We start from the raw sequence: 53,832 nt of genomic DNA, 5'->3' as shown, positions 1-53,832 counted from the left end.
GATTCATCCAAAAAGTCATCAGACACTGTCCGGATGAAAACTTCAAGATGACTCGCTACTATGGATTCTATTCCAACTGGTCGACCAGACATTACAATAGAATGGCTGAGCTTCTGGCTCATAAGCAGAAAAAGGAAACACAGTACAAAAAGGAAAGACAGGCCATCGCAAAAATTCAAATCCAGAAGACACATTTCCGTTATTTTATGATACAATCATTTCAGAGGGATCCCATCAAATGCAGATGTGGAATGATCATGAATTATGCTGAAACATATAATCCCTTCGGAGGAGGACGGAAGAATGACATCCCGTACAAAGAAAGATGCATCTACACATCAAAATATCTCAGAAGTCAAACCATTAACGCCAGAAGAAGTTGATGAAATGCTTCTCCATGATGACACATATGAGTCATATAAGGTGCTTATGAAATGTGACAGATGCGGATGTGAAATGGAACTTGACGGATACATATTAAGTGAAATAGCGGAGGCTGATGGAGATGATGAACTGTCATGCATCTGCATGAAATGTGGAAAAGGAACAATGCACCAGGTCAAGAAATGATATATCTGGTTACGTTTTTGCATGCAGAAAAATAGAGTAATGCTGGTGCATTACTTTTTATTTTGCTCATTGTTAATATTTGCTTTAAGCGTTTATCAACCAAACGAAACCAAATTCCTATAATATAAAAAAGGTAGTTAGAAATAACTACCAATTGATTTTTTGAAACTATTAAACATATCCACCATCAATCCATTCCCAAGTCGCCTCTGCAGTCTTTCCGGCTATATACATATAATCAAAATAATAGTGATTATTGCCTAATTGCTCAGGAGCATTGAAAAACGAAGTCTTAAATTCCACATAGACGATTATCACTTCTCGATAACTGCCTTTTTTGACATACTCAGCTTCCATTTCTTTGCTTTTATTCTCGTCATAATACACGCTATAGACTTTTGAATTATCGTTCTTATAACTTTTGATGGCGTCGTCCATAATCATATGGACATCTTCTTCTTTATGTGTTTCGTTATAACGAATTTCTTTTTTTGTTTTGATGGGTTGATTCAAAAACATAGCAACAAGTGATATAGCGACAATCAGTCCTAATATGATTCCTTTTGTTTTATTTTTCATACTATATTCTTAATCTTACATATAATCCTTTCTTTAAATCCTTCCAACCTTTCTGAGAAGCTTTTGCAACATAATTTGGAGTATGTTGTGCTATCGTCACATCATAATATCCGGCTGATGTTTTAGGTCCGTCAGCAACAACATATGCACAATGGTCATAATGGCCATCTCCACCCCAATCAGCTCCTATAATATCTCCTGCTTTAAGAGTCTTAGATATTGAAGCAAAGTTAGAATATCCGTTTTTAGCTCCTGTTTTCATATACCAGTATAAAACAAAAGCATGTGCATTTATCCAGGTTCTTGTATAAGGTTTCCATGTGTTATTTGTCTTTATTCCTCCAGCAACTAAAATCTGTGAAACAAAGTTTGTACAATCTCCCCTATTTTCTCCTTCATAATACGTATACTTTTTTCTATTTGGTTTATCGCCATATACCCTTGCGTATCTATTTTGCTGCATGATTCTTCTATCTCTTGCACTTATACTTCTTGGAGCCATTCTTAAAGTTGCATTTGAATTTATAACCTTTTCAATGACTGGACTCGTGTATGGTAACAATATCACTAATTCATCAAATTGATAATCTTTTTGATTATATAGACTTAATATTTCTTTGTTCATAATATGATTTCTACAGACTGTAAAAAATTGACTTAAAATCTTAAGCTGTTTATCTTGAGCCACTTCATCTATTGTATATAACTTTTCGAATTCCTCTGCATATTTTTCACAATTATGAATCGTTAATTCTGATAAGTCGATTTTATCCTGATTATAGGATTTCATGATAGCTATAGCATTATCAAAATTCTTAAACTCCCAATATAACGGATTCGTCGTTCCCTTCAATTCAATACTTTTTTCATTGATTACAGGAATAATCTCATTCAATTCTAAATATGGATTATTTATGGTGTTTTCTGTATACTGTATGGCAGGATTTTCATTTGAAGCCATAACGTTTCCGATTGTTATTGAAAACACCATGATACCTGATAAAATCATCGTAAATACTTTCTTCATTGTTTTTCTCCTTTCCACTTTATAAATTCATATTATTATAAAAATGTGGATAATAGATGGAAAAAATATGAAAGTTTTATGAACAATTTTTTTGATAAATTTCATACAACAAGCATTTAATGTGATATACTATTCCTTGCCACAGGAGTCTCATAGACTCCTTTTGTTGTTGGCGGAGGGAAAATATTGTCAGTTAAACTTATTAATTCTATTATGGTAGAAAAGAATAATATCAATCTAGGACTTTCATTATATTTACATACAGATAAAGACAATAAACAGCACTTTGTCTATTATACAGACTATCTAGGATATGGAACCGATGAAGGAAAATATAGTCCTGTCATAGAGAAGACTATACACTTGGATAATCCGGATAATATGAGCGAAGAAGATTATGCTCAACGTATGGAAAGATATGTCAACGATATGAATAATATGTCCTTTGATGATGTTCTGTCATTGATTGCCTGTGCATAAAAAAAGTTCAAGGAAAAACTCCCTGAACTTATATTACTTTGTAAAAGGAACAACATCTTTAACAGCATCTTCTAAAGAGATTTGTTGATCATCATGATCCACATCAATAAGAAGATATTTATCATTTCCCATGTGTAATTCTTTCATATATGATAATTGACGTAAACCATGACGTGTTTCTATTCTTTCAACCAAATCATGATGGTCTTCTTCTTTCATGGCATAGACTAAATCTACTGATGCCTGATCAATCGCAAGGATATCTAATGAAGCTAAGATACCAACATTTGGTGTGACAACTGGTGCTGCAGCTGTTCCTTCACAGTCGCAAGAAACAGACATATTACGCATCACATTGATAAAGACAATCTGATCTCCAAAGTGATCAACAACAGCTTTTGCTGATTCTGTCATACGTTCCATAAATTCTTCTTTCGCAATATCCCACATATCATCAGAACCAGGTGTGGTATGAATCATGGCTTTTCCAATACGTCCATCAGCACAGCCAATACCAATATTTTTATTGGATCCTCCAAAACCACCTTGTGTATGTCCTTTAAAATGCGTTAAAACAAGCATAGAATCATAGTTCACAATGTTCTTTCCCATTGTCATATGATCAAACCATTTTCCATCTTTCACCGGTAAATCGACTGTTCCATCAGCATCCATAATATCAACTGGGCAGAATGTCCATCCATTCACTTTTAATGTTTCAAGATGCTGATCTGTTGTATAACGATCTCCTTCATAATACGTATTTGTTTCCACAATTGTCGCATCTGGTAACTGTGTTTTGATTAACTCTTCTACCCATGGACGAGGAATAATATTAGGTCCATGTTGTTCTCCGGTATGAAGCTTCACTGCAACTTTTCCATTTAAATGTTCCTGAATACGATTATAAACTTTTAATAATCCTTTTGCTGAAAGATCTCTTGTAAAATAAACGATAGATTCTTTTCCACTTCTTTCATCATAAGGTACATAATGGTTTCCATTTGTTCCTGGAATAGGTTTTTGATTTGACATCTTCTTTCCTCCTCTCAATATGGATATTCTTAAAATTCTATTTCCATTAATCAAATTATAGCACTCATAAAAAAGATAAACAAGATACGAAAAAAGTCCGAAATGATCGGACTTATTTTCTCACAACACTGATTCTTTGTTGGATATGATTTCCTTTTGTGATTTCATCTACCATTGCAATAGCATAGTCAGCATATGAAATAATGCTTTCTCCTTTTTCATTCAATGTCAATTCTTCTCCACCTAAAATATATTGACCAGTTCTTTCTCCTTCGGCCTGGAAATCTCCAGCCGGACTGATATATGTCCATTTCACATCATGTCTTTATCTTAATTCACCTAATGCTTTGACCATAGCTGAAGCTAAAGGTTTAAATATTTCTGGAAAATCTGCTCCATCTGCAACACATAATGTATGTTCCTTATTCACATATAGACTTCCTGCACCACCAACAATACATAATCTGATGTCTGTTCCTGATAAAAATATCACATAAATGTTTTAATGACGTACTATGTCCTGGAAGTTTTTCTGGAGCCCATGCACCAAATGCATCTACCACAACATCAAAACCAGCCAAATCTTCCTTTGTAAGATCATATAAATCTTTTTTAATCACATGAGGGGCAACACTTTGATTATCTTCTCTAACAACGGCTGTTACATCCAATCCTCTTTCTACCGCTTCCTTAACAACTAATCTTCCAGCTCTTCCGTTGGCATAAACAACTGCAATTTTCATAAGTTTTCCTCCTTCATTTTGTTGTAACATTTCTTATTACAACTTTATTATATATCTACTTGTTGTAATGTTAATAGTTACAATAAAATAATTTTATTATTTTTCCCGTCAAAAAAACATGAAATGTATTACATCCCATGTTCTTCCTTTTTATCTAAACTTTTTAAAGCATGATAAATGCCATCATGATTATTATCCTGAGTGACTCTTCCGACTTTCTTTTGAATATCTACAGGAGCATTCCCCATTGCCCAGCCATAACCAACTTCCATCAACATATCTAAATCATTATACTGGTCGCCAAATGCAACAACATTTTTTAATGGTATACGCCATAATTGACAAAGCTTTTGAACTGCTTTGGCTTTATTAATTCCTAAATCTACAATTTCAATCAGAATATCAGAAGATCGAACAATCGTACATTGAGGAAAAGCTTGTTGGAGATGTTGTTCGATGGTGAAAATATCTGATGAATGACAAATGCAAAGAATTTTATGAACTGTTGATAATGTCTGTAAGTCTTCTAGAGTGGCTTCTAAAGATTGTGCTTTCACTATACTTTCTTCTCTTAAAATACGCTCATCATGACGACTTTTAACAAACCATTGATCAAAAGAATAAACACACCATGCGACATCAAATGTTTCCAGTTCTTTTAAAACTTGTAATGCTGTTGTCGTGACCATACCTTTTTCTGCTAAAATATATCGCTGCTGATCCATAACCAAAGCTCCATTATAGGCAATAATTGATGCTTTCAATTGATAATCTTTAAGTATAGGGAAAATACCTGATGGACTACGTGCTGAAACCACAACAAAAGGAATATTTCTTTCCATCAATTGATGAAGTGCTTTTTGTGTCAATGGTGTGACTTGATGATTTTGATTTAAAAGTGTTCCATCAACATCACTAAAAATAGCCTGATACATAATATTTCTCCTTTATACAAAAAGGGATTGTTTAATAACAATCCACTATTTGATCTGATTAATGATTTTTTGAACGTTATCATATCCGTTTTTATAGCCAAGTCCTACAAGAACACAAGAGAGGATGCTGATAATCAAAAGTATAACTCCTAGAACTTGTATAAATGGATGAATGGATGAACCAAAGAGAACAAGAACGAAAGAAATTGAAGAAAATATAATAAGATTTCTTAACCATTTTTTTAAATGATTTAACATTTTTGTTTGATATTGTACTTCTGCTATATATGCTTTTTTCAGTTTGGCATCCATGATATCGTCTCCTTTGATTAATATTGTAAACCTGGATTAAAGAATCCAACTAATACACCAACAAATGCAATCACAACAAGTAATAACATAACTTTGATTGGTGACATTTTTCTTTTAGCAAGTAAATACCAGCAAAGCATAACAAATGCTGCCGTTAAAAATCCTGGATAAACACTATCCAAAGTTTTTTGTAAATTCAAGTATGGTTCTGTGGCCCCTTCAGCTGTCAAAGTAAAACTTGTTGAAACTGATACCCAAGTTGCTGCTACAGCCCCAATAACAATACCACCTAACATTGTAATTGACTCTCTTAAAGCCTCTCCTTGAGGTCCAACTAAGAAATCAACGGCTTTCCCACCTAATTCATATCCTTTGAAATATAAGAATTTCATTCCAAAGTAAGCAAATAAGTTCCAAACAATGATATAGAAGATAGCTCCTAAAGGTGATCCCCCATCAGACATTCCTAATGCAACGCCTAATAAAATAGGAATGACTGTACCAACAACTAATGAATCTCCAATTCCAGCTAAAGGTCCCATTAACCCAGCACGTAAACCATTAATTGTTTCATCATCTACATCATCACCATTGGCACGCGCTTCTTCCAAACCAGCTGTCATACCAACAATGACTGAACCAATTTGTGGTTCTGTATTAAAGAAAGCTGTATAAGTTTGCATAGCTTTGGCTTTATCTTCCTGTTTGTCATACAATTCATTAACAACAGGAAGCATTGAACATAAATATCCAAAAGTTTGCATATGTTCCTGAGAGAAACATGTTAAGTTTCCATAATACCAATTATGAAATGACTTTGTCAGAGTCTTTTTTGTTAATTTCTTTTCCATCTTAAATATCCTCCTCGTCATCATCATCAGTTTCTGATGCAGCTGCTGGCTTATTGATTGCTAACATTTTAATACGATAGTTAATTAAAGCAAACATTCCGGCAATCACTGTTGCAGATACAAGGTTAATACCTAATGCTGCTGCTAGAGTAAATCCAAAGAAGAATGGAATAAAGTCAACTGCTTTTGTTGCAATCTGTTTCAATAAAATCGCAATTCCAACACATGGAAGTAATGATCCAACAGTAAATAATGTCATCATTGCAATACCATCCATTGGTAAATAATTTTTAATTAATTCTACCATTGGAGCTCCCATCTTACACATAATCAAAGTTGGGATAAATGAACAAAGAATATGTGAAATCCAAGGTAATCCCATATTGACAACATATAATTTATTGAAATCACCTTTTTCTACAGCACGCCATCCCATATGTTGCCATACAAGATTGATTGTTGCTGTTCCATAAAACAAAACAGTTCCTAAAGTTCCAACCATTGTTCCAAATGAAGTTGCCATAGCTTGTCCATCTGCACTTCCGGCATCTAAACCATAGCTCTTTAATGCAATCATAGCTAGTGGAATTCCAATGTAACTTACAGCACGAACGTCAGCTGAAACAGTTCCTCCAGGTGTAACTAAAGCAATATAAACGACTTGCATCGCTACCCCAACTAAAATACCTGAATAAATATCTCCTAAAATAATACCACATACCAATCCACCAATTAATGGTCTACCTAAGGTGTAGTTACCAATTGATGTTCCACCTAAACCTGGCATACTTGATAAACAGGCAAAGAGTCCAAGTAAGGCAGCTTGAATCCAACTAATTTCCATAATAATGAAACCTCCCCTTTATTTTTTAATATCCAAATTTTCCTTTAAAATCATCCCATGTTCCAATAGAAACATCTGGTAATAAGGCAAATTTGATTTTATAACCAGCTTTAGCAATTTTCTCGAAAGCATCTGCTTCTTCTTGTGTAATAGACTGGTTATTTCCTAATTTGACTGCCCCTTCTCGATCATTACATGGTCCAACAATGACTGTATCAATACCACATTTGAACCCTTGATCCACTAAAATTTTACACATATCAACTGGGTTTTTAGTAATCAAGAAATATCTTGTATCACTATCTAAAACCTTTTGTGCCTTTTTTTGAAAATCATCCAATGTCCAGACAAATGTTTTCTTTCCACTGGCAGCTTTATAAGCAGCTTTTAACACATCATTTTTAGCTGCTTTATCATTCACAGCAATCAATCCATCACATGGATATTCACGAGCCCAACGTGTACATGTTTGCCCATGAATCATACGATCATCAATACGAATAAATGAAACTGACATATTATTCTCCTCCTTTAAATATCATCTTCATCATCATTAACAACTTTAAATTCTTTTAAAGCACTTTGTGCTTCATTTAAAACTTGTACAACAAGGTCATCACGTGCCATTGTATCTTTCATCAATACTGTTGTTAAAGCAAGTGGTAAATTCATTCCACCTATTGTTGCACAATGTTCACTTAATCCTTTTTCAGCGATTACATTCATAGCTGTTGTCAGTGGAGATCCACCAATCAAATCACCTAATAAAATGATTTCATCATCTTGATGAATACCCTCAATAACATGTGAAAATTCTTCAGCGAATTCATCAGCACTTTTTCCATTTTTTAAACCAGCTGATAAAACATCATCACGTTCTCCTGCTAACATGGAAAGTGCATCTTTTAATCCATCAGCAAATTGTCCATGACTTACCAAGACTAAGTATTTCATTTCTTTTTTCCCCTCCTCTTTTTGACACCATTATTGTATCAATTAAGCCCTTTCATTCCATCTGTCTATTGTCACATTTTTATCATGACAGATGATAGAAACAAATATGACATTTGTCATGCTTTTTTAATAAATTGCTTTTCTTAACAATTAACTCTTGTACTCAATAGAAACATATAGCAAAATTATCCATAAGAAGAATGAATTGTTATTATAGAATGGGATATTTTATCAATATAAATCTCATCATGAAATATTCAAAGTAATTAACAAGAAAGATGAGAAAACACTCATATTTATACAACAAGATGGAGCTATGTTATTGCTGTCATAAATGACTTTCCACATAGATAAGTTTTCAGTATAGTTTTATTATTATTAACTCAGTTGAAAAGAAAGGAACAGATCATATGACGAAAATTATTTTATATCATGGAAGTCCTCATAAAATGATTAAACCTACTTATGGCTATGGAGAAGATAAGCATGATTATGGTAGAGGATTTTTTACCTAACTGATAATTTAGAATTAGCAGTCAAGAAAGTGGGTGAATACTAATATGGATTTTGTTTTCTTTCATAACCCAGATGAAGAAAATGGATATTTAAGCAATTGGTACATATCACAGTTTACTATACATGATATGTCCTTTTCTTCTATGGAACAATACATGATGTATATGAAAGCTAAATATTTTCATGATCATGAAATAGCTGAAAAAATACTATCTACTGATAATCCTGCCACTATCAAAGCGTTAGGAAGAGAAGTTTCCAATTATAATGAATCTTATTGGAATGGTATCAGGCAAATTATTATTTATGAAGGTTTATTAGCTAAATTTTCACAAAATGAACAATTAAAAATAGAATTATTAAACACACAAGAAACTATATTGGCTGAATGCGCTGTTGGCGATAAAATCTGGGGTATTGGTTTGTCAATGAATGATAAAAAAAGATATGATATGTCTTATTGGGAGGGTAAAAATTTACTAGGATATAGTCTTATGATGGTGAGAAACAAAATAAGAGAAAGCCTCTAATTACAGATATAAAAGAATATAATAATGAAATATAAAAAGAGATTTCTTAAATGATAGCGTAAAATCATTGTTGAAATCTCTTATTTTTTCATGACTCATTATAAATCATAAACAAGTTAGAAAAATATACAATTTTTGATGCTTTATTCTCTTAAATATTCATTAACTTCATTTTGTAAAGACATTAATGATAAATCTAAATCTTCATTATTTTGTATCATCTGTTGTATCTGTGTATCCATCATTGTTAGAGTGGCATTATATTTTCGAAATTGATTTTGATTCATAGCATTTTCCATAACATCATTCAACAAGCTTAAATCAACTTGCGTATCTCCTAAGGATTCTTCGTTGAGTAGACTTAATGCTTCAGTTGATTGAATAACAGTTTTTAAAGATGATATTCCCTGTGAATAGCGAAAAAGACTTGCTTGCGTTTCTTGATCATATGTTAGTAGTTTTAAAAAATCCCAGGCCTGCTGTCCATAAGATGTACGAGCAGAAATACCCATCAATAATGAAGACACTTCACTACGACTTTCTGTCATCCCAGGCATAGGAACACAATCCCATTCAAACTGAGAATATTTTTGAACACGATAAGGATAAGGCTTATAAGTACGATATTGTGCAAAAGGCATCGGAGAAAATGCCACCTTCCCTGTATCAAAATCCTGAGAAGTCACTGTATAGCCTTTATTCAATTGATTCAATCTCTGAATGAAAGCAATCGCATTTTTTACAGGTTCCTGGTTTAAATAACATGTCTGACCTGTTTCATCAAACAAACTAACTTCATGACTATAAACAGAGTCTAACCAATCATAATTATAACAACCATATTGGTCAATCTGTCCATCATTATTCGTATCTTTTGTTACTTGTTGACAGATATTATAAAAATCATCTAAAGTCCAGTCATTACTTGGAAGATCTATATTTTCTTTTTGCAGTAATGTTTGATTCACAAACATTAATGTTGGATTACTTTCATAAGGCAAAGCATACTGATGATGCTGATATTGCCCTGCAAGCAAGGCGTTTTCATAGTAATCATCGCTATGAAACTGACTATCTTTTTGCATAAAATCATCTAAGTTCTTTAATGCACCTAGCGCACTTAAAGTATTAAAATCTTCACTTAAGACCATAAAGATGTCTGGTTCTTCTCCTTTTAAATATTGAGCAGATAACCATTCTGAATAATCATCTTTTAAAATACCACTTTCATATTCAATATGAATATCAGGATTTTCCTCTTCATATCTTTCAATAGCCTGATCAATAATTTTATAACAATCACCATTAGGTACATCCCAGTTACTTCCAGCAAAAATACCAACTTTTAAAGTTATGCGTTGAGGGCGCCAAACAACACATAAAAGACATCCCAATACAACCAGTATACAGACTATCTTTTTTCTACTCATCGCTAAAATCCTTTGTCGTAATACCTGTTTGTACCGCCCATATTGCCAGTTGTGTACGATCTCTTAAATTTAATTTAGATAAAATCGAACTTAAATAATTTCTTACTGTTCCTTCTGATAGAAAAAGCTTTTGTGCTATTTCTTTATTGGATAATCCAAATGCAACTTGTTGAATCACTCGCCATTCAGGATGACTAATATCTTGAATAGCCTCTTCATCAACCTGAATTGCATAATTATTTTGTGTCATTTTAGAAAACATGCTGAAAACTTTCGTGGCAATATCGGGATTAATCATAGCTCCACCACTATTCACAGTGACAATAGCCTGATAAAGCTCATCCATTCCTACACCTTTCAATAAATAACCACTCGCTCCATATTTAAGCGCACTAAATACGAAATCGTCATCATCAAATGTTGTCAAAATAATAATTTTTGTTTGAGGATATTTTTCCTTCACAATTTTTGTACAGTGAACACCATCCATTCCTGGCATACGAATATCCATCAAAATGACATCAGCTGTTTCTTGTTCAAGAATATGAATCACTTCAAACCCATCCGATGCAACATCTACAACCTGGATATCTTCATGTGTCCCTAATACAATTTTTAAAGATTCTCTAATCAATTCCTGATCATCTGCAATAATCACTTTAATCATTATCTGTCCTCTCCCCTTACTTATACTGGTATTTTAGCGATTGTCAAAAAGCCATGATGACCATCAAACTCTACCTGACCATTAATAACCGCAAGACGTTCTCTCATTTGTGTTAAGCCAAATCCATAATGGACATGATCACAACCAATTCCATTATCTTGTATTTTGAGATATAAGAAATGATTTTCCTGATAAAGATGAATATGAACTTCTGTCGCATGTCCATGACGCAAAGCATTCGTAATAGATTCCTGTATAATTCTAAATAAAATTTCTTCTTTTGTTTTTTCCAGATCTATATTTTCTAGTTCATACTCTAATGCAATCGTCAGATCACTTACACTGGAAAATTCTCCTATCATACGTTCTATAGCTTCTTTTAAACTATGTTCTTCTAAAGCTCCTGGTCTTAACTTATTTAAAGAATTACGAACATCTTTAATGCCCTGCCTGACAACTTTTGAAATAACTTGTAGCTGTGCTTTCGTTGCTTTAGGATTTTGATCAATCATCGCAATACAAGCATCCACTCCTGCTGCTATTCCCGTCAAGGCATGACCTAAAGTATCATGGATTTCTCTAGCCAGACGTTTTCTTTCATTGTTTTCTCCAATTTTTTCGGTAATGGCTGCATAATTTTCTAATTCTTTATTCACCTGATGCACCATATCCAATTCTTGAGAAATATGCTGATTCTTTTGTATTTCATCTACCAGATAAACAATCATAAAAGCAATAAACAATATCATATTGAGCGTTTCTAAACATGACTTACTCATCATAAAGATACCATTAATTTGTGATCCATAGATTTGAAAATATTCATTTATACTTGTCAATGGAAAAATAGCCGAAAAAACATCATAACTAGATATTAAATAAGCCACAACCAAAACCCAAATAAACCACTTAGAATATCTTCCATCTCTTAAATGAAATATACAATCACAAAAAACAAGCAACAAGATACCATTATATCCCATATACAAAAAATAAATCAAAGTAAAACTAACAATCATTTCAATAAAACTATAAATAAAATTGAGTCTTTTATGCGCAATTACTTTTTCACTACGACTATACATAATAAAGATAAATATACCATACAACATCAATGAACCAAAAAATGCAACAATGGGCTGATGTGGAAGATGCGTAATCCGATCTAAAAAATCCCTAGCCAAACGTGTGGAAACAATATATTGCGTTGTCAAAAGAATAACACTGCCATAAAAAACAACAATCAACATATTCAATATCGTCATTGCATTTCTTAAAAATGATAATAAACGCTGATAAGAATATTGCATTATTGCCACCCCGTTTCATCATACGTTTCAATATTATCTTCATTAATCAGTTGAACAGGTATGACAACTACATTTTCAATATCTTTTCCTGCTAAGTATTCATACATTTTTTCTGCTGCCAGATGCCCAATAGAAATAGGTGATTGAGCGACTGTTCCAGCTATCATTGCATGACTACCTATAAGTGTTTTCATATCAGGTGTTCCATCAACTCCATAAACAACTGTATTTTCCTGATGATGTGCTTCCAATGCAGCCAAAGCTCCTAAAGCACTTGGATCATTCAATGCCATGACAACATCAATATTTGATTGACGCTGTAATATATCTTCCATTAAAGGCATCGCCAGTTCTACCTGTCCTTCACACTCACCTTCATCTACAACTTGATATTGTGATAATCCATCTATTGTATCTAAAAAACCATCTATACGATCTTTCGCAGATTTGACATTTGTATGTTTCAACAAAACAATGCGCGCAGAATCAAATCTTTTCATCATATCATTGGCACATTGTACCCCTGCATCATAATTATCTGAAACAATTGTACAATTCACAAGTTCTTCATTTTTAACAGGTGCATCCACAACAATAACCGGTATTCCAGCTTGATGAGCTGCTTCTAATGCTGGTGTAATTTTCTCAGAATCAATGGGATTAATAAAAATACCATCTACATGATAATCAATAAATGAGTATATCTGTTCTATTTGTTTATCCACATCTAAAGCAGGATCTCTGACAAGAAGCTGATCGCCATTGTCTTCTATTGCTTTCAATAACTCATTGTTGATAACTTCATAAAAAGGATTATTCATTGTCATGTATGTCACACCAAATATGCGATTTTGTGTATTGGGATATTGATAATGATAATAAATAATACCTATCATCAATGCTCCAATGATGCCTAAAATCACTATTAATGATTTTAAATTGTTTTTAACCATGATTTCACCACTTTTCCCATAATTCTATCTTATCTATTTTTTTAAATATTCTCAATAATAAATATTTTCAAGTCTATGATTTTTTACAAAAAAAGCTCCAAGAAAATCTTGGAACCTCTTTTTAATATTGTATTCTCTTTTTGATTAATCTAAATCTTCACCATTAGAAGCAATGACTTTCTTATACCAATCATAAGAATCTTTTTTACTTCTTTCTAATGTTCCATGTCCTTCATTATCTCTATCTACATAAATAAATCCATAACGTTTTTTCATTTCTCCTGTTGTAAATGAAACACAGTCAATACATCCCCATGGTGTATATCCCATCAAATCTACGCCATCTTCTTCTACTGCTTTCTTCATTTCTTCAATATGTGCTCTTAAATAAGCAATACGATATGGATCATGGCATGAACCATCTGCTTCTTTAACATCTATTGCGCCAAATCCATTTTCTACAATGAATAATGGTTTTTCATATCTTTCATAGAAAATATTCAAGGCATATCTTAATCCTTCTGGATCAATAGCCCATCCCCAGTCAGAAACTTTGACATATGGATTTTCTACACTGTATTCACTAGAACCATCTGTTGCCTTAGAAACATCTTTATGCGCTGTTGAATCTACAGTGTTTGTCATATAATAACTGAATCCAATATAATCCACTGTTCCCTCTGCTAAGATTTTTTTATCTTCTTCTGTAATATTAATATCAAATCCTTTTCTTTCAAACATCTTTAAAGCATAAGCTGGATAATGTCCACGACATTGTACATCACAGAAGAACCAGCGATCATGCATCATTTGAACTGATAACACCATATCTGCAGGACGACATGAATATGGATAAATTGGTACCATGGCTATCATATTTCCAATTTGAAAATCAGGATTAATTTCTTTTCCAGCTTTAACCGCTAGAGCACTGGCAACTAGGGTATGATGAGCGCATTTATACATGGCTTCCTCTGGATTATCATAATCTCCAAAATGAACTCCACTGTTTGTCCATCCGAAGATATCATTCTTATAATTCATCTGATTGTTGATCTCATTGAAAGTCATCCAATATTTGACTTTATCTTTATATCTTTCAAAGCAGACCTTTGCGAATTTCACAAAGAAATCAATTGTCTTTCTGTTCATGAATCCACCATATTCTTTGGCTAAATGATATGGCATTTCAAAGTGAGATAAAGTAATAACGGGTTCAATACCATATTTTAATAATTCATCAAAAACATCATCATAAAACTGTAATCCTTCTTCATTAGGTTCTTCTTCATCACCTAATGGAAAGATACGTGTCCAAGCAATAGATGTTCTAAAACATTTAAAGCCCATATCAGCAAACATGGCAATATCTTCTTTATAATGATGATAGAAATCAATCCCAACATGATTAGGATAGTATTTTCCTTCAATCACACCATCCGTAATTTCTCTAGGCACACCATGTGCTCCTGCCGTCATGACATCTGCCACACTCAAACCTTTTGATGTTTCTAAAACACCACCTTCAAATTGATGGGCAGCTAAAGCTCCACCCCATAAAAAATCTTTACTTAATACCATCTTCTTTCTCCCTTCCTCATATAAAATATAAGCTTATAATTTTATTATAAGTATATTTTTATTGATATCAATATCTTTTAGCTTTATTAAATCATTGAAACTGTTTATGCAATATCATTTATTATACAAATATACATGACTCTTTTAATTTTACAAAGAAAGAAAACTCTGTTATTGAGAGTTTACAATAACAGAATTTATCTTTCAAAAATATTTTATGCAAAAATAGTCTCTAAAGTATGATTGACATTGCCTGTCGCAAAATCCATAGCTTCAATCTGCATAATCTTCTTTCCAAATTTCTTATTTAAAGAAGGATACATATAGGCAACCTGTGGTGCAAGTAAAATCACATCATAATCTTTTTCTACATGTTCAAGTTCTAAAACAGAATAGGCATCAATTTGAACATGAATATTCTGATTTTCAAAAGTTTCCTGCATCAAAGAAGCAAAATAGGAACTTGTGAAACCGGATGAACAACTGATTAATATTTTGATTGGTGCTAAATGCAAAATGGACTGATGACGGAAATCATTTCCACGCCCTTGTAAAAATTGCAAAAAAGATAAAATATGGTTTCTACTTGTTAACATGTCTTTAACTTCAAAATGAAGATAGAAAACATTTTGATTTGTTTGTTTATCTTCAATAGATAGTTCTACTGTATGAAGCTGTTGGTAAAAAACAACGTGAGCATGATAATTTTCATTACAGAAACAAATCATTTTCTTTTCATCACATATATGTGCATTTTGTAAGTTACCAAGCCATTTATAAAAATAATGAAATAAACGTTCTTTATTCATCAACTTCATCTCCTTTTTATTGATCAAATACTGCTGATACCTCTTTTAATAAAGATATAATTTCTAAATGCTGTGGGCAGACACTTTCACATTGTCCACATTCAATACATGCGTTTGCTGGCTTGTAATCTCCTGTGCTATGATCTTTATAATAAGTCTGATAGCGTCTATTTTCACCATACATTTTGGCACTGTTGTAAGCTGTAAATAAATCCGGTATTTGAATATGCATTGGACAGCCTGATGTACAGTAACGACATTTTGTACATGGAATGGTTGGATATGATAAAACCTGATCTGTAACTTGCTTGATCAATTTGGCTTCTTCGTCATTGATTTTTTCAAAAAGAGTCATCGTATCCAAATTATCATTCATCTGTTGTGCATTGGACATACCTGATAAAATTGTCATAACACCATCTAAGGATGCAACATAACGCAAAGCCCATGATGCTATAGATTTTTCAGGAGCGTAGTCCTTATATATTTTTTCAATATCCTCAGAAAAGCTTGCCAGTGTTCCACCTTTTACAGGTTCCATCACAACAATGGGTTTATGATGTTTTCTAGCTACTTCATAATTTCTTCTTGATTGAATGACTCCATTTTCCCAATCTAAATAGTTAAGTTGTAACTGTACAAAATCTATTTCAGGATGCTCTGTTAAAACTTTGTCTAAAAAATCAGCATCATCATGAAATGAGAATCCTATATATTTGATTTTTCCCTGACTTTTCATCTTTTGAATAAAATCAAAACATTGATATTTTTCATATGTTGGATAATGACTTTTTTCAACACTATGCAATAAATAGAAATCAAAATAATCAACACCAGTTGTCTTTAATGATTCCTGAAAAATTCTTTCAACATCTTCCTGACTCTTTAACTTCCAGGCTGGTAGCTTATCCGCTAGAGTATAAGCATCTCTAGGATATTTTTCTACTAAAGTTTGACGAATAGCGTCTTCGCTTCCAGCATACACATATGCCGTATCAAAATAGTTAAATCCTCGTTCCATATAAGAATCAACCATTCTTTGTACTTCTTGTAATTCTATATTTCCTTGTTCATCTTTTGGTAATCTCATTAAACCAAAACCCAATTTTGAATCTGATAACATATTTAACCTCCTATTGATAATTGAATAATTGTTTTGATATCTTCTTTTGTCATGACATTCTTTGAAGCAAAACGCTCAATGTTATCACTCATTTCACTAATTTCACATGTCTGTAATCCTAAATCTAAAATAGTATTGGCAACACCTAATTCCAACAATGTCTCCTGAAAAGCTTTCACCCCTTCATAGGCGATTTCATCACAAGATTTGTTTTCAGGACTTATATTCATGACATTGATGGCAAATGATTTTAAGATTGTTATATACTCTTTATAACAAGTTAATAAATATTTAGGCCAAGTAATGGCAATACCTTGACTATAAGTTAATCCAAATTTTTCTTCAATTATGCCTCCCAAAGCGCCACCAAGCCATAACGATTGTTTTCCTCTTGCTATAAGACGGCTGGTCGTCAAAGCACTAGCCCACATCAATTGAGCTCTGGCATCTTCATCATGAAGATTGTTTTTTAAACGTTTTAAAGATGAAAGAACAGTTTTGAGAATACTTTCTGCAAGTCCATCCTGAATAGGTGTATCTAAAGTCTGACAGACATACTGCTCCATCGCCTGTACAAGAATCGTTACACCATGATAAAGTGTCAATGAATAGGGAATATCATAGGTTAGCTCTGGATCTAGAATAGAAAAACGTGGATATGATTTCATAAATGATCCAATGCTGCCATGAACACCTGTATCAATATTATCAATCTCACTATTCCCATCCATTTCACTACCACTGCCTGGTATTGTGACAATGGATGCTATTGGCAAGCAATTCAAATCTTCATAACTGATTTTTCCAGTCAGAACATTCCAAATATCCAAATCATTTGCTGCCCCTAAAGCAATAGCTTTGGCAACATCTATACATGTTCCTCCACCAATCCCAATAACCATATCTAACTGATAATCTTTAACCAATTGAATTCCTTCATAAACACGATCTAATGAAGGAATCGTTACATAAGATAACTCCTGATAATCAATAAGATGGCTTTGAAGTTGCTGGGTAATACAATTATATGTTCCACTATTTTTCAGACTTTCGCCACCATACACCAACAATACACGTGTCCCTACATTTAAAATTTCATCTGATAGTTTTTCAATACTTCCTTTTCCAAAAATAATTTTTGTTGGATTTTGATAAGTAAAATCAATCATTTTCATCACTTCTTTCTTTTTTAAGCACTTTTATCATATTAATTTTGAGTTCATCAAACAATAGAATTTCTTTAAAATAAAACCCCATTTACAAATAAATGATTTTTGATATCTAATTCTGTAAATTCATTTTGAATATGGGTGTGATTCTAGAGACTCTCAAATAATTATGTTATGATAAGAAAGAGAGGTGATGAACATGTTAATAAGAGAAAGACTGGAAAGATGTGAATTTTCTAATAGTGAAAGAGTTATTATTGATTATATCTTAAAGGAAAAAATGAATATCAAAGATATGACAACGAAAGATATTGCTAATGCAACTTACACATCTCCATCGACGTTGATAAGAATTGCTCATAAAATGAAATTTAAGGGATGGAATGAATTAAAGGAAGCCTATCTTAAGGAAGAAGCTTATCTTGAAACACATTTTCTAGATGTTGATGCTAATTTTCCTTTTACTAATGATGATACGATTATGTCTATTGCTTCAAAGTTAGCTATCTTAAAAAAAGAAGCTATTGATGATACTTTATCACTTGTGACTCATGATGACTTACAAAAAGCAGTTCAAACGATTCGTAAAGCTTCCTCCATTTATGTTTTCGCTGTCAGCAATAATGGTCTTATAACTCAAGAATTTGCTCATAATATGTCGAGAATTCAAAAAAAGGTGACTATCTGCAATTTACAGGGAGAATTTGTTTATAGCGCCATGAATGCTGATTCTCATTCCTGCGCCATTATTGTTTCTTATTCCGGTGAGACACCTATTCTTTCTAGAGTCATTCAAGCTTTAAAGGTTAATCGCATCCCTATCATTGCTATTACCAATATTGGCGAAAACACTGTCTCTAAAAATGCTGATGTTGTTTTAAGAATTTGTACAAGAGAAAAGCTTTATTCAAAGATTGCAACTTTTTCTACAGATATTTCTTTTGAATATATTTTAGACCTTTTGTATTCATGTATCTTTGCCTTAAATTATGATAAAAATGTTGAACGAAAAACCAAGATTTCTTCAATGATTGAAAAAGGTCGTTTTTCAACCATTGATATTATGAAAGAAGAAGAGTTTTAAAAAGATATAGCAGCACTAAGAGCTATATCTTTTTTTCTTCCTGATATTCCCATCCATATTCTCCATGATAAATCATCTGCTTTGTCATACCACCATCAATACAGATATTCTCACCAGTTATAAATCCTGCTTTATCGCTACATAAAAACAAAACCATATGCGCAATATCTTCGACTTTCCCAATACGTTTGACTGGATGCTGTAAAACATCTGCTTCATTATAGAGAGTCTGATCTGATTCTGTTTGAATCCATCCCGGTGAAATCGAATTGACTCTAGCCTTTCCTGCCAAAGAAATAGCCAAACTATGTGTTAAAGCGCTTATTCCTCCTTTTGCTGCACTGTAACTCTCACTTTGAGGCTGACTCATACGATCTCTTGATGAAGAAATATGAATGACACAGGCACCTTCACCAAAATTATCCTGAAACAGTTTTGTCAGATAGAAAGGTGCACTTACGCCTACTGACATAGCATATTGGAATTCTTCGTAAGTACATTCATCAATCCCTTTAAACAATGGCTTCGCATTATGAATAAGATAATCTACGTGTCCATAGTCATGAATAACCTTATGATAAAACTTTTCTAAAACTTCTTTGTTTCCAATATCACCCTGAAAATAATCATTTTCCTCAATATCAATAACACAAACATGAGCTCCTTCTTTTTGAAACATTTCTGATATACACTTTCCAATACCTTTAGATCCACCTGTCACTACGACAACTTTATTTTGAAATTCCATATAAACCTCCTAATCAAATAAATGCTGATCATTCCCACTTGGAATACGGTAAAGAAGACAAATGATCATGCCAACAATAGATAATAAAGCTAAAATCAAATAAAATATATCATATGAATAAAAATCTATCAAATAACCAGCTATCCATTGAAAAACAATGGATCCTAAATTTCGACAGGTTTGAACTAAAGCTAAAGCACTCATTTGATGTTTGATATCGACAATTGTAGATACAATTTTTAAATTTAACATAATAAATAACATTGTTGATACAGCTTTGGTACATATAGAAACAATAACAACAATCAATGGTTGATGAATACAGCTATATGTTAGAAACTGAATGATCAACAAGATAAAAATACCAACTAATAATTGTTTATTTGTGAGTCTATTCATATATTGGTGAGAAAAGAAAATAACAGGCAATTCAGATAATGTTAAGATAAAGATAACTGTTGAGGTTGTATTCATTGATAAGCCCATATTTTGAAACATTGCAGGTAAATAAGTGGTATTCGTATTTGTGATAGCATAAAACAGACAGACAATGACTAAATAGATAATAAAGTTTTTTTGTAAAAGGCCTGAAGATTTTTCTTTCTTTTGCATTTTGATCTGTTTGACATTTTGTGTTCCATAAATCCCTATAACACAGAAAATAAGGCCAATTGTAAAAAAAGCATACATGGCTTCTGGAGAAACATAATCATAAATAACACCTGAGACTTTAGATGCGACAGCATAACCTATTGTTCCCCAGATTCTAATCTTTCCATAGGAAAAACGTGATAATGTTGCCATATTTTCAATAACGGGATTAGCTGCATTAAATAATCCTAAAGCAAGACTATAAATCATAGCAATCAAATAAATATTTTGTGCATAAATAAAACAAACACCTAATATAGCTGCTATCAATAAAATCAGCATATTCAATGTCTTTTGATGATAATGATCATTTAGATAACCTATGATAGGTTGAATAACCATAGATAGGATAAATGACCATGAAACAACCATTGAGACTTGTGAAGCATGATAGCCTTTATCCATCAAATAGACAGAAATATATCCAGAAAAAACAGCTAATGAGAAGAAATAAAAGAAATACATGAGTAAATAACTCAGATAACTATTTTTATAACGAATAAACACTTTGATACCTCCTGAATTTAAAAATCAAAATGATCTGGATCTGGTCCTGTTCTTTGATTTTGATTAAGTGCATTCATTAAATTTATTTCTTCATCAGTTAATTCAAAATCAAATAAATCAATATTTTCTTCAATACGTTCTTTATGAACAGACTTAGGTAAAACAACAATATGTCTTTGAAGTAACCATCTTAAAATAATTTGAGCTGTAGATTTATGATATTTGTTTGCAATCATTTCAATAACAGGAATATGAAGACAAGCACCACTTCCTAATGGTGACCAGGCCTCTAAGACAATTTTATTGTCCTGACAGAATTGGATTGTTTCTTCATCCTGCATTTGAGGATTGATTTCAATTTGGTTGACAGCTGGAATCTTATGAACTTGAGATAATAAATTTTGTAAATGAGATTTTCTAAAATTAGAAACACCTATACTTTTCACAAGTCCTTCTTTCTTCAGTTTCTCCATTTCTAAATAAGCCTCTACATAGCCTTGGGCTGGCCAATGAATCAAATATAAATCAACATAATCCAACTGTAGTCTTTTTAAGCTTTCCTTAAGCGCATCTTGAGTACGATGTTGACGGATATCTTCATTCCATAATTTAGTCGTGATAAAGATGTCTTCTCTTGGTATTCCACTTTCTTTAACTGCTTCTCCAACAGCTTCTTCATTTCCATAACAGGATGCAGTATCAATATGACGATATCCAGCTTTTAAAGCATCTAAAACAGCTTGTTTTGTGTCTTTTCCACTTTGCCATACCCCTAAAGCAACAACTGGCATTTTTTGACAACAACATAATTTTACTTTTGTATCCTTGTTCATTTTTCTCTCTCCTTTGTATTCACAACTTTTATTTGATATAGATATTTAGGATGTTGATAAAATGGTTCATCCCTCATCATCTTGGTATGTTTATATTCCATATAACCTAATATAGAAAAATACTTTTGCAAATCTTCTTCAACAAAATATCTTTGTCCATAACTTCCAAAATCATAATATCTAGATTCTATTTCTAAACCATAACCATGATAATCTTGACTTGATGATACCCTTGCGAGTAAATAGCCTTGTGGTTTGATAATTCTTCTTAATTCATGCATGATCTGTTTCATTTCTTCGTCTTTTAAATAATGTAAAGAGATATCTGCGATAACAGTTGAGAACTGATTATTTTGAAATGGTAACAATTGACGCATATCTACATGTAAAGTCTGACTTTCTGCAATAAAATCTTTAACATTCTGTAATGCTTCCAATGCATAATCAACTGATAAAACCTGATACCCTCTTTCTATAAGATAAAGTGTATTCGCCCCATTGCCACATCCTAAGTCTAGAATCATATCCTCTTGATTCATGATTTCTAAATATTCATCTAACCATTGATCATAAACTGGTTTCCCTCGACGACTTTTCGACCAACTATTCCACATTGATAATGCCATTATATCCAGCTCCTTAAATGTTCATGGAGAACATGTTGATTTTGTGTAGAGACAGGTAACTTTTTCTTAATGAAAACTTTATGAAAGTAAATAAAGTTGGTTATTGTTGTTATAAAATCCGATAATGGTTCAGCTAATACAACTGCAAAAACCTGATTTTCAATGAATAATGGCAATAAGAAGATAAGAGGAATCAATAAAAGAATTTTGCGATAGAAAGCAAAGAAAAATGATATTTTGCCTTCTCCTAGTGAATTATAGGATTGTTGACATGTAGAATTGATTCCCATGATACATCCACCTAAGATATAAACTCTTAGCATCCAGCTACTTAGTTCTATCAGTTGCGTATCATTTGTAAAAATACTGACAAATACATTTGGGAACAATTCCATAAAGAACACTGCAACAAGACTATATAAACATGTGACTTTCATGGCTAAAGATATTGTTTCCTGACATCTTTCATATTGTTTAGCACCATAGTTATAAGATATAATCGGTTGACTTCCTGCTGCAACACCTTCAATAGGAAGTAATATAAACTGAAACATTGATGTCATAATCGTCATAGCACTTACGGCTAATGCGCCACCAAAGGATAATAACTGCTGATTAAAACTGATTGTTAATAAACCTTCAGAAGCAGACATAAAGAATGGTGAAGATCCTAATGTGAGAATCTTTTTTAATGACTGCCACTCCATTTGAAAACCTTTTAACTGAATACGTATAATTGTTTTTTGACTCTTAAAGAAACCTAATACACATAAACAACTGACACCCTGTGAAATAACAGTCGCGATAGCTGCTCCTTTCACACCTAAATCGAAAGTATAAATAAAGATAGGGTCAAGGATAATATTGAGAACAGCACCCAATAAAACAGTAAACATACTGAATTTTGTATATCCTTGAGCATTAACAAAATAATTTAAGCCAACAGTCAACTGAATAAAAATTGTTCCTAAAGCATAAATGGAAACATAATCTCTACCATACTGCAATGTTTCCTGATTTGCACCAAAGAGATAAAGTAAAGGATCTTGAAATATCAAGACACTCAAAGTGATGAAAAGTGAAGTCACAATCAAACAGATAAAACTTGTTGTTAAAATCTGTTGGGCTTCTTTTTGATCTCCTTTCCCTAAAGCAATGGAGCTTAAAGGGGCACCTCCTCTTCCAAGCAAACCATTAAAGGCAGTAATAATCGTTGTCAGAGGGACACATAAGCCAATGGCTGCCATAGCTAATGCACCATCTGGCAATCTTCCAATATACATACGATCTACCATGTTATAAATCAATGTGACAATCTGTCCACAAATGGATGGAACAGCTAATGTCAATAATAACTTTGAAATCTTTTGACTCCTTAATTTTTCTTCCATGTTTTTCACCTCAGGGATATTATTTCATAATCGAAAAAACAAAAAAATAAATGTAAATGACTTTCAAATATCATTTACATTTTTTTATTTTTAACTGCTATGAATTCAAAATAGAATTTACATTCTTATATAAAACGATTATATATGCTCAGATTGATACCATATTCTTTCTACTCGTATACTTTTCATAAAGCACAGTTTTATAAATTCATATACAATTTAATCATATAAGAGACTCTTTTGCTTCTATTTATATTTAATCTTATATATCAAAATAATAGAAGCAAAAATGAATGTAATCGCATTGGCGCCAACGAGATTATAATCTTGAATATTCCATCCGTGAATAATCCATAAAAAGACACCAATGACAAACATTGTATACATTCCTAAAGAAATACCAGATGTATCTTTTGTTTTAATAACCTGATAAGCCTGTGGTAAAAATGATAGTGTTGTAAGGAATGCAGCAATTGTACCTATCATTGATATTCCTCCTCATTTATTTCAATCAGTTCATATTCACGTGTTCCAACTCCTAAATCAGCTGCTACTTCAATAGTATGAACTCCATGTAATGATTCAATTCTTTGTATCAAGGCTTCTTTTCCTGGATCTTCTGATTGATAAACCAGATCCAGACATGCCTGATCCACTGCAACAGGATCAAGACTTGCAAGAATACCGATATCTTTCATGCATGGTGGCGCTGCATGTCCATCACAGTCGCAATCTACTGATATGTTCTTCATGACATTCAAATAAACAGCATTGCCTTTAAAGTAATCCACAACACTTGAGGCTGCATCTGCCATTGCTTCGAGAAAACGATCCTGCTCTGGTAGATTATCAAATAAAACATACTGATCATCTGTCACTCCTGCTGTATGGATTAATGTCTTTCCTGCTGAAGAGGCACAACCAATAGAAAGTTGTTTCAATGCTCCTCCATATCCACCCATAGCATGCCCTTTAAAGTGTGATAAGACCATCAATGAATCATATTTAGCCAAATCTTTTCCAACATAATTTTTCTTTAAGATTTTTCCATTGGGAATATCCAGTTCCATATCAGGTCCTGTTTCATCCAACAAATCAAATGGAAAATACTTTGTCCATTCATGTTCTTCAATAAGCTTCTTATGTTTTTCTGTTGTATTTCTAGCTCCTGCATAGGCAGTATTGCATTCTACAACAGTCCCATTGACATGTTTGATAATATCCTGAACAAATTCAGGTCTTAAATAGTTCTGATTGCCTTTTTCACCAGAATGCATTTTCACTGCAACTTTGCCTTCTAGTTTTTTTCCTAAAACTTCATAGGCTTTGATTAAATTTTCTGGTGTAATATCTTTAATAAAATAAACTTTTGCTTTCATTATTTTCCTTCCTTTCATATTTTGACTTGTTTCTTTAAACATTGAAAGACTTCTTGGGGATCATGAAGATCATTTACAATCCTTTCCATAGGACACATTCCATCATGTGTTCTATTGATAATATAAGGTACTGTTTCTTCATAGCCATATTCAATATCATACAGATCAAATATCTCTTTGGCTTTCTCACTCATCACATAGGCATATACATATTGGACCTTTGATAATGCTAACAACATGGCAGTAGCTTTGCCTATCACTCTATCGACCACTATCCCATCTTCAAAAAAGTTCTGATTCTCTTTCATTGGATTCAGTATCGCTCCTATCCCATGAAGATGTGATTCATAGATTTCTCCTTTGACTTTCGCAACTAGCGAAGCATCATCTTCCTTAAGCTTTTCTTTCAACTGCTGCAAATTCATCAAAATAGCCTCCTTTGATAATGGCCATGACAACAGTAGGTACAAATATCAGCTGAATGATAATACCTGGTATTCCTGTTGTCGTTGCTACAATGACTGCTGGCAATCCTCCTAAAGGAATGTTGAACAGATATGTCGCAATTGAAATCACGATACCATAAACAACTCTTCCTGCCAGCATGGAAATAACTAAAGCTGACAGAGCTCCCCATTTCTTTTGAGCGAAATGGAACTGATGAAACATAAGTCCACTGACTGTTCCGTAAGTTGCCAATTCACACATCATAAATAAGACACGGTCTGCACTAGGCATACCTGTCACAACAAAACTTGTTAGTGGTGCAAAGATTCCTAAAAACAATCCATAAATAGGACCCAATAATAAACCACCAATAAAAACAGGGATATGCATAGGCAAAAAGACAGAACCTGCCTGCTGCATACCAATCATATGGAAAGCCTGTGGTAATAATAAAGATAAAGCCAGGCACATAGCTCCAAAGGTTAATTTCTTTGTTTTCAATTTTCTCATCTCCTAACTAAATAATGTCTTATCATTTCCTCGATCAATCTTAAAGAAAATAACTAATAACAAACTGATCACCATACACATCAAACAAATCATATAAAGATAAGAATATGAGCTCATATCCAGTATGTATCCAGCTGCATTTTGAAAGATAATGGAAACTAGATTTTTTAATGTCGCAACAATAGCTAAAGCGGTCATTTGATGTTTTTCATCAATTAATGTGTTCACAACTTTAAGATTAATCATTATAAATAACATCCCAGCAGGATGCTTGACTAAAAAAGTGACGATAACAGTCATCCACATAGGCATGTCCAATCCATATACAGCACATTGAGCACAGACCATTGTCGTCGCAATCATTAATAATGTTTTATTAGATAAACGATCCATAAAATGACTAGACAATAATACAAGTGGTGCTTCACAAAAAACAGCAATAGATAAGACTGTCGATGTTATTCCTACATCTAACCCTTTATCTGTTAACATGGATGGAATAAATGTATTGGACATATAAGTCACACCATAAAACAGACCACAAATCATTAAATAATATAAGAACTTTTTATTTTTTAATATTTCGCTTGTTTTGGCTGTATTGTCACGCTGTGATTGTTTTTGCATATGTGGCTGAGTTCCTAATAAACCCAGAATACATAAAAACATAGTGAAAACAAAAACAATAAAAATAGATTGTGGTGAAATACGTTCGTATAGAATTCCAGCTAATTGTGAACCTAAAGCATAACCAATTGTTCCCCAAATTCTTATTTTTCCATATTGATAAGGGGACGCTGTCGCAATTTTTTCCATGATGGGATTGACACCATTAATGCTCATCAAGACAACACTGTAACTGATCATAATCATGATAAGATAACGTGATAACATAAAAACAAGACCGCCCACAATCGCAATGAGAAATAAAACAGTATTCACTTTTTTGAGATTATACTGATCATTCCATTTGCCAATGATGGGTTGTGTGATTAAAGATATTAAAAATGACGCAGACACAACCAATGAAACCTCACTGGCTTTAAATCCCATGCCCATCAAATAAACTGAAATCAAAGCACTGAATAATGCCCATGATAAATAATAAAAATTATACATGAAAAAGTAACTTAAATAACTATTCTGATAACGTTGCCAAAGGCTTACACTTTTATAATTTCTGATACTTTCCATAACTTTTCTCCTTTCTGCTTTTTTAATTTAACAAAAAGGATTTCATGATAAAAGACTTGAAGGGAAGCTTCAAAACCTGTTCTAAAAAATAAAATGTATAGGCTTATATTTTGTAAATAAGATTTACAAAATATACTCTTAAAATAAAGAAATGATCTTGTTTTATTGAAAAATATTTGTCAGGATGATGTTTTTAGCTTTCTATTTTATGTTTTTTTGATAAACTAGAAATAAAGATAGGAGGAATATTATGCTTTGTGATTATCATGTACATACCAACTATAGTGATGATAGTGAATATCTCATGGAAGATGTTGTGAAAGATGGAATTAATAAAGGATTATCAGAAATCTGTTTTACTGATCATGTGGATTATGGAATCAAATATGACTGGGATGATCCAAGAGCTTGCCAAACAAGAGATGGCATGTCTTTTGCGAATGTTAACTATCCAGAATATGAAAAAGAAATTCTTGATTTAAAAGACAAATATAAAGATCAAATCACATTAAAAATGGGACTGGAATTTGGTATTCAGACACATACAATTGAAAAATATCAAAAACTATTTCATGAATATCCTTTTGATTTTATTATTCTTTCTATTCATCAGGTAGAAGATCAAGAATTTTGGACACAGGATTTTCAAAAAGGCAAAACACAGCTTGAATATAATATGCGCTATTATCAGGAAATGCTTGAAGTTGTAAAAACATATAAAGATTATAGTGTTTTAGGACACATGGATTTGATTACGCGTTATGATTTAAATGGTGTTATTGATTTTGCTTATATTCAAGATATTGTCAAAGATATTTTAGAGATTGTTATCAAAGATGGTAAAGGCATTGAAATCAATACTTCATATCATCGTTATGGCTTAAAAGATATGACACCATCTCGAGATATTTTAAAGCTTTATAAAGAACTGGGTGGTCAAATCATTACAATTGGTAGTGATTCACACCAACCAGATCATCTCGGTGCTTATATTGAAGAAGCCAAAGAAGAACTTAAAAAATTAGGATTTCAACATTATTGTACTTTTGATAAGATGCAACCTATATTTCATGAACTTTAAAAGCTAACCCCAGGGTTAGCTTTTCAAATAACTATTTGATATCAATTTTTAAATCTTTAAAGAAAGCTTCTGTTCCAATATCCACAAAAAATCCAACTGAACCTTCTAAATCTTTTCCATGTTTCATATCCTCAACAACAAGAATCAGCTTATCATTGATATAAAAGGAAGCATGTTCATCTGCAATAACTGCTTTTAATTGAATCCATTCATTCAAATCAATATCAACAGGTGCTTCATATTGTGTAATCTGATGATTTCTAAAATATTCAAAAGTATATTTTGGATATGAAAAATACTGACATCCATGCGTTTTTCTCATAGGATCTTGACATTGTTTACCATTTGTTGGTCTTACATAAAATGATTCAAATTGCTTGTCATCATCTGTAATACGATAAGCAATACCTATAAATCCTCTTGCGAAATCTGGTGCATCAGGCAATAGACGACTTAACATTTTCACTTCGATTGTTCCATTGTGAAATGAAAAATCTTTTAATTTCGCATAAGTATTTTCATCAAATTCCATGATTTTTTCAGCTTTGACAACTCTTATTACTTTTTCACCATCAAGTTCTACATTTTCAATATTTGTATGAACAGGTATAAAAAACTCTTTATTTAAATCTATTTGCTTTTCCATTGTTCTTCTCCTCTATCATAATATACTACAAAATTGATAAATTTGTAAGTAGGCACTTTTTTGTGCCATAGTTACCAAAAAGTAGGAATTATAAAAAATTGATTTTATGAATTGCATCATGATTGATACATATCATATAATTCATATATACATAACTTTTGGCATATATCATAAAAATTGACTATAAGGAGTGTTTGAAATGATCAAAAAAGAAAATTTACCTGAATGTCCTGTTGCGACAACTGTTCAACTTATAGGAAGTAAGTGGAAACTTCTCATTTTAAGAGATTTGATGACTGAAAAAAAACGTTATAATGAACTAAGGAGATCATTAGATGGTATTTCTCAAAAAGTTTTAACTGCTACACTTAAATCCATGGTAGAAGATGGTATTGTCATCAGAACGGCTTATCCTGAAGTACCACCAAGAGTTGAATATAGTTTAAGTGAAATAGGTGAATCGCTTCGTCCTATTATTGATATTATGGGACAATGGGGAACATATTATAAAGAAACTTTGCAAGATTAAAAGGAAAGTTCAAATGTTGAAAATAACATAAGAACTTTCCTTTTATATATGAGATTTATCTGTTTTTTTGTACTTCCATAAAAACATAAATATCATCCGGACTTTCTTGCATGCCTCGTGCAATCCACTCTTTAATCCAGCCATAAATACCATAAGTCATATAAGCGACTGCATAGGCTTCTGGATTAGATAATTGATTATCTTGAATCATTAATTTTTTTAAAGTATTTCTAAATAAATAAAATAAATCTTTTTGATAAAGTAAAATATAAAAATCTTTATAAGCCACCAAATGTTCAAATAAAGTTTTCATAATCAATTCAAAAGGCATTTGATCTTGCAGCTTCCATTCTTTGATAATTTTGTCAAGATATTGTTTTAAAATATCTTCTTTATCTTTATAGTTACGATAAAAAGAAACTCTCCCAACTTGAGCTTTTTCAGTAATTTCACTAATCTTTATATCCTTTAAATTTTTTGTATTTAAAAGTTCTAATAATGCTTTTGTCATTGCCACTTTGACATATTGATTTCTTTCATCATTATACATGATGTAACACAATCCTCCTTTTCGTATCATTTTTTTAAATAACTTGAATAAGCCAACCAACCATGATACACTTGTTTCATCAGAATTTTAACAAAATAAAAACGATCTTGTCAAGATAGAAACGAAAGGAGAACATATGACTTTAACAAAAACACGTATAATGATTCTTTTGATTATTGCTATTATGGCTTTTGTATTAGGAAGATTAGCATTGAGAACTATTTTAAACTTACTTTTAGGTGGTACATTATTTGGAGGAAACTTTTTATGAGTTTAAAAAAGGGAGGACGCAAAATGTTTATATTTATATGCATAATGACATTTGTCGTTTGTTTTTTACTAGGAATAGGTTCAAAAGTTGTGTTAAAACCTTCATGGGCCAAAAATTATGAAGTGAAAATGACACCAGAAGTTGGAACATTGTATACTGATTTATCTTATAGCGAAAAAGAATCAAACCGATTTGATATGTATTTACCTCATGATCAGACAAAAAAACATTATGGATTGGTTGTTTATCTCCATGCTGGAGGGTTTACCTCTGGAGACAAATCAGGAGATAAAGATGTATTATCATGGCTTTGTTCCAAAGGATATGTGGCAGCAGGGATCAATTATACTCTTTTTAATGAAGACAATCCTGATGCCAATGTCTATACACAATCTCTAGAAATCAAAGACGCTATTCCTCATATCATTGAACAAGCCAAACAATATGGTTATTCCATTGATCAAATGGCAATTGCCGGGGGATCAGCAGGACATACTCTTGCGATGATTTATGCTTATCGTGATGCCAAAACATCCCCTGTTCCCATTCAATTGCTCTTTGGTGCTGTAGGTCCATCAAGCTTTTACAAAGAAGATTGGAATATATATGGATTTGATCAAAATACAGATGAAGCCAGACAAGGTGCAGCCGAATTATTCAGTGTCATGTCTGGGACACAAATCACATCTGAAATGATTCAAGATCAGACATATCTTGAAAAAGTCAAACCTATTTCAGCTCTCATGTGGATTAACGAAGAAACCGTACCAAGTGTTGTTGCTTATGGAAAATATGATAAAGTACAACCTTTTAAAGGTTCACAACGTTTATTAAAAGCCTATCAAGATCATCATGTTGATTATCAATACTTTGTAGCTGAACATTCCGGACATGGCTTACAAAATGACAATAAAATCTATTATCAATATATGCAAACAGTAGAAGCTTATTTAGATAAATATATACCTGTAGAGGAGTCAGTAAATAAATGATTAAAAATATGATAAAAATAATAGCTATAATTCTTTTGATTTTAATATTACTTGTTGGTTGTTTACTTTTATTAATGTCTACAATTCCATCTGTTCCAACCAATTATACAAAGACTATTAAAACAGGTGGCTCAATAGAAGCTCAATATCTTCAATTAGGCCCAAATGATATCTCATATCAAAAAGAAAAAGGAACAGAACTCACAAAGTATTTCCATATCTATTATCCACAAGAATTAAAAAAGACACAAAAACCATATCCTGTTGTCGTTATATTAAACGGAACTGGTGTTTTACCTAAAAAATATCCTGCTTTGTTTCAGCATTTGGCTTCATGGGGATTTATTGTCATTGGCAATGATGATCCAAGCACAGGATTTGGTTTATCAGCTGATGAAACAATTGACTACTTAATAAAAATTAATGAAGATCAAAATCATATTCTCCACCATCATATTGATTTGAAACACATTGGTCTAACGGGTCATTCTCAAGGTGGTGCTGGTGTATTGACTGCTATATCTCATACAAAACATCAACAGATTTATAAAACAGCTATTGCTTTATCACCCACTCATGAAAAAATGGCTCATGATTTGGGATGGTTCTATGATCTCACTCAAATTTCTATTCCCCTATTCATGATTGCAGGAACAGAAGGTGATTTTGAAACCAAAGCTGTTATTCCTTTAGAGGCCATGCAACAAATGTATGATAAAATTCCTTCACCAAAAGTGATGATGCGAAGAAAAGAGGCTGATCACGGAGAGATGTTATATTCAGCAGATGGATATGTTACAGCATGGTTAATGTGGCAATTACAAGATGACATTTATGCAAGCCAAGCTTTTCTAGGTAACAATGCTGAAATATATCATAATGATTTATATCAAGATGTTCACTATGATGAGTAACTTATCAATAAAAAAATATAATGCCTTTCTCTTAATAAGTTTTCACTATAAATGCCTGCTACAAAATCAATTTTTTGTCCAAAATGTCCCATAATTTCTCTGGCATTTTCAAGGCTATTTTCAAAAGAAACCAGTTCAAATTTTAATTGTGGCTGTATCTTTGAAATCTCTGACCATAAGTGAAATAAATAATCTACTGGTGTTGTAAAAGAAGTTCCAATTCTTAAAACATGTTGTTGATCCTGGGCTTTTTCTAGTGCCCTTATAACTGCATCCTTTGAATACTGAATAATATATTTTGCATCTCGATATAAAGATTGACCAGCGGGTGTTAATGATAGCCCTTATATGTGCGATGAAATAATGGAGTTCCAATACGTCCTTCTAAAGAATTGATTTGTTTCATAACAGCATTTGTCGATATATACAATTGTTCAGATGCTTTGGAGAAACTTCCCGCATCAGCAACCTTAATAAAAGTATCTAATTGATGGTTATACATGTTTGATCCTCCTTTCATGATATATGTACTTGAATCTAATTCACACCGATCTTCAAACATCCTATATCAATCAATACGTTTTATAGAGAATGTTTTGTTTCTTCTAATATTTTTTGAAATCCTTCAATAAAATTGACTATCTTTTGTGATGGATACAAAGGATACATTAATCCATAAGGAACATAATATTTTGTATTTAAAGGGATATTCACAAGTAAGGGATGAATATTTTTCCATAAATCAACTGATAACATCAAACCATTCATTTGATCACATAAGTTAAATGTATCAATATCATAGGCAGGAACATTGATAATTTCAATATCTGGATATTCATTTTCTATTTCATTACGTAATTCATCAATATAATCTGTATCGCCTCTTTCCACAATCATGACTTTATATCCATTCAAATCCTCTAAGTTTAAACTTTCTTTGATTGCTAGAGGATGATTAATAGATGCACTTATACATAAAGGATAATTTCTTATATGTAAAATATGAGCTCGCTGTTTAAAATGAGAAGAAGGATAAATGCCAAAAAAGCAATCTATATCATCTCCTAAATGATCTAATAAATTTTCAAAATGTTCCCTTTGATCACTAAATGATACAATGTTCATATTAAAATCCTGATATTGAGATTTCAATGTCTTGATAGCTTGAATATAAGGCGTAAAATGGCGTAAAGGTGATGTTCCAATGACAATATCTTCAACTCGATGCTTTTTCAATTCTTTCGCCTGTTTCAACACTTCATCAGAAAATTGCATTAGATATTGGGCTTTTTCATAAATATACTTTCCTTCTTCTGTTAAAGTTAATCCACGATGACTTCTATCAAATAAAACAATATCCAAATCATCTTCTAAATGATTAATTTGTTTAATCACAGCATTAGGTGAAATATAAAGCTTTTCAGCAGCTTTAGAAAAACTCCCACAATTGGCTACAATAATAAAAATAGGCAGATATTTATTATACATATTCATTCTCCTCTTTGAACTAAAAGGTTAATACTATTATAACATATTTGTCCTTCTATGAATCAATAATCTCATATATAATTTGATTGAAAATAAAGGAGGAATACAAATGAATAAAAGATTAATTGGTCAATTAGAAGTATCACCTATTGGTATGGGATGTATGGGATTCTCTCATGGTTATGGGCAAATTCCAGATCGAGTATACAGTATTGAGGCAATTAGAAAGGCTTATAAATTTGGTTGTACATTCTTTGATACTGCTGAAACCTATGGTCGTGACTTATATTGGGAAGGTCATAATGAGGACATTCTTGGTGAAGCTGTAGAACCATTTAGAAATGAAGTTGTATTAGCTACAAAACTTCATATTCATGATGAAGAAGTTTCTGAAAATATGAATCTTTATGATTTAATTAAGGGTCATTTATTAAAATCATTAAAAAGATTAAGAACTGATTATGTAGATTTATATTATTTACATCGTATTACTGAATTAGTTCCTGTTGAAGATGTTGCTTCTGTGATGGGAAAACTCATTGATGAAGGATTGATAAAAGGATGGGGATTATCACAGGTTGATGTGGATACCTTAGATAAAGCACATAAGATTACACCCGTAACAGCTGTACAGAATCTTTATAATATTTTAGAAAGAGACTGCGAAGACAAAATCTTTCCTTATTGCTTAGAAAACAATATAGGTGTTGTGCCTTTTTCTCCCATTGCATCAGGATTTTTAAGTGGTAAGATCACAACACAAACAGAGTTTGAAAAAACAGATGATGTCAGAAACTTTGTTCCTCAGTTATCAAAAGAAAACATTGCTGGCAATCAACCTATATTAGATATATTAAATAAATTTGCAGATGCAAAGAAAGCGACACCAGCACAGATTTCTCTAGCATGGATGTTAAAGAAATATCCAAATGTTGTGCCCATTCCAGGTTCTAAAAATCAAGAAAGAATCATTGAAAACTTAAGTGCATGGAATGTGGAATTAACTGATGAAGAATTTAATGAATTACAGAGAGCATTAGATCAATGTGAAATCCATGGTCATAGGGGTATTGTAGAAACACAGCATAAAACTTTTTCAAATAACTGGAGAAAATCATAATTTAAACAATCTCATTCAAAACCCCTCAGTGGGTTTTTTCTTTATACAAATTTTTTTACTATGTTTTATTTGAACATACAATATCCTTTTTTCATGTTGATTTACCTTTCAACAAAAAAAGAGTCAAATCAGACTCTTCTTAATACTTAATATATAAATACAACTATCACGCTATAAACAATAAGTGTAATCACCATATATAGTGAGATAAAAGCAGATTGAAAATCAGCATCCTCTTCTGATTGATTAAGTGGTGATATTAACATTGGTACCGCAAAACCAGTTGGACTCATAAAATAAATCAATACTGCTATCATATATATTTTATCTGCCATCATGTGAGGGAATAAGATAAAGAACCCAGCAATGATTCCTGCAAATAATACAAATCGAACGATAAGCAATTTCATAAGATATGGCAATGTTTCTTTTTTTATTTTTAAATTGTACCCTATAATCAATAAGATCATTCCCACAATTGGTGCAGTTGCCTGTGTCATTGTATTTGTATAAATCTCAATAAATGGTGTATGACTAAGATACGTGTAAAACCCAGTTAAGTTCAAAATCAAAGCTAAACAGACTGCTATAACAAACGAATTTGTAAATATAGTTTTGCATAATTCTTTTACGCTTGTATGACTAGCAGTTGTTTTCGCAACCATAACAGGCATCACAATAAAAGCTATAAAACTTCCAGCAATATCAAAAATAACTGTATTACTGGCATAGCTCAATCCTACAATAGATGTATATAATGGTAAAGCCACATTACCACCTTCTGTTGTTGTTAATAGATATGGTGAAATATGAGCAAATTTTTTGCCAGTCAATCCACTTAATAATTTTCCAATAACCATAGTCAATATAAAAGCAATAAAAACATAAAGAATAATCCATATCACTGATGATTCTATTTTTGCAGTTAATAAAATATTAAAAATCATAATAGGAAACAGAATATTAAAAACTATATGATTTGCGCCATCTTTCTGTTCAGGCGTAATCCATTTTTTCATTCGAGCCAAAGCTCCCAATCCAATCATAAAAAATACGGGAAATAATGTTGATAATGCAGCCATTTCTTCTCTCCTTTCTATTTACCAACATTATATAAATCATTTTTTCATATATCAAATACTTATATTTTATATCTTCCTATACTTGTTAAGCATAGGAAGACAAGATATAATAATAACAGGTGATCAATGATGGAAATAAGAGTCTTACAATATTTTTTAACAATCGCACGAGAAGAAAGTATTTCTAAAGCAGCAGAAGTCCTCCATATTACACAACCAACACTTTCAAGACAAATGAAAGAATTGGAAGATGAATTTCAAAAACAATTATTTATTCGCGGTAATCGAAAAATCACATTAACCAAAGATGGGATTTTATTAAAACAATATGCTCAAGAAATTATCAATCTGACACAAAAAGCTGAACGTGAATTATCAAAAGAACAAGATGATCTTTCAGGTGATATTTATATTGGTGGAGGCGAGAGTGCTTCTATGCGTTTGGTTATGAGAGTGATTGCCTCTATGCAAAAAATATATCCTCAAGTGCATTTTCACATCTTCAGCGGTAATGCGCAAGATGTCGCTGATAAATTGGATAGTGGCTTATTAGATTTTGGTATCTTTTTTGACCCAGTTAACCTTTCTCAATATGATTATTTTACTTTACCAGGCAAAGAAACTATGGGCGTTCTCATGAAAAAAGACGATCCCCTCGCCAAATACGAAGCGATTACACCACAATTATTAAAAGATAAACCTATTATCTTATCAGATCAAAATATAGTCAAAAATGAGTTGGCAGGATGGATTGGTGGTAATGAAAGAAAATTGAATATTAAAGTGACTTATAATCTTATCAACAATTCTGCTTTGCTTGTTGAAGAAGATGGAGGATATGCCTTAACTTTTGATAATATTATTCATCTTGATGAAAAGAGCACTCTCTGTTTTAGACCTCTCTTACCACGACTTGAAGATGGTATTCACATAGCCTGGAAAAAATATCATGTTTTTTCCAAACAAGCAGAAACATTTCTAGAATTATTAAAAAAAGAAGTCAATCATCTTTAAAATCATCTCAATATATTTTATTCACGATTTCATTTTTTCAATATTTCTATTTCCTTTTCATCATATCAAACTGATACTTTTCATTATTTATTTTATGATAAAAGAGTTTATAAATAACAATTGAAGTATTTATAAACTCTTTTATTGATATTATACTTTTTAATCATGTATTTTTCTATCAAGTACAGTTTTGACAAATTCTGGATCAAAATGTTTTGTTCTTGAACCTGAATATCCCATGTCTAATGATGCAATCTGCTTCATTTCAGTATCATTTAATTGGAAATCAAAAATATCAATATTTTCAATAATTCTTTCAATATGTGTTGATTTAGGAATCACAACAACACCTCTTTGAACATTCCATCTGAGTAATACCTGTCCAACAGATTTTTGATATTTTTTTGCAATCCCTAATAGCATTTCATCTTCAAATGGATTATATCTTCCTCCACCAAGTGGTGCCCAAGCTTCAGGAATGACATCATACTGTTTCATTGTTTCTAAAGCTTTTTCCTGTGTAAAGTAAGGATGTAATTCAACTTGGTTGACCATTGGTTTGATTTTGACTGTTTCACAGAAATTGGTTAAAACATGAGGATAAAAATTAGAAACACCAATAGCTTTTAACTTTCCTTCTTTATAAGCATCTTCCATCGCTCTCCATGCTGAAAAATAATCTCCCATGGCCTGATGCAATAAATATAAATCAATATATTCTAAACCACTCTTTTTTAATGAAGCATCAATTCCATAACGGGCTGCATCATAGTTTTTCATATCCTGAACCCATAATTTAGAAGTAATAAACAAATCTTCTCGTTGACAAATACCTTCATCAATAGCCTGTCTGACAGCTTGTCCTACTGCATCTTCATTTGTATAAGAAGCCGCTGTATCTATTAAACGATATCCTGCTTTAATGGCCTGATATACTGATTCCTGACATTCTTTTTTATCAGGAACTCTAAAAACACCAAAGCCTACCATTGGCATTTTTAATCCGTTTGTTAATGTGACATATTCCATTGCTTCCACCTCTATTCTTCAAAATGACATTTTGTAGTTGCTAACATTTGGAGTGATTCTGGAGTCACTTTATAGAATGGCTCATGTTTATTCACTTTTGCAATATGAGCCATATCCTCATCAGTTAAAGTAAAGTCAAAAATATCTGCATTATCTTTGATATGTTCCTGTGAGCGACTTCCAGGCACTAATCCAAATCCCATTTGTATATGCCATCTTAAAATGATTTGAGCTGGTGTTTTCTGATATTTGTCTGCTAAATCAACAAAAACTTCATCATTCAACATATCTGTATTTCCATGGCCTAAAGGATACCATGACTGTAAAGCTATATTGTGTTGATCACAAAACTCTTTCACAGCTTCAGCTGGATAATATGGATGACATTCAACCTGCATAAGTGCTGGTACAATTTCACATTGGTCTAATATTTCCTGGATTTTTTCGACTGGAAAGTTAGAAATTCCAATAGCTTTAATTTTTCCTTCTTTATATGCTTTTTCTAGCATTTTATAAGCATAGATATAATTATTCACTGGATGATGTAATAACATAACATCAATATAATCCACACCTATTCTTTTTAAAGTCTCATCAATCGCATGATCATCTTCATATAATGTTGGACCTAACTTTGTTTCTATAAAATAGTCTTCACGTTTTTTACCAGATTTTTTTAATCCTAGTCCAACTTCAACTTCATTGCCATATCTATTCGCTGTATCAATAAGCTGATAGCTATGATTTAATGCAAAGCTCACATTATCAATGATTTGATCTCCTGATTGAGCAATTGTTCCAAAACCTAGTTTTGGTAGTTTCATGTTGTTATTTAAAGTTAAATATTCCACTTTGACACCTCATTTCTATTTCTCTACATATATTTTAAGAAATTCTTTGAGAAAAGTACAATATCAAAATTTAATACTGTTATTCTATAAACGCATAGCCCATATAAAAATATCGTTCAATTTCAATTTTAAATACCTACAATATAAAGAGATAAAAATATCGTGATTATCAACTAACTATTGTAAAAATTATAGAGAATGTTATATCAAACCTGACTGTCTTTTTATAAAAAAAGAACTAACCCTTATGCTAGTTCATACAGGTATAGATTCTAATATATATTTATCGTTATGAAATAAATACTGTCATTTTCATCATAGTTTTGAAATGATTTACTTTTTATATTTCAAATGTTCTATTAATCCTTTAGATGGAGTTGATGCAGTTTGAAAAGCTGTTCTCATTGTTTTGGCTTCATTTTCTCCTTGTGAACAAATTTCTGAAATAATCTTTTGAGCATTAGATATTTCCTTAGAAGATATACAAATTCTAATAGTTGTCCCATGAAATGATGTTTCGCCTGTTTCAGTGCCTTGATTATCTACAAGCAGATAATTTTCACCACTTATGATACAAAAGCTTCCGTTTAATTTTTTACATATTTCACTAACCATATAAAGCCCAAATCCAGAATTAGCCCATTCATCAGTACTTCTTTGTTTTGATGAAGGTCAAAAAGCTTCTGATATCCCTGTCTTTAATGCCCAGTATAATGCTTCTTGATTATTCGTAATATATTCTTTATGTGCAGTATTTTGTACTGATTTTCTTCATTTTTTTATATTTAGCTATCATATTTATTTTGTTATAGCTTCTCTTCAATCTCATTACGCATCAATATATGATTACTTTTATTTTACAAACATTCTTTCATTCATCCATAAATATATCTTTGTTTATATAAAAATTTTATTTTATAGACCAATTTATAACATAATTATTTAAACTATAACAAAAATAAATGAATCATGTATATAAACAATTAAAGATATACTACCATAATGAATAATGATATGAGATAGTGCATAAAATGGTTGAAACTGCGTATACTATCAATGTAGTTCAATGTATTGACAACGAATTACATTTTGATATAATGATGGTGAGAGAAGGAGGCGAATGAAACATGGCACAGATGAGCTTCAGAATCAATGATTCAGTCAAGAAAGATTTCGAAAAGATATGTGAAGAACTAGGTTTGAATCCAACGACTGCATTGACAATCTTTATTAAAAAAATGTGTAGAGAACGCAGAATACCTTTTGATGTTTCTCTATATAACAGTGATACTCTTAAGATTCTTGATGAAACAGCAAACAATCAGAATCTCAGCAAATCATTTGATACTGTGGATGAATTATTCGATGATTTAGATGCTTAAAATCAGGTATCATCATACCTTCAAAAAAGACTATAAGCTAATGAAGAAACGTGGAAAGGATTTGGCAAAGCTGAAATACGTTGTTAATGAACTGGCTAATCAGCGTCCACTTGATGAAAAATATCGTGACCACGAATTGACAGGCCATTATAGAAACTTTAGAGAATGCCATATTGAGCCTGATTGGCTTCTCATTTATAGAATAGAAAAAGGTGAATTGACACTTGCATTGGTTAGAACAGGTACACATTCTGATTTGTTCTAAAAAGGAATCCAGACAATCTGGACTCCTTTTTTCATGAAAAAATCTTCTTTATTGATGATATTTCTTATATTCATCCATATCGACATAATATTGTCATTTATCATAGTATAAATTCCCATCTATGAGCACATATGCTATATAAAGTTTCAAGCTGACTTTATACGCTCCGGTAACAAAATAAGTCCTTTCCTACGACATATTGAGGAGATGGTGTAAGAAACAACAAAAAAACTACGAAATAGCTTCCGTAGTTTCTAAAAAAACATATCATATTAAGTTAAAAATCACTTTAAAAGTGCCACCAGTTTGCCACTAGCTTACATTTTAACTTCAAAATTCCCTGATTATATGGGCTTTTTTTCTTTCTATTCACCAACGTATGATAAGTTTGAATATATTTTAGTTTTATTAAGTATTTTTATGGCTGTATTTAGTGTAATTTTATCTTAGTTTCTGCAGATTATTTTTATTTACAGAACATCTTAGTACCAAAATAGTACCATCAACTTATAGAAATAGTTAAGTTTGTCTTACTTTGAATTACTATAGAGACATCCCGATGGTATAATTACCACTAGAGAGATGTTTCACTTGACTTACAAACGCTGTTATACACCTTTAAATTTTTCCTAATGATAGGTATTCATTCTAGAATATTCTATTTCCTCTAATATAAAATTTATATTTTCTCTGTATTCAAAGCAACATCAGATGTTAACTAATTTCAATTCTAGGGATATACCCTTCTATGATTAGATTTATAAATAAACAACTTAAGATTTTCATTTTCGATATTTTTGCTTTTAATCTAGATTTACGTATTATGACGTCTTACCTATCTTACTGTATTACTAATTTTAGCGACTACATTTTTTATAAAGTATAAGTGAAGCCTATTTTTCTAACCCTACATACAACATATTATACCATCCAATTGATTACCTTTATACCAAAATATTATTCGACTCTTTTTTGATGAACATATTATTTTTTCTTTATATTCTGCTATTTTTAGAATTAATTCTTGACAAATATGCTATAATTATATTATACAAATGTATACACTATTAAAAATATACTTAGAATGTGAGGATAACCAATTATGTATATGGCTTTAGATATTGCTCGTTATATTATTGAAAGATGTAATTCTACAAATAAAACAATTAGCAACTTAAAATTACAAAAAATATTATATTTTATACAAGCAGAATTTTTAATTTCAAAGAATCAACCATGTTTTTCTGAAAAAATTCTGGCTTGGGATTTTGGACCAGTCGTCCCAGTGGTTTATTACAAATATAGAATGTTTGGAAGTGGTAATATACCTTGTATTAAAAAATCACAAATTTCTCATCTAATTTCTCCAACTGATAAAACACTTTTAAATGGAGTCATTGATGAATGTGCCGAATATTCTGCATCAGCTCTTGTTGAGATTACACATAACCAGACTCCTTGGATAATGGCATATGAACCAAATAAAAATAATGAAATTACTATTAAAAGTATAAAAAAATATTTTCAGGAGGATTAAAATATGTCCTCAATTAATATTAAAATTAATAAAACTACCAACCAGGTAGAATTTACGATTGACGATAGAGTTATTACAGAAGAAATGTCTGAAAAAATGACTGAAATTTGTGATTTATTATATACAGATAGCAATCAATTCGATGAAAAAAAAACATATGATAAAATTTTTCAATATATTAAAAATTATGATAGACTTTTATATTCTCAGATAAGCAATGTGGTGTATGCTCTTTATAACGAGCATACACCTGAAAAAGCAATGAATGATTTAGGAACAATGATTTCTAATATTGATAAAATTGTTGCTTATACCGGTACATCTGAATATAAAGAAAAAAAATCACAAACAGTTCAATTAGAATATAAAAAAATATTTGAGGATACAGAAAAAACTCTTATAAAAATATGGGATCATGTAAACTTAGCACAAACACAGTATAGTGGCTTGAAACAAACTGATGAAGAATATGTAAGAAAATTTAATAAAAGTATAGAACCTTTCAAAGAAAATCTCATAAAAGATATGAATGCACAACTTCTTACTATGGTAAGTATTTTTACTGCATTAGCATTTTTGGTATTTGGTAGTATTAGTTCGATTGGAAATATATTTTCTAACCATGAAATTCCTTTATTAAAAATTATCATTATTGGTTCTGTTTGGGGATTATGTATTCTGAATATGATATTTGTTTTCTTATTTTGCGTTGGAAAAATGACTGGATTGAATTTTAAATCGAGCTCAGAACAAAATGCTAATATCATCCAGAAATATCCTATCATTTGGTGGAGTGATTTGATTATAGTAACAATCTTAGCAGGCAGTCTATGGACTTATTACGTACGTAAAGAAAATATTGATTCAGGCTTTAATGTATGGTGTAGTTCCCACTCAGAACTAGCTATGTGGGGAGGATATATTTTGATTCTACTAATATTTTCAATTTTACTTTCTGCTCTGATAAAACAAACATGGAAAAAGGATATTAAATCTTAATGAATTATTCATATTATTACTTTTCTCTTTATCTATAATTGTATTTGATACCCTCTTGATATAATATTGTTGACTTTTTAAAACTATAATATTTAATAGTTTATATACAGAGCTATTGTGTCGAAGTCATGTTCTCCTATAATCAACAATTTAAAATATATAAATTAAAAATAAAATATGTAATACAAATTTGCATCTCCGTGACCAAAAAGTTTTGGTACTCTAATTCGTTCAAAATATTAAGAGGAATATTGATGAAAAATCAGTATTCCTTTTTATATATCAGGTATTTTTGAGAAAAAATTAGGATAATATCTAGTCCATATTTTCCTCTATTATTTATTGGCACCTCTGGGATTAACGATACATTTGATTTTGTTTGTTCATGCATTGTATGCTTATCATATTTGTTTTGAGAATATTAAATTCTGTTTATTTGACATTAGAAATTTGTCTACCATTTGCCTTGAATAAAAGCTTCTTTACATAGTTGTTCTTCCCTTCACATAGGCCATTGGATATACGTTTGCCATTGCGCTAGATAATTCAATTGAGTATTTCTCGATTCCAGTGTTCAAGTATTTTTACAAAACCTATGCTTTCTTAAACCTGTGTATATCAGAACCTTTTAATTACACCACTAAACTCTTTTCTTTTGTCAACGTTAACGACTTCTTCTTTAGCATTGTATGCTTGTTTAAGCTCGTCATCCAAACTAAATAAGGTTTCAAATATCTTATTTTCTGTTGTATGACATTCTAACAACTTTTCATATTTGAAAACTTCATGTTCTACGTTCTTTCTAGATTTTAACAATATTTTGTATCGATGTTTTAATCATTTGTATTCGACCTTTTTTCATGTCTCTAAACAGATTTTTAATAAGTAATTAAACCAGAAATCATTTGTCTTTTATTCAAGGATTATCAATTATCAGGTAATTTTCAAAATTCATAATAAGTATAGGATATTAATACATGCTATTCTTAGAAAAGTGAAACTCATTAATCAATAGAATTATAGGAAGAGTATGTCTTTCAACTCTAACGAAAGTATAATTCTAATAGAAGACCAATCATCATAGGTTATAGGATTTAAATTATAATCCAAATATTAATTTCAGAATATGAATCATTATTATCTATCGTTAAGGATTCAACAACATCATCCTCAATATCATACAATTGCAATAATTTTTTATTCATCATTTTTATTTCTCCAGGACCAGATGATAAAATTGTATCGAAAAAAGTGAGGATAAATCACATCCCCACAATAATTTAGAATTTAATTATTAAATTATTCATTTTTAATTGCCAATTATAAATCTCTACATCGAAAAATACTATTAGTATTTTCAATTAAATTATTGAGTATCATTACAACAGCTCATTAAGTTTCATAGTTAAATTATTCTCCATGATATCCAATTTCCTGTGTATCTCATCTAAAGGATAAATATATTTTTCTACAAATTCATTTTGCTCGCAAAGTGGTATATATTCTATATAATAAGATTTTAATTCACTATCACGAATTGTTAATTTTGATGTGCCATCAGCTAAATCTGCAACTAATTGTTTTCTGATTGCTTCTAAATACCAATTGTAAAATTTCAAGTTAATTGGATAAATATCAGCATAATCTTTGTTTGGAGTGAGAACTAGACAAAGATTACTTGCAATGAATTTTCCACTTATGTACTGACTTTTTCCTAAAGAACCTCCCGCTGAAATCGCATATACAAGAGCTTCACAATCATGTGTATAAGTATCGTGTTTTTTTCTCTCACTTGATGCAGTAATAAAATCATACTTTCCATCATCAACATTTTTAGTTGAAGCAAGTGTTCCTTTTACGGAATCAAATATATGATCAAATCTAACAAGTTGATGCTTACTATCTCGTGGATTTTTCCATCCAGAACAATTTAATTCCTTGTTTTTATAAATATAACGTAAAGAAGATATCCCATCTAATTCTCTTCGATTATTAATCACATCCAGAATATTGTTTTCAATATCATTCCATTGATTATTGATATCGATACGACCTTTGTGTTGAATACTTACAAATCCGTCATTCTCAAGATTATAGAACATCACCATATCATCCATATGATGTGGAGTTTTAGTAAATCCGAAAATAGATGTATTTACTGTTCGCCCTTGCTCATTAAATAAATTATACGGCATTTTTATCACATAATCTAATTTTGCAAAACGAAGTATTTCTTCTGTTAATCCTCTTTCACCTTGATGTTTTGTTAAAGTTGGTGTTGGCATAATAACAATCAGCTTAGCATTTGGCTCGAGATATTGAAGTGCTTGTTTTACAAATTTAATTGGATTATCATTTTCATAAGGTGGATTAATAATACATTTTGTTGGTTTTTGCTCACGAATATATTCGAGCAAAATGTCATCATGATTATCCACTATTGCTTCACTGTTGTCATGCAATAAACTACTTCTATATAATAGATTTGAACGTCCATCTCCATGAAGAAACATATTTGAGCAAGCAAGAGCAAATAAAACAGGATCAATTTCAAATCCAATTATCTGTTTAGAACAAATTTTATCAATTTTTTCTAAATTATCTCCAGCTAAATTTGTAAGAACTTCAAGGGCATCCATTAAAAAACCACCTGGACCCATACATGTATCCAAAATAACATCATTTACATCTAATCGAGCCAGTTTCACCATTAGTGATTTAACATGATCAGGTGTAAGTATAATATTTTTATTTTCTACTTTACCAGCTCGTTTTAAAAATAATTTATATGCTCTTCCCAATACATCTCGTTTTTCATCATGAATAAAAGGATAATATATTTTCTTTTCAATAAGATTAATAATTTTTTTATAATCGTCCAATGAAAAGTCAATTGTAGAGATAAACGCAAACCTATCTCGCCAACTAAATTCTTTAGAAAGATTATTTACTTTTCCTTTAAGCTCAATATCAATAGCTTCAAGCAAACGTTTATTAAGATTATGTGCTTCAAGTAGTGTTAATGATGTTGTAGCTCGTTCAGTTTTTGATGGTGGTCTTACTGAATTATAATTTGCACGAAAATCATCATTACGCAAAGCAATAAGTATTCCAGAAAAAAACAAACTCCTGTCTGTATCTCGTACCTTATTATGAAATGTTTCATTTAGTTGTTTGATAATTCGAGTTAATTCTTCATCAGAGATGGACTCCCCTGAAATTTTCTTTACATATGTTTTAGAAATATTTTCTAGTGACATTAAACTATCACGAACTTGAAACATTGCAATTTTATTATCTACAGAGCTTTTATAATAGTATGTTGTTTTAATTTGGCTTAGCTCTTGCCCAGAAACTGCAATTCCCACTAACCCCTTATTTTTAATAGAATTATTATTCATATAAAATAAAACTTCTTCTTCTGCTTTAGAATGTTTGAGGGCTTTTGCTTCGACAATAATTACAAAATCTCCCATATCTTTAAAAAAATCAGGATATCCATCGTAATTAGTACCTTTTTTTGACACAAATCCATATGATTTTGGGATAGCACTTTTTTCAATAAAAGTACTAGCTCCATAGTAATCACGAAAAATATTTTCAGTAATTGTTTCTGATACTTGTTTTTCTATTAAACTATTCATAATTTTTTCACCTCTTCTCTATAAAAATAAACCAATCAATTTTTCTCTATTCTGAAATCTAATCATGAATACTAATCATAATTATATTTTTATTTACATCTTTTTTATGGATGCGGATAAAAAGCATAGTTAGATTCCCCTCTAATTATATATCTCACTGTAACATTTGTCGAGATTTTAGTACAAATTTCAGATATACGTACTTATGGATATTACAAAATAATTAATTTAATGTTTTTCTATTATAAATACGCAAATACAACAAATTCTTACTATCGCATATTTTTACTTTTATCCGAAAAGTAGACTTTTCCTACCTTAATTCATTTTATTCCAAATAGTTTCTTCTATATTGCTTTTATTATTATTCATCTCTTGAAATCATTTCATCTGATCTTGTTCTTTTAACTTTCGTGTGTTATGTTTCTTGATACTTTGTATTGTTCTATAAAAATTTCATATTGTTTGTTAAACTCTTTATCAACACGAATCAATTCTTCATTCAGTTCATCTTTTGTTCGTTAAGATAGGTAATGACCTGGATGTTTTTCTTTTAATATTCTTAGATACTCTCTTCCAAATCTAGATAAATTTGGTAAAGGTTTTTCTTGTTTTAATGATGGAATTTCATAATCTCCTACTCTGTTATATTTGATTTCTTTCATGATTTTATCTCCTATCTTGCATCTCTTTGTTTGATTTTCTTTTGTGCAATTCTTTCAATATCTTTATCAAAGCTACGATTTCTAATGTTCTCACATGCTTTGATTTCTAATCTTAGCTTCTTGATCTCAGGTGTAAATAACTTAGCTCTTGCTGACCATTCTTCTTTTTCATCCTTCGTTCTTGCTCGTTGTCGTTGATAATAACACCCTTGTCTTTGTTTTAATAAGTCATTAAGTTCATCTTGTTTTTGTTGTTGATAGCCATTTAATTGATCGATATCTTCAATCTTGTTCTTGGCAAGAAGTTCAATTTCTCTAGAATATTGATCCATTTTCTTGAGAGCTTGCCTTGCTTCTTTGGAAATATGTTGTTTTCTTGTAGGTAAGATATTAATTGAAATGAGATAAGCAATATGGATTCCGGCAAGTTTTGGCAACTGTTTTCTTTTATAAAGTTGATAGTATTCCTTACACCGATAATAGCTTTGTATATGTTCAACGTTTTGAGGAAGGATCCATTTGTCAGTCAATCTTTCTTCAATTTCATCAAAACGATACTTTTCTCCTAATGACTTTAGATAGATTGGTTCATTGCAATATGGATGATAAACAACATCATCTCCATCAACCCTATCGAATTCATAACCTTTCTTTTTCATATTATCCTTTAAATCTCTAATGCAATTACTTTCTTTTACAAGAGCATCTATATCCTTTTTTATGTCATTCATATAGGTTTTCATGATATGATAATTCAACTTTTTTGAATCATACGATGGATCTTCAATGATTGATAATCCATATTCTTTGCATAGTTCATCGGATGTATTTCTCATGTGCCAGTAATCTTTTTTGGTATTGCAGAATCGTTTTCCATCAACGAATGAAGTTGAATTTAATAAGATATGATTATGAATATGGTTTTTGTCTAGGTGAGTGGTAACAACAACTTCGAAACGATTTCCAAACACTTTTTGGGCAAGCTTTACTCCAATTTCATGTGCAATATTTGCATCAACCTCACCTATTTTAAATGACTGATAGCCATGAAATGCTACGATTCTTTTATGATCATGGAACAATTTCTTGGTCATCTGCATCGATTTTAATGGGGCAAATGCATCACAATTAAGACAAGTTACATACTGTTTTTGTTTAACTTTATTATCTTGGCTGATGTAATCCAAGAGCGTTTGCATCGTCTTTTTTTCATCTTCAACATACTTGATAACGTTATCCAAACGATCTCGGATAGCCCAAATTGATGTTACTGCTTTGATCAGCCTCTTACTTTTTCATCAAGATTTTTGATCATTTGTCGTAATTCCTTGATGGTTTCTGCGATGGTTTTTAATGATATGTCTTGTCTATTATTCAATGCTCTTGCTATCTGATTTAGGTTATTACCAATATGATTGAACTCATTTTTTAACTTATAATACTCTAAATCAGGTGGTACTTTTATCTCTTTACCTAATATACAAGCTCTAGAAAATGCTTCTCTACTTAAGCTCGTTCTTTCTAATTTATTGTTTAAGATTTTAAATTCATCATCATTAAATCGTATCTTAATTTCATGATTTCTTTTCATATGAACCTCCAATCTTGCTGGTCATACCAGCTTTTGATTTTGTATTTTGGGGACAAAATACGTTGCTTGCTAATACATAAAATCTTAAATTTAACTTATTTAAGGAGTGACGATGTGACGGTTAAAAGGTATTGTCAGACAACTGTCACACTGTCACTAAATTTCTTCATTTCCATGATATCTTAAACAAATTGGTCTTGCTTTATTTTGTCGTGGTTGCTTCTCGTAAGAGATAAATGTTGACTCTAGGATATTACAGTTTTTTGCTAGTAAAGCTTGAAGCTGTCTTCCTGTCAGCGAAAGTGAAAGAATGGATGACAAATCTTCATGAGAACCAATAAATTCTTTTTTTCGAATGATAAAATTAATAACTTTCATAACATTCTCATCAACATCACCATCATCCTCATTTTCAGTGATTTCTAAAATCATACTATCGTTTTGTAATAGTGTCATTTCATCATCTGGTATATCTTTCCCTTGTATTGCTAACTGTCGTGTCTTAGATAAATGGTTTTTCTTATACATAACAAGGATTGAATCAGACCCGGCTGTTAAACCTCTACTTCCATAGATTGAATCAAAAGGATGATTGACATCTACCTCTTTTTTTACATGTGTTATTAAAATAATCGCAATATGATATTTACAAGCTAATTCATGATAAGCTGTCGCTTCAGCATACTCACTATCATAATCTCGGTCTTTTGATTTTCTTATCTTATGGAATGTATCAACCACTACAAGTTTTAAATCTGCATTTCTTTGAAGCTCTTGTTCAATTCTTAATTCTAGATCATACAAATGATTCGGCTTTAGAATATCAATAACAAATTTATCATTTGGGTCTACTTGCATTCTTTGCAATCTTTTTTTGATTTTTGTCTTTTTATCTTCAAAAGCAAGATAGACCGCTGTTCCTTTTTGTACTTTCTTTCCTAAGAAATTTTTACCTTCTACAATAGCATCACATAGCTGCAATCCAAAAAACGTTTTTCCTGACTTTTGTGGTGCACCTAAAAGAGTTAGACCTACCGATATCATATTTTCAACAATATCATCTTCATCATCATCTTTAGAAGCATAAAGTTGTGTTAAAGTAAACGATCTTTCATACTCAATTTCGTTTCGAAATTGAACTAAACCTTTTTTATATTTTAAAGTACTTTGAATAATACGTTCAATTTCTTGAATTTCTAATGGTGGTTGGCATTTTACTTCATTCTCTTTTTTAATACATTCATTGATAGCCACATCACTAAATCCTTTTTGTTGTAAGAAACACGCCATACGAAATAGATAATCGTTCCTACATCCTTCATTAACGATATCTTGACTTGTAAATGAACTCTCTCTGTTTTCTTTATGTCTATTTAAAAAGTTTCGTATTGCATCATTTATTTTAGCAACCGGTTCTTTATTAACAAACTGATATTTATTACCATCTATCATACTTGGCGGTGCTACAATGTAGCCACCTTTTCCTCTTATATCAATACCATCATACAATCCTGTACGTGTTTTAACTCCTTGTTGGTCATCATAATAGTAAAGATGAAATCCCCCAGAGGGAGATTTCACCATTTTTGTGGTAGGTAATTCTTTTCCATATTGTTTTAAAGATTCAATTCCATTATGTTGATTTTTTATATCAACATCTATAACAAATAATTTTTCACCTGTTACGATACCAATATTATATTGTGGATTTATATCCCACCAATATTCAATAGTATCTGGATTCGTGGTTGCTTCTTCTATCCATGAATGAAGAACTTGCTTTCCTTTACTGTTTGGCGCCAGTGGAAAGACTCGTAGCCCTTCTTTAGCATAGGCTAGTGCACTTTCTTTTAAACTAGGCATGTGTTCCACCATACCACTTTTCATTAAAATATCTTGCAGGGACTTTACCAGAAATAACTAAATATCCTTGTTCTTCTAAATAATCATTCATCTCTCTCATCACTGCATAAGCTTTACTTTTACTAACTCCTAATAATTTAATTACATCGTATACATCATAATAACTTTTTTCAATTTCCATAATTTCTATTCTCCTTCTTTTAATATACTATCAATACTTACATCTAACGCATCAGCAATTTGTCCGATAGTTTTGAGTTGCCCAATCCTTTGACCTCTTAATATTGCAGAGATTGTACTATAAGACAAGTTGTTGATTTTACAAAACTCCTTTACTGATAATTGACGTTCTATCAGTAAGATTTTAATTCTTGTTGAATCAACCTTCATATTCCCACCTCCTTTTATACTCAATTTGAGTTATTTTCAATTAAATAATAGCATATATTAGGTTGTTGTCAATATAAATAACTCATTTTAAATAATTTTCATATATTTTTATTCAAAATGAGTTATATTTATTTACAAGTTGTACAAATTTGATATAATTAACTCAAGAAAGGAGGTTAAATACATATATATGGCTACTTTTTCAGATATATTAGCAAGAGAACGTAAGAAAAAAGGTCTATCTAAAGCCGAGTTAGCCAGACGGCTCAATATCCCTTATACAACTTATCAAAATTATGAAAATGGTCGTGAACCTAAAATAGATGTCATCAAACAAATATCTGATGAACTCTCTATTTGCCCAAGCGTATTTTTTGACTTAGATAACGAAGATTTTCTTTTTGATCATAACTACTATCCTGTACAACATGATGAATTAAAAGATATTTTATTATATGATTCTGGTAAGTTCTTTGACATGAAAGAAAATTTTGATAAAGAACATGAAAAAATTGGAGATTATGAAATAAAAATTTATACACTTTTCGATGAATTCTATGCATTATTAAAGGATTTTCGTAAGCTTTCATTTGTTTCAGTGGATAAATTTCAATTTGAACAATTGCGTAATGATGCTTATCTTCTCATTAAGAGAAGTTTACAAGATGCACAATACCAATACCAAAAAGTTGTATATGAATCTCAATTTATGAATGAAGAAACAATTAATCAATATAAAGCAAATAATCCAAATTATAAGAAAGATATTATTTACAAAGTTCTCTTTACAAACAAAGAATTAGACCTTGATTTAGAAGATGATCAATCAATTGATACGATGTATCGTGTCGCATTAAAAAAATATTACAGTAAATAAAAAAAGCACTCCAGCGCCAACTAGAGTGCACAGCATGAAAAAGAATTACCTACCACAGCAATCATTTTTCATGCTCCAATTTTAACATGAAAAGGAGCGAAATACAATGCCAACATATTATGATAAGAAAACCAAAACTTGGTTTTGTAAGTTTTATTATACTGATTACAAAGGTGAGAAAAAGCAAAAGAAAAAAAGAGGATTCAAATTACAACGTGAAGCTAAAGAATTTGAACGACATTTTCTAGAACAACAAAGTACAAATCTTAATATGTCATTTGAAAACTTTGTTAAACTTTATCAAGATGACATGTCGCCTCGACTGAAACCAAAGACATTACATGTTAAAAACAATATTATCGAGAAAAGGATTCTTCCTTTTTTTAAACAATATCAAATGAATGAGATTACTGCCATAATAATAAGACGATGGCAAAATGAGCTTATAAGCCAAAACTATTCTGAAGCATATTTAAAAAAGATAAATGGAATACTAAATGCCATTTTTAATCACGCTACAAAATATTATGATTTAAAAACGAATCCTTGTACTAAAGCTGGAAGCATTGGTAGCCATAAAAGCAAAAAAATGCAAATTTATACTATCGATGAAATGAAAACTTTATTAGAAAACGTACAAGACTATAATGATTACACTATATTCTCTACTCTTTTTTACACAGGTATGAGAAAGGGTGAATTGTTTGCATTGCAAAAAAAAGATATAGATTTAGATAAAGGAGTTATTCACATTACAAAATCATATCAACGTATTAATAAAAAGAATGTCATTACATCTCCTAAAACGCACAATAGCTATAGGGATGTTAGTATTCCTCAATTCCTTGTAGATATTATTAAGCAATATATTGATAATCTCTATAAGCCAAAGGATGATGATTATATTTTTATGAATCATTACACAAAAGCTAGAGGGCGATTGAAATACGCACAAAGAAAAGCAAATCTTAATCCTGAGTTTACCATCCATTCCTTTAGACATAGTCATGTTTCCATGCTTATTGAATTAGGTTATAGTGCACTCATGATAGCAGAACGTATAGGTGATACCGTTGAAACAACATTAAAAACTTACAGTCATTTATACCCTGATAAACAAATTCATCTCGTTAATAAGCTTGATGAATTAAACAATAGTACCAAATTAGTACCAGAAACTCCTCAAGAAATTGAATAGGGGCTAAGAATTAATATCTTTCGCCCCTTTCACAACACCGTGCGTAGGGTTCCCTACACGGCGTTT

At 31.2% G+C, this 53,832-nt stretch carries 62 protein-coding genes; 18 read left to right on the top strand and 44 right to left on the bottom strand.

What is annotated here, in order from left to right:
* Nucleotides 1–303: 303 nt before the first annotated feature.
* Entirely contained in the window at nt 304–570 is a 267-nt protein-coding gene (locus tag ACESR5_RS09830) for a hypothetical protein (protein WP_373155369.1), read from the top strand.
* A gap of 171 nt (nt 571–741) precedes the next feature.
* On the opposite strand, the gene ACESR5_RS09825 is transcribed toward ACESR5_RS09830, so the two are convergent.
* Both ACESR5_RS09825 and ACESR5_RS09820 read right to left on the bottom strand, forming a co-directional pair.
* Nucleotides 742–1,149, bottom strand: coding sequence for a hypothetical protein (locus ACESR5_RS09825; RefSeq protein ID WP_087297525.1), 408 nt, complete (start codon nt 1,147–1,149; stop codon nt 742–744).
* Between the two features lies 1 nt (nt 1,150).
* The gene (locus ACESR5_RS09820; RefSeq protein WP_178830848.1) at nt 1,151–2,176 is read right to left on the bottom strand and encodes an amidase domain-containing protein; all 1,026 of its coding nucleotides are present in this window, start codon (nt 2,174–2,176) and stop codon (nt 1,151–1,153) included.
* Between the two features lie 186 nt (nt 2,177–2,362).
* Here ACESR5_RS09820 and ACESR5_RS09815 point away from each other — a divergent pair, with 186 nt between their 5' ends.
* Nucleotides 2,363–2,656, top strand: coding sequence for a hypothetical protein (locus tag ACESR5_RS09815; protein WP_087244274.1), 294 nt, complete (start codon nt 2,363–2,365; stop codon nt 2,654–2,656).
* Nucleotides 2,657–2,689: 33 nt separating this feature from the next.
* Here ACESR5_RS09815 and ACESR5_RS09810 read toward each other — a convergent pair whose 3' ends face one another.
* From ACESR5_RS09810 to ACESR5_RS09770, 9 genes are all read right to left on the bottom strand, one after another.
* Nucleotides 2,690–3,691 carry a DUF362 domain-containing protein gene (locus ACESR5_RS09810; protein ID WP_373155364.1) on the bottom strand — a complete coding sequence of 334 codons (1,002 nt, stop codon included), beginning with the start codon at nt 3,689–3,691 and terminating at the stop codon, nt 2,690–2,692.
* A gap of 112 nt (nt 3,692–3,803) precedes the next feature.
* Nucleotides 3,804–4,007, bottom strand: coding sequence for an NAD(P)-dependent oxidoreductase (locus tag ACESR5_RS09805; protein ID WP_373155361.1), 204 nt, complete (start codon nt 4,005–4,007; stop codon nt 3,804–3,806).
* A 106-nt stretch (nt 4,008–4,113) separates the two neighbouring features.
* Nucleotides 4,114–4,434 carry an NAD(P)H-binding protein gene (locus tag ACESR5_RS09800; protein ID WP_373155359.1) on the bottom strand — a complete coding sequence of 107 codons (321 nt, stop codon included), beginning with the start codon at nt 4,432–4,434 and terminating at the stop codon, nt 4,114–4,116.
* 128 nt (nt 4,435–4,562) lie between these two features.
* Complete coding sequence (locus ACESR5_RS09795; protein WP_087297522.1) at nt 4,563–5,369, bottom strand: Cof-type HAD-IIB family hydrolase; 807 nt, start codon at nt 5,367–5,369, stop codon at nt 4,563–4,565.
* 45 nt (nt 5,370–5,414) lie between these two features.
* Nucleotides 5,415–5,681, bottom strand: a complete 267-nt coding sequence (locus ACESR5_RS09790) for a hypothetical protein (RefSeq protein ID WP_087244270.1) — start codon at nt 5,679–5,681, stop codon at nt 5,415–5,417.
* Nucleotides 5,682–5,698: 17 nt separating this feature from the next.
* Nucleotides 5,699–6,532: a PTS system mannose/fructose/sorbose family transporter subunit IID gene (locus ACESR5_RS09785; protein WP_087936073.1), complete on the bottom strand. Its 834-nt coding sequence runs from the start codon at nt 6,530–6,532 to the stop codon at nt 5,699–5,701.
* A gap of 1 nt (nt 6,533) precedes the next feature.
* Nucleotides 6,534–7,376 (bottom strand): PTS sugar transporter subunit IIC, encoded by an 843-nt coding sequence (locus tag ACESR5_RS09780; RefSeq protein WP_289527964.1) that lies wholly within the window; start codon nt 7,374–7,376, stop codon nt 6,534–6,536.
* 25 nt (nt 7,377–7,401) lie between these two features.
* Nucleotides 7,402–7,893, bottom strand: a complete 492-nt coding sequence (locus tag ACESR5_RS09775) for a PTS sugar transporter subunit IIB (protein WP_087244267.1) — start codon at nt 7,891–7,893, stop codon at nt 7,402–7,404.
* A gap of 14 nt (nt 7,894–7,907) precedes the next feature.
* Complete coding sequence (locus ACESR5_RS09770) at nt 7,908–8,330, bottom strand: PTS sugar transporter subunit IIA (protein WP_373155356.1); 423 nt, start codon at nt 8,328–8,330, stop codon at nt 7,908–7,910.
* 410 nt (nt 8,331–8,740) lie between these two features.
* On the opposite strand from ACESR5_RS09770, the gene ACESR5_RS09765 reads away from it, so the two are divergent.
* Both ACESR5_RS09765 and ACESR5_RS09760 read left to right on the top strand, forming a co-directional pair.
* Nucleotides 8,741–8,845, top strand: coding sequence for a DUF3990 domain-containing protein (locus tag ACESR5_RS09765; protein ID WP_143746597.1), 105 nt, complete (start codon nt 8,741–8,743; stop codon nt 8,843–8,845).
* Nucleotides 8,846–8,890: 45 nt separating this feature from the next.
* On the top strand, nt 8,891–9,376 hold the full coding sequence (locus ACESR5_RS09760) for an NADAR family protein (RefSeq protein WP_373155354.1): 486 nt from the start codon (nt 8,891–8,893) through the stop codon (nt 9,374–9,376).
* 143 nt (nt 9,377–9,519) lie between these two features.
* Here ACESR5_RS09760 and ACESR5_RS09755 read toward each other — a convergent pair whose 3' ends face one another.
* From ACESR5_RS09755 to ACESR5_RS09720, 8 genes are all read right to left on the bottom strand, one after another.
* Nucleotides 9,520–10,806 (bottom strand): ABC transporter substrate-binding protein, encoded by a 1,287-nt coding sequence (locus ACESR5_RS09755; RefSeq protein ID WP_373155352.1) that lies wholly within the window; start codon nt 10,804–10,806, stop codon nt 9,520–9,522.
* Nucleotides 10,799–11,473 carry a response regulator transcription factor gene (locus tag ACESR5_RS09750; protein ID WP_087244262.1) on the bottom strand — a complete coding sequence of 225 codons (675 nt, stop codon included), beginning with the start codon at nt 11,471–11,473 and terminating at the stop codon, nt 10,799–10,801. The genes ACESR5_RS09755 and ACESR5_RS09750 overlap by 8 nt, the downstream gene beginning before the upstream one ends.
* Before the next feature lie 20 nt (nt 11,474–11,493).
* Entirely contained in the window at nt 11,494–12,783 is a 1,290-nt protein-coding gene (locus ACESR5_RS09745) for a sensor histidine kinase (RefSeq protein WP_087936076.1), read from the bottom strand.
* Nucleotides 12,783–13,736 (bottom strand): sugar ABC transporter substrate-binding protein, encoded by a 954-nt coding sequence (locus ACESR5_RS09740; protein WP_373155349.1) that lies wholly within the window; start codon nt 13,734–13,736, stop codon nt 12,783–12,785. Before ACESR5_RS09740 ends, ACESR5_RS09745 begins: the two co-directional genes overlap by 1 nt.
* A gap of 144 nt (nt 13,737–13,880) precedes the next feature.
* Nucleotides 13,881–15,317, bottom strand: coding sequence for a 6-phospho-beta-glucosidase (locus ACESR5_RS09735; RefSeq protein WP_289527961.1), 1,437 nt, complete (start codon nt 15,315–15,317; stop codon nt 13,881–13,883).
* A gap of 215 nt (nt 15,318–15,532) precedes the next feature.
* Entirely contained in the window at nt 15,533–16,126 is a 594-nt protein-coding gene (locus ACESR5_RS09730; RefSeq protein ID WP_373155347.1) for a PTS sugar transporter subunit IIB, read from the bottom strand.
* Between the two features lie 16 nt (nt 16,127–16,142).
* Nucleotides 16,143–17,249 carry an aldo/keto reductase gene (locus ACESR5_RS09725; protein WP_373155345.1) on the bottom strand — a complete coding sequence of 369 codons (1,107 nt, stop codon included), beginning with the start codon at nt 17,247–17,249 and terminating at the stop codon, nt 16,143–16,145.
* A 2-nt stretch (nt 17,250–17,251) separates the two neighbouring features.
* Nucleotides 17,252–18,418, bottom strand: a complete 1,167-nt coding sequence (locus tag ACESR5_RS09720; protein ID WP_373155343.1) for an iron-containing alcohol dehydrogenase — start codon at nt 18,416–18,418, stop codon at nt 17,252–17,254.
* 199 nt (nt 18,419–18,617) lie between these two features.
* Here ACESR5_RS09720 and ACESR5_RS09715 point away from each other — a divergent pair, with 199 nt between their 5' ends.
* Nucleotides 18,618–19,502, top strand: a complete 885-nt coding sequence (locus ACESR5_RS09715; RefSeq protein WP_373155341.1) for a MurR/RpiR family transcriptional regulator — start codon at nt 18,618–18,620, stop codon at nt 19,500–19,502.
* 22 nt (nt 19,503–19,524) lie between these two features.
* Here the strand turns inward: ACESR5_RS09715 and ACESR5_RS09710 are convergent, their stop codons facing one another.
* From ACESR5_RS09710 to ACESR5_RS09665, 10 genes are all read right to left on the bottom strand, one after another.
* Nucleotides 19,525–20,250, bottom strand: coding sequence for an SDR family oxidoreductase (locus ACESR5_RS09710; RefSeq protein WP_373155339.1), 726 nt, complete (start codon nt 20,248–20,250; stop codon nt 19,525–19,527).
* Between the two features lie 9 nt (nt 20,251–20,259).
* On the bottom strand, nt 20,260–21,408 hold the full coding sequence (locus tag ACESR5_RS09705; protein WP_373155337.1) for an MFS transporter: 1,149 nt from the start codon (nt 21,406–21,408) through the stop codon (nt 20,260–20,262).
* A 17-nt stretch (nt 21,409–21,425) separates the two neighbouring features.
* Nucleotides 21,426–22,241, bottom strand: coding sequence for an aldo/keto reductase (locus ACESR5_RS09700; protein ID WP_373155335.1), 816 nt, complete (start codon nt 22,239–22,241; stop codon nt 21,426–21,428).
* Complete coding sequence (locus tag ACESR5_RS09695; RefSeq protein WP_373155333.1) at nt 22,238–22,867, bottom strand: class I SAM-dependent methyltransferase; 630 nt, start codon at nt 22,865–22,867, stop codon at nt 22,238–22,240. The genes ACESR5_RS09700 and ACESR5_RS09695 overlap by 4 nt, the downstream gene beginning before the upstream one ends.
* Nucleotides 22,867–24,258 (bottom strand): MATE family efflux transporter, encoded by a 1,392-nt coding sequence (locus ACESR5_RS09690; RefSeq protein ID WP_373155331.1) that lies wholly within the window; start codon nt 24,256–24,258, stop codon nt 22,867–22,869. The genes ACESR5_RS09695 and ACESR5_RS09690 overlap by 1 nt, the downstream gene beginning before the upstream one ends.
* Before the next feature lie 246 nt (nt 24,259–24,504).
* Nucleotides 24,505–24,744: a SemiSWEET transporter gene (locus ACESR5_RS09685; RefSeq protein ID WP_373155329.1), complete on the bottom strand. Its 240-nt coding sequence runs from the start codon at nt 24,742–24,744 to the stop codon at nt 24,505–24,507.
* Nucleotides 24,741–25,637 (bottom strand): DUF362 domain-containing protein, encoded by an 897-nt coding sequence (locus ACESR5_RS09680; RefSeq protein WP_373155327.1) that lies wholly within the window; start codon nt 25,635–25,637, stop codon nt 24,741–24,743. The genes ACESR5_RS09685 and ACESR5_RS09680 overlap by 4 nt, the downstream gene beginning before the upstream one ends.
* 14 nt (nt 25,638–25,651) lie before the next feature.
* The gene (locus ACESR5_RS09675; protein ID WP_373155325.1) at nt 25,652–26,062 is read right to left on the bottom strand and encodes a DUF1893 domain-containing protein; all 411 of its coding nucleotides are present in this window, start codon (nt 26,060–26,062) and stop codon (nt 25,652–25,654) included.
* Entirely contained in the window at nt 26,031–26,585 is a 555-nt protein-coding gene (locus ACESR5_RS09670) for an ECF transporter S component (protein WP_373155323.1), read from the bottom strand. Before ACESR5_RS09670 ends, ACESR5_RS09675 begins: the two co-directional genes overlap by 32 nt.
* A 12-nt stretch (nt 26,586–26,597) precedes the next feature.
* Nucleotides 26,598–27,788: an MFS transporter gene (locus ACESR5_RS09665; protein WP_373155321.1), complete on the bottom strand. Its 1,191-nt coding sequence runs from the start codon at nt 27,786–27,788 to the stop codon at nt 26,598–26,600.
* A 250-nt stretch (nt 27,789–28,038) separates the two neighbouring features.
* Here ACESR5_RS09665 and ACESR5_RS09660 point away from each other — a divergent pair, with 250 nt between their 5' ends.
* Nucleotides 28,039–28,869, top strand: a complete 831-nt coding sequence (locus ACESR5_RS09660) for a histidinol-phosphatase HisJ family protein (RefSeq protein WP_373155319.1) — start codon at nt 28,039–28,041, stop codon at nt 28,867–28,869.
* A gap of 31 nt (nt 28,870–28,900) precedes the next feature.
* Here the strand turns inward: ACESR5_RS09660 and ACESR5_RS09655 are convergent, their stop codons facing one another.
* The gene (locus tag ACESR5_RS09655; protein ID WP_373155317.1) at nt 28,901–29,515 is read right to left on the bottom strand and encodes a hypothetical protein; all 615 of its coding nucleotides are present in this window, start codon (nt 29,513–29,515) and stop codon (nt 28,901–28,903) included.
* Nucleotides 29,516–29,714: 199 nt separating this feature from the next.
* Here ACESR5_RS09655 and ACESR5_RS09650 point away from each other — a divergent pair, with 199 nt between their 5' ends.
* Nucleotides 29,715–30,044 (top strand): winged helix-turn-helix transcriptional regulator, encoded by a 330-nt coding sequence (locus tag ACESR5_RS09650; RefSeq protein WP_373155315.1) that lies wholly within the window; start codon nt 29,715–29,717, stop codon nt 30,042–30,044.
* A 55-nt stretch (nt 30,045–30,099) separates the two neighbouring features.
* Here ACESR5_RS09650 and ACESR5_RS09645 read toward each other — a convergent pair whose 3' ends face one another.
* Complete coding sequence (locus tag ACESR5_RS09645; RefSeq protein ID WP_373155313.1) at nt 30,100–30,594, bottom strand: TetR/AcrR family transcriptional regulator; 495 nt, start codon at nt 30,592–30,594, stop codon at nt 30,100–30,102.
* Nucleotides 30,595–30,730: 136 nt separating this feature from the next.
* Here ACESR5_RS09645 and ACESR5_RS09640 point away from each other — a divergent pair, with 136 nt between their 5' ends.
* Genes ACESR5_RS09640 through ACESR5_RS09630 form a run of 3 tightly spaced genes read left to right on the top strand, consistent with a single transcriptional unit; the run spans nt 30,731 to nt 32,771 of the window.
* Nucleotides 30,731–30,865: a hypothetical protein gene (locus tag ACESR5_RS09640; RefSeq protein ID WP_255374748.1), complete on the top strand. Its 135-nt coding sequence runs from the start codon at nt 30,731–30,733 to the stop codon at nt 30,863–30,865.
* 23 nt (nt 30,866–30,888) lie between these two features.
* Nucleotides 30,889–31,857: an alpha/beta hydrolase gene (locus ACESR5_RS09635; protein WP_373155311.1), complete on the top strand. Its 969-nt coding sequence runs from the start codon at nt 30,889–30,891 to the stop codon at nt 31,855–31,857.
* Entirely contained in the window at nt 31,854–32,771 is a 918-nt protein-coding gene (locus ACESR5_RS09630) for a serine aminopeptidase domain-containing protein (RefSeq protein WP_373155309.1), read from the top strand. The genes ACESR5_RS09635 and ACESR5_RS09630 overlap by 4 nt, the downstream gene beginning before the upstream one ends.
* A 331-nt stretch (nt 32,772–33,102) precedes the next feature.
* Here ACESR5_RS09630 and ACESR5_RS09625 read toward each other — a convergent pair whose 3' ends face one another.
* Nucleotides 33,103–33,273: a LysR family transcriptional regulator gene (locus tag ACESR5_RS09625; protein ID WP_373155307.1), complete on the bottom strand. Its 171-nt coding sequence runs from the start codon at nt 33,271–33,273 to the stop codon at nt 33,103–33,105.
* Between the two features lie 80 nt (nt 33,274–33,353).
* Complete coding sequence (locus ACESR5_RS09620; protein ID WP_373155305.1) at nt 33,354–34,259, bottom strand: LysR family transcriptional regulator; 906 nt, start codon at nt 34,257–34,259, stop codon at nt 33,354–33,356.
* Nucleotides 34,260–34,368: 109 nt separating this feature from the next.
* Here ACESR5_RS09620 and ACESR5_RS09615 point away from each other — a divergent pair, with 109 nt between their 5' ends.
* Entirely contained in the window at nt 34,369–35,379 is a 1,011-nt protein-coding gene (locus tag ACESR5_RS09615; protein WP_373155303.1) for an aldo/keto reductase, read from the top strand.
* Nucleotides 35,380–35,525: 146 nt separating this feature from the next.
* Here ACESR5_RS09615 and ACESR5_RS09610 read toward each other — a convergent pair whose 3' ends face one another.
* On the bottom strand, nt 35,526–36,461 hold the full coding sequence (locus ACESR5_RS09610) for an AEC family transporter (protein ID WP_373155301.1): 936 nt from the start codon (nt 36,459–36,461) through the stop codon (nt 35,526–35,528).
* A gap of 129 nt (nt 36,462–36,590) precedes the next feature.
* On the opposite strand from ACESR5_RS09610, the gene ACESR5_RS09605 reads away from it, so the two are divergent.
* A complete protein-coding gene (locus ACESR5_RS09605; protein WP_373155299.1) occupies nt 36,591–37,475 on the top strand; it encodes a LysR family transcriptional regulator in 885 nt (294 codons plus the stop codon).
* A gap of 159 nt (nt 37,476–37,634) precedes the next feature.
* On the opposite strand, the gene ACESR5_RS09600 is transcribed toward ACESR5_RS09605, so the two are convergent.
* The 3 genes from ACESR5_RS09600 to ACESR5_RS09590 form a co-directional block, all read right to left on the bottom strand.
* Nucleotides 37,635–38,504 carry an aldo/keto reductase gene (locus ACESR5_RS09600; RefSeq protein ID WP_373155297.1) on the bottom strand — a complete coding sequence of 290 codons (870 nt, stop codon included), beginning with the start codon at nt 38,502–38,504 and terminating at the stop codon, nt 37,635–37,637.
* 11 nt (nt 38,505–38,515) lie between these two features.
* Entirely contained in the window at nt 38,516–39,355 is an 840-nt protein-coding gene (locus ACESR5_RS09595; RefSeq protein ID WP_373155295.1) for an aldo/keto reductase, read from the bottom strand.
* A 333-nt stretch (nt 39,356–39,688) separates the two neighbouring features.
* Nucleotides 39,689–39,970: a hypothetical protein gene (locus tag ACESR5_RS09590; RefSeq protein WP_224762630.1), complete on the bottom strand. Its 282-nt coding sequence runs from the start codon at nt 39,968–39,970 to the stop codon at nt 39,689–39,691.
* Nucleotides 39,971–40,482: 512 nt separating this feature from the next.
* On the opposite strand from ACESR5_RS09590, the gene ACESR5_RS09585 reads away from it, so the two are divergent.
* The 4 genes from ACESR5_RS09585 to ACESR5_RS09570 all read left to right on the top strand — a co-directional run bounded on the left by ACESR5_RS09585 (nt 40,483) and on the right by ACESR5_RS09570 (nt 43,538).
* Nucleotides 40,483–40,737, top strand: a complete 255-nt coding sequence (locus tag ACESR5_RS09585; RefSeq protein WP_087244239.1) for a type II toxin-antitoxin system RelB/DinJ family antitoxin — start codon at nt 40,483–40,485, stop codon at nt 40,735–40,737.
* Nucleotides 40,730–41,002: a type II toxin-antitoxin system YafQ family toxin gene (locus ACESR5_RS09580; RefSeq protein ID WP_373155293.1), complete on the top strand. Its 273-nt coding sequence runs from the start codon at nt 40,730–40,732 to the stop codon at nt 41,000–41,002. The genes ACESR5_RS09585 and ACESR5_RS09580 overlap by 8 nt, the downstream gene beginning before the upstream one ends.
* A gap of 1,102 nt (nt 41,003–42,104) precedes the next feature.
* Nucleotides 42,105–42,539: a Panacea domain-containing protein gene (locus tag ACESR5_RS09575; protein ID WP_373155291.1), complete on the top strand. Its 435-nt coding sequence runs from the start codon at nt 42,105–42,107 to the stop codon at nt 42,537–42,539.
* 3 nt (nt 42,540–42,542) lie between these two features.
* Complete coding sequence (locus tag ACESR5_RS09570) at nt 42,543–43,538, top strand: hypothetical protein (protein WP_373155289.1); 996 nt, start codon at nt 42,543–42,545, stop codon at nt 43,536–43,538.
* Nucleotides 43,539–44,917: 1,379 nt separating this feature from the next.
* Here ACESR5_RS09570 and ACESR5_RS09565 read toward each other — a convergent pair.
* From ACESR5_RS09565 to ACESR5_RS09535, 7 genes are all read right to left on the bottom strand, one after another.
* A complete protein-coding gene (locus ACESR5_RS09565) occupies nt 44,918–47,182 on the bottom strand; it encodes an N-6 DNA methylase (protein ID WP_373155287.1) in 2,265 nt (754 codons plus the stop codon).
* A gap of 521 nt (nt 47,183–47,703) precedes the next feature.
* Nucleotides 47,704–47,847 carry a hypothetical protein gene (locus tag ACESR5_RS09560; protein WP_373155285.1) on the bottom strand — a complete coding sequence of 48 codons (144 nt, stop codon included), beginning with the start codon at nt 47,845–47,847 and terminating at the stop codon, nt 47,704–47,706.
* Nucleotides 47,848–47,858: 11 nt separating this feature from the next.
* Nucleotides 47,859–49,046 carry a relaxase/mobilization nuclease domain-containing protein gene (locus ACESR5_RS09555; RefSeq protein ID WP_373155283.1) on the bottom strand — a complete coding sequence of 396 codons (1,188 nt, stop codon included), beginning with the start codon at nt 49,044–49,046 and terminating at the stop codon, nt 47,859–47,861.
* Between the two features lie 80 nt (nt 49,047–49,126).
* Nucleotides 49,127–49,438, bottom strand: coding sequence for a plasmid mobilization relaxosome protein MobC (gene mobC / locus ACESR5_RS09550; protein WP_373155281.1), 312 nt, complete (start codon nt 49,436–49,438; stop codon nt 49,127–49,129).
* A 156-nt stretch (nt 49,439–49,594) separates the two neighbouring features.
* Nucleotides 49,595–51,301: a bifunctional DNA primase/polymerase gene (locus ACESR5_RS09545; protein WP_373155279.1), complete on the bottom strand. Its 1,707-nt coding sequence runs from the start codon at nt 51,299–51,301 to the stop codon at nt 49,595–49,597.
* On the bottom strand, nt 51,294–51,482 hold the full coding sequence (locus tag ACESR5_RS09540) for a hypothetical protein (protein ID WP_029482170.1): 189 nt from the start codon (nt 51,480–51,482) through the stop codon (nt 51,294–51,296). The genes ACESR5_RS09545 and ACESR5_RS09540 overlap by 8 nt, the downstream gene beginning before the upstream one ends.
* Nucleotides 51,483–51,487: 5 nt before the next feature.
* Nucleotides 51,488–51,691 carry a helix-turn-helix domain-containing protein gene (locus tag ACESR5_RS09535; RefSeq protein ID WP_256197581.1) on the bottom strand — a complete coding sequence of 68 codons (204 nt, stop codon included), beginning with the start codon at nt 51,689–51,691 and terminating at the stop codon, nt 51,488–51,490.
* A 190-nt stretch (nt 51,692–51,881) separates the two neighbouring features.
* On the opposite strand from ACESR5_RS09535, the gene ACESR5_RS09530 reads away from it, so the two are divergent.
* Both ACESR5_RS09530 and ACESR5_RS09525 read left to right on the top strand, forming a co-directional pair.
* Nucleotides 51,882–52,568, top strand: coding sequence for a helix-turn-helix domain-containing protein (locus ACESR5_RS09530; protein WP_373155277.1), 687 nt, complete (start codon nt 51,882–51,884; stop codon nt 52,566–52,568).
* Between the two features lie 106 nt (nt 52,569–52,674).
* Entirely contained in the window at nt 52,675–53,766 is a 1,092-nt protein-coding gene (locus ACESR5_RS09525; RefSeq protein WP_373155275.1) for a tyrosine-type recombinase/integrase, read from the top strand.
* Nucleotides 53,767–53,832 lie beyond the last annotated feature (66 nt).

It is taken from the genome of Clostridium sp. AUH-JLR23 (assembly GCF_964238065.1).
GTDB classification, from domain to species: Bacteria; Bacillota_I; Bacilli_A; order Erysipelotrichales; family Coprobacillaceae; genus Allocoprobacillus; species Allocoprobacillus merdigallinarum.
This window is presented reverse-complemented; position numbering and strand designations above follow the sequence as displayed.

Coding starts and splice junctions, on each gene's coding strand:
- ACESR5_RS09830 (WP_373155369.1), top strand. CDS start 304: ATGACATCCCGTACAAAGAAAGATGCATCTACACATCAAAATATCTCA.
- ACESR5_RS09825 (WP_087297525.1), bottom strand. CDS start 1,149: ATGAAAAATAAAACAAAAGGAATCATATTAGGACTGATTGTCGCTATA.
- ACESR5_RS09820 (WP_178830848.1), bottom strand. CDS start 2,176: ATGAAGAAAGTATTTACGATGATTTTATCAGGTATCATGGTGTTTTCA.
- ACESR5_RS09810 (WP_373155364.1), bottom strand. CDS start 3,691: ATGTCAAATCAAAAACCTATTCCAGGAACAAATGGAAACCATTATGTA.
- ACESR5_RS09800 (WP_373155359.1), bottom strand. CDS start 4,434: ATGAAAATTGCAGTTGTTTATGCCAACGGAAGAGCTGGAAGATTAGTT.
- ACESR5_RS09795 (WP_087297522.1), bottom strand. CDS start 5,369: ATGTATCAGGCTATTTTTAGTGATGTTGATGGAACACTTTTAAATCAA.
- ACESR5_RS09790 (WP_087244270.1), bottom strand. CDS start 5,681: ATGGATGCCAAACTGAAAAAAGCATATATAGCAGAAGTACAATATCAA.
- ACESR5_RS09785 (WP_087936073.1), bottom strand. CDS start 6,532: ATGGAAAAGAAATTAACAAAAAAGACTCTGACAAAGTCATTTCATAAT.
- ACESR5_RS09780 (WP_289527964.1), bottom strand. CDS start 7,376: ATGGAAATTAGTTGGATTCAAGCTGCCTTACTTGGACTCTTTGCCTGT.
- ACESR5_RS09775 (WP_087244267.1), bottom strand. CDS start 7,893: ATGTCAGTTTCATTTATTCGTATTGATGATCGTATGATTCATGGGCAA.
- ACESR5_RS09770 (WP_373155356.1), bottom strand. CDS start 8,330: ATGAAATACTTAGTCTTGGTAAGTCATGGACAATTTGCTGATGGATTA.
- ACESR5_RS09765 (WP_143746597.1), top strand. CDS start 8,741: ATGACGAAAATTATTTTATATCATGGAAGTCCTCATAAAATGATTAAA.
- ACESR5_RS09760 (WP_373155354.1), top strand. CDS start 8,891: ATGGATTTTGTTTTCTTTCATAACCCAGATGAAGAAAATGGATATTTA.
- ACESR5_RS09755 (WP_373155352.1), bottom strand. CDS start 10,806: ATGAGTAGAAAAAAGATAGTCTGTATACTGGTTGTATTGGGATGTCTT.
- ACESR5_RS09750 (WP_087244262.1), bottom strand. CDS start 11,473: ATGATTAAAGTGATTATTGCAGATGATCAGGAATTGATTAGAGAATCT.
- ACESR5_RS09745 (WP_087936076.1), bottom strand. CDS start 12,783: ATGCAATATTCTTATCAGCGTTTATTATCATTTTTAAGAAATGCAATG.
- ACESR5_RS09740 (WP_373155349.1), bottom strand. CDS start 13,736: ATGGTTAAAAACAATTTAAAATCATTAATAGTGATTTTAGGCATCATT.
- ACESR5_RS09735 (WP_289527961.1), bottom strand. CDS start 15,317: ATGGTATTAAGTAAAGATTTTTTATGGGGTGGAGCTTTAGCTGCCCAT.
- ACESR5_RS09730 (WP_373155347.1), bottom strand. CDS start 16,126: ATGAATAAAGAACGTTTATTTCATTATTTTTATAAATGGCTTGGTAAC.
- ACESR5_RS09725 (WP_373155345.1), bottom strand. CDS start 17,249: ATGTTATCAGATTCAAAATTGGGTTTTGGTTTAATGAGATTACCAAAA.
- ACESR5_RS09720 (WP_373155343.1), bottom strand. CDS start 18,418: ATGATTGATTTTACTTATCAAAATCCAACAAAAATTATTTTTGGAAAA.
- ACESR5_RS09715 (WP_373155341.1), top strand. CDS start 18,618: ATGTTAATAAGAGAAAGACTGGAAAGATGTGAATTTTCTAATAGTGAA.
- ACESR5_RS09710 (WP_373155339.1), bottom strand. CDS start 20,250: ATGGAATTTCAAAATAAAGTTGTCGTAGTGACAGGTGGATCTAAAGGT.
- ACESR5_RS09700 (WP_373155335.1), bottom strand. CDS start 22,241: ATGAACAAGGATACAAAAGTAAAATTATGTTGTTGTCAAAAAATGCCA.
- ACESR5_RS09695 (WP_373155333.1), bottom strand. CDS start 22,867: ATGGCATTATCAATGTGGAATAGTTGGTCGAAAAGTCGTCGAGGGAAA.
- ACESR5_RS09690 (WP_373155331.1), bottom strand. CDS start 24,258: ATGGAAGAAAAATTAAGGAGTCAAAAGATTTCAAAGTTATTATTGACA.
- ACESR5_RS09685 (WP_373155329.1), bottom strand. CDS start 24,744: ATGATAGGTACAATTGCTGCATTCCTTACAACACTATCATTTTTACCA.
- ACESR5_RS09680 (WP_373155327.1), bottom strand. CDS start 25,637: ATGAAAGCAAAAGTTTATTTTATTAAAGATATTACACCAGAAAATTTA.
- ACESR5_RS09675 (WP_373155325.1), bottom strand. CDS start 26,062: ATGAATTTGCAGCAGTTGAAAGAAAAGCTTAAGGAAGATGATGCTTCG.
- ACESR5_RS09665 (WP_373155321.1), bottom strand. CDS start 27,788: ATGGAAAGTATCAGAAATTATAAAAGTGTAAGCCTTTGGCAACGTTAT.
- ACESR5_RS09660 (WP_373155319.1), top strand. CDS start 28,039: ATGCTTTGTGATTATCATGTACATACCAACTATAGTGATGATAGTGAA.
- ACESR5_RS09655 (WP_373155317.1), bottom strand. CDS start 29,515: ATGGAAAAGCAAATAGATTTAAATAAAGAGTTTTTTATACCTGTTCAT.
- ACESR5_RS09650 (WP_373155315.1), top strand. CDS start 29,715: ATGATCAAAAAAGAAAATTTACCTGAATGTCCTGTTGCGACAACTGTT.
- ACESR5_RS09645 (WP_373155313.1), bottom strand. CDS start 30,594: ATGTATAATGATGAAAGAAATCAATATGTCAAAGTGGCAATGACAAAA.
- ACESR5_RS09640 (WP_255374748.1), top strand. CDS start 30,731: ATGACTTTAACAAAAACACGTATAATGATTCTTTTGATTATTGCTATT.
- ACESR5_RS09635 (WP_373155311.1), top strand. CDS start 30,889: ATGTTTATATTTATATGCATAATGACATTTGTCGTTTGTTTTTTACTA.
- ACESR5_RS09630 (WP_373155309.1), top strand. CDS start 31,854: ATGATTAAAAATATGATAAAAATAATAGCTATAATTCTTTTGATTTTA.
- ACESR5_RS09625 (WP_373155307.1), bottom strand. CDS start 33,273: ATGTATAACCATCAATTAGATACTTTTATTAAGGTTGCTGATGCGGGA.
- ACESR5_RS09620 (WP_373155305.1), bottom strand. CDS start 34,259: ATGTATAATAAATATCTGCCTATTTTTATTATTGTAGCCAATTGTGGG.
- ACESR5_RS09615 (WP_373155303.1), top strand. CDS start 34,369: ATGAATAAAAGATTAATTGGTCAATTAGAAGTATCACCTATTGGTATG.
- ACESR5_RS09610 (WP_373155301.1), bottom strand. CDS start 36,461: ATGGCTGCATTATCAACATTATTTCCCGTATTTTTTATGATTGGATTG.
- ACESR5_RS09605 (WP_373155299.1), top strand. CDS start 36,591: ATGGAAATAAGAGTCTTACAATATTTTTTAACAATCGCACGAGAAGAA.
- ACESR5_RS09600 (WP_373155297.1), bottom strand. CDS start 38,504: ATGGAATATGTCACATTAACAAACGGATTAAAAATGCCAATGGTAGGC.
- ACESR5_RS09590 (WP_224762630.1), bottom strand. CDS start 39,970: ATGGTTAGTGAAATATGTAAAAAATTAAACGGAAGCTTTTGTATCATA.
- ACESR5_RS09585 (WP_087244239.1), top strand. CDS start 40,483: ATGGCACAGATGAGCTTCAGAATCAATGATTCAGTCAAGAAAGATTTC.
- ACESR5_RS09580 (WP_373155293.1), top strand. CDS start 40,730: ATGCTTAAAATCAGGTATCATCATACCTTCAAAAAAGACTATAAGCTA.
- ACESR5_RS09575 (WP_373155291.1), top strand. CDS start 42,105: ATGTATATGGCTTTAGATATTGCTCGTTATATTATTGAAAGATGTAAT.
- ACESR5_RS09570 (WP_373155289.1), top strand. CDS start 42,543: ATGTCCTCAATTAATATTAAAATTAATAAAACTACCAACCAGGTAGAA.
- ACESR5_RS09565 (WP_373155287.1), bottom strand. CDS start 47,182: ATGAATAGTTTAATAGAAAAACAAGTATCAGAAACAATTACTGAAAAT.
- ACESR5_RS09560 (WP_373155285.1), bottom strand. CDS start 47,847: ATGAAAGAAATCAAATATAACAGAGTAGGAGATTATGAAATTCCATCA.
- ACESR5_RS09555 (WP_373155283.1), bottom strand. CDS start 49,046: ATGCAAACGCTCTTGGATTACATCAGCCAAGATAATAAAGTTAAACAA.
- mobC (WP_373155281.1), bottom strand. CDS start 49,438: ATGAAAAGAAATCATGAAATTAAGATACGATTTAATGATGATGAATTT.
- ACESR5_RS09545 (WP_373155279.1), bottom strand. CDS start 51,301: ATGCCTAGTTTAAAAGAAAGTGCACTAGCCTATGCTAAAGAAGGGCTA.
- ACESR5_RS09540 (WP_029482170.1), bottom strand. CDS start 51,482: ATGGAAATTGAAAAAAGTTATTATGATGTATACGATGTAATTAAATTA.
- ACESR5_RS09535 (WP_256197581.1), bottom strand. CDS start 51,691: ATGAAGGTTGATTCAACAAGAATTAAAATCTTACTGATAGAACGTCAA.
- ACESR5_RS09530 (WP_373155277.1), top strand. CDS start 51,882: ATGGCTACTTTTTCAGATATATTAGCAAGAGAACGTAAGAAAAAAGGT.
- ACESR5_RS09525 (WP_373155275.1), top strand. CDS start 52,675: ATGCCAACATATTATGATAAGAAAACCAAAACTTGGTTTTGTAAGTTT.